The 57,671-nt window shown below is 39.7% G+C and carries 41 protein-coding genes; 8 read left to right on the top strand and 33 right to left on the bottom strand.

All coding sequences use genetic code 11. The features are described from left to right. Positions 1–259: 259 nt before the first annotated feature. Positions 260–1,483: a sodium:proton antiporter NhaD gene (nhaD, locus tag ABVT42_RS12455; RefSeq protein WP_353897378.1), complete on the top strand. Its 1,224-nt coding sequence runs from the start codon at positions 260–262 to the stop codon at positions 1,481–1,483. Positions 1,484–1,707: 224 nt separating this feature from the next. On the opposite strand, the gene ABVT42_RS12450 is transcribed toward nhaD, so the two are convergent. Next, positions 1,708–2,169 (bottom strand): hypothetical protein, encoded by a 462-nt coding sequence (locus ABVT42_RS12450; RefSeq protein WP_353897379.1) that lies wholly within the window; start codon positions 2,167–2,169, stop codon positions 1,708–1,710. Continuing rightward, a complete protein-coding gene (locus ABVT42_RS12445) occupies positions 2,169–2,837 on the bottom strand; it encodes a demethoxyubiquinone hydroxylase family protein (RefSeq protein ID WP_353897380.1) in 669 nt (222 codons plus the stop codon). Before ABVT42_RS12445 ends, ABVT42_RS12450 begins: the two co-directional genes overlap by 1 nt. 89 nt (positions 2,838–2,926) lie before the next feature. On the opposite strand from ABVT42_RS12445, the gene yegD reads away from it, so the two are divergent. Beyond that, positions 2,927–4,288, top strand: a complete 1,362-nt coding sequence (yegD, locus tag ABVT42_RS12440) for a molecular chaperone (RefSeq protein WP_353897381.1) — start codon at positions 2,927–2,929, stop codon at positions 4,286–4,288. A gap of 184 nt (positions 4,289–4,472) precedes the next feature. On the opposite strand, the gene lipA is transcribed toward yegD, so the two are convergent. The 14 genes from lipA to leuS form a co-directional block, all read right to left on the bottom strand. Beyond that, positions 4,473–5,471, bottom strand: coding sequence for a lipoyl synthase (lipA, locus tag ABVT42_RS12435; protein ID WP_353897382.1), 999 nt, complete (start codon positions 5,469–5,471; stop codon positions 4,473–4,475). A 223-nt stretch (positions 5,472–5,694) separates the two neighbouring features. After that, on the bottom strand, positions 5,695–6,435 hold the full coding sequence (gene lipB, locus ABVT42_RS12430) for a lipoyl(octanoyl) transferase LipB (protein ID WP_353897383.1): 741 nt from the start codon (positions 6,433–6,435) through the stop codon (positions 5,695–5,697). A gap of 21 nt (positions 6,436–6,456) precedes the next feature. Further along, positions 6,457–6,744, bottom strand: coding sequence for a YbeD family protein (locus ABVT42_RS12425; protein WP_353897384.1), 288 nt, complete (start codon positions 6,742–6,744; stop codon positions 6,457–6,459). Between the two features lie 501 nt (positions 6,745–7,245). Further along, positions 7,246–8,421 (bottom strand): serine hydrolase, encoded by a 1,176-nt coding sequence (locus tag ABVT42_RS12420; RefSeq protein WP_353897385.1) that lies wholly within the window; start codon positions 8,419–8,421, stop codon positions 7,246–7,248. A gap of 139 nt (positions 8,422–8,560) precedes the next feature. Then, complete coding sequence (locus ABVT42_RS12415; RefSeq protein ID WP_353897386.1) at positions 8,561–9,415, bottom strand: septal ring lytic transglycosylase RlpA family protein; 855 nt, start codon at positions 9,413–9,415, stop codon at positions 8,561–8,563. 221 nt (positions 9,416–9,636) lie between these two features. Next, entirely contained in the window at positions 9,637–10,719 is a 1,083-nt protein-coding gene (gene mltB / locus ABVT42_RS12410; RefSeq protein ID WP_353897387.1) for a lytic murein transglycosylase B, read from the bottom strand. A 187-nt stretch (positions 10,720–10,906) separates the two neighbouring features. Continuing rightward, positions 10,907–12,031 carry a rod shape-determining protein RodA gene (rodA, locus tag ABVT42_RS12405; RefSeq protein ID WP_353897388.1) on the bottom strand — a complete coding sequence of 375 codons (1,125 nt, stop codon included), beginning with the start codon at positions 12,029–12,031 and terminating at the stop codon, positions 10,907–10,909. Between the two features lie 2 nt (positions 12,032–12,033). Next, entirely contained in the window at positions 12,034–14,010 is a 1,977-nt protein-coding gene (gene mrdA, locus ABVT42_RS12400) for a penicillin-binding protein 2 (protein WP_353897389.1), read from the bottom strand. Positions 14,011–14,023: 13 nt separating this feature from the next. After that, positions 14,024–14,494 (bottom strand): 23S rRNA (pseudouridine(1915)-N(3))-methyltransferase RlmH, encoded by a 471-nt coding sequence (rlmH, locus tag ABVT42_RS12395; protein WP_353897390.1) that lies wholly within the window; start codon positions 14,492–14,494, stop codon positions 14,024–14,026. Between the two features lie 246 nt (positions 14,495–14,740). Beyond that, the gene (gene rsfS / locus ABVT42_RS12390; protein WP_353897391.1) at positions 14,741–15,058 is read right to left on the bottom strand and encodes a ribosome silencing factor; all 318 of its coding nucleotides are present in this window, start codon (positions 15,056–15,058) and stop codon (positions 14,741–14,743) included. Positions 15,059–15,063: 5 nt separating this feature from the next. After that, positions 15,064–15,744 carry a nicotinate (nicotinamide) nucleotide adenylyltransferase gene (gene nadD, locus ABVT42_RS12385; protein ID WP_353897392.1) on the bottom strand — a complete coding sequence of 227 codons (681 nt, stop codon included), beginning with the start codon at positions 15,742–15,744 and terminating at the stop codon, positions 15,064–15,066. 37 nt (positions 15,745–15,781) lie between these two features. After that, a complete protein-coding gene (gene holA / locus ABVT42_RS12380) occupies positions 15,782–16,786 on the bottom strand; it encodes a DNA polymerase III subunit delta (RefSeq protein ID WP_353897393.1) in 1,005 nt (334 codons plus the stop codon). Beyond that, positions 16,783–17,373, bottom strand: coding sequence for an LPS-assembly lipoprotein LptE (locus ABVT42_RS12375; protein WP_353897394.1), 591 nt, complete (start codon positions 17,371–17,373; stop codon positions 16,783–16,785). Before ABVT42_RS12375 ends, holA begins: the two co-directional genes overlap by 4 nt. Positions 17,374–17,432: 59 nt before the next feature. After that, a complete protein-coding gene (gene leuS, locus ABVT42_RS12370; RefSeq protein WP_353897395.1) occupies positions 17,433–20,015 on the bottom strand; it encodes a leucine--tRNA ligase in 2,583 nt (860 codons plus the stop codon). A gap of 593 nt (positions 20,016–20,608) precedes the next feature. Here leuS and ABVT42_RS12365 point away from each other — a divergent pair. Further along, positions 20,609–22,495: a methyl-accepting chemotaxis protein gene (locus ABVT42_RS12365; protein ID WP_353897396.1), complete on the top strand. Its 1,887-nt coding sequence runs from the start codon at positions 20,609–20,611 to the stop codon at positions 22,493–22,495. Between the two features lie 67 nt (positions 22,496–22,562). Here ABVT42_RS12365 and ABVT42_RS12360 read toward each other — a convergent pair whose 3' ends face one another. From ABVT42_RS12360 to ilvG, 8 genes are all read right to left on the bottom strand, one after another. Further along, positions 22,563–22,850, bottom strand: a complete 288-nt coding sequence (locus ABVT42_RS12360) for a putative quinol monooxygenase (RefSeq protein WP_353897397.1) — start codon at positions 22,848–22,850, stop codon at positions 22,563–22,565. Positions 22,851–23,022: 172 nt separating this feature from the next. Continuing rightward, a complete protein-coding gene (locus ABVT42_RS12355; RefSeq protein ID WP_353897398.1) occupies positions 23,023–23,445 on the bottom strand; it encodes a hypothetical protein in 423 nt (140 codons plus the stop codon). 92 nt (positions 23,446–23,537) lie between these two features. After that, positions 23,538–24,338 carry a restriction endonuclease gene (locus tag ABVT42_RS12350; RefSeq protein WP_353897399.1) on the bottom strand — a complete coding sequence of 267 codons (801 nt, stop codon included), beginning with the start codon at positions 24,336–24,338 and terminating at the stop codon, positions 23,538–23,540. 450 nt (positions 24,339–24,788) lie between these two features. Beyond that, positions 24,789–26,324 (bottom strand): threonine ammonia-lyase, biosynthetic, encoded by a 1,536-nt coding sequence (gene ilvA, locus ABVT42_RS12345; protein WP_353897400.1) that lies wholly within the window; start codon positions 26,322–26,324, stop codon positions 24,789–24,791. 5 nt (positions 26,325–26,329) lie between these two features. Continuing rightward, entirely contained in the window at positions 26,330–28,177 is a 1,848-nt protein-coding gene (gene ilvD / locus ABVT42_RS12340) for a dihydroxy-acid dehydratase (RefSeq protein ID WP_353897401.1), read from the bottom strand. Between the two features lie 26 nt (positions 28,178–28,203). Continuing rightward, positions 28,204–29,130 carry a branched-chain amino acid transaminase gene (locus ABVT42_RS12335; RefSeq protein ID WP_353897402.1) on the bottom strand — a complete coding sequence of 309 codons (927 nt, stop codon included), beginning with the start codon at positions 29,128–29,130 and terminating at the stop codon, positions 28,204–28,206. Between the two features lie 34 nt (positions 29,131–29,164). Next, positions 29,165–29,422 carry an acetolactate synthase 2 small subunit gene (ilvM, locus tag ABVT42_RS12330; protein ID WP_353897403.1) on the bottom strand — a complete coding sequence of 86 codons (258 nt, stop codon included), beginning with the start codon at positions 29,420–29,422 and terminating at the stop codon, positions 29,165–29,167. 7 nt (positions 29,423–29,429) lie between these two features. Then, complete coding sequence (ilvG, locus tag ABVT42_RS12325) at positions 29,430–31,082, bottom strand: acetolactate synthase 2 catalytic subunit (RefSeq protein WP_353897404.1); 1,653 nt, start codon at positions 31,080–31,082, stop codon at positions 29,430–29,432. Between the two features lie 747 nt (positions 31,083–31,829). Between ilvG and ppnN the strand changes: the two genes are divergently transcribed. Beyond that, a complete protein-coding gene (ppnN, locus tag ABVT42_RS12320) occupies positions 31,830–33,224 on the top strand; it encodes a nucleotide 5'-monophosphate nucleosidase PpnN (protein WP_353897405.1) in 1,395 nt (464 codons plus the stop codon). Positions 33,225–33,287: 63 nt separating this feature from the next. On the opposite strand, the gene pnp is transcribed toward ppnN, so the two are convergent. From pnp to ABVT42_RS12300, 4 genes are all read right to left on the bottom strand, one after another. Beyond that, on the bottom strand, positions 33,288–35,426 hold the full coding sequence (gene pnp, locus ABVT42_RS12315; protein ID WP_353897406.1) for a polyribonucleotide nucleotidyltransferase: 2,139 nt from the start codon (positions 35,424–35,426) through the stop codon (positions 33,288–33,290). Positions 35,427–35,715: 289 nt separating this feature from the next. Further along, entirely contained in the window at positions 35,716–35,985 is a 270-nt protein-coding gene (gene rpsO / locus ABVT42_RS12310) for a 30S ribosomal protein S15 (RefSeq protein ID WP_353897407.1), read from the bottom strand. Positions 35,986–36,315: 330 nt separating this feature from the next. After that, positions 36,316–39,042, bottom strand: coding sequence for a TonB-dependent receptor plug domain-containing protein (locus ABVT42_RS12305; RefSeq protein WP_353897408.1), 2,727 nt, complete (start codon positions 39,040–39,042; stop codon positions 36,316–36,318). A 463-nt stretch (positions 39,043–39,505) separates the two neighbouring features. Then, on the bottom strand, positions 39,506–42,526 hold the full coding sequence (locus tag ABVT42_RS12300) for a TonB-dependent receptor (RefSeq protein ID WP_353897409.1): 3,021 nt from the start codon (positions 42,524–42,526) through the stop codon (positions 39,506–39,508). Between the two features lie 493 nt (positions 42,527–43,019). Here ABVT42_RS12300 and ABVT42_RS12295 point away from each other — a divergent pair, with 493 nt between their 5' ends. From ABVT42_RS12295 to recG, 3 genes are all read left to right on the top strand, one after another. Next, the gene (locus ABVT42_RS12295; protein ID WP_353897410.1) at positions 43,020–43,469 is read left to right on the top strand and encodes a winged helix-turn-helix domain-containing protein; all 450 of its coding nucleotides are present in this window, start codon (positions 43,020–43,022) and stop codon (positions 43,467–43,469) included. A gap of 1,108 nt (positions 43,470–44,577) precedes the next feature. After that, the gene (locus ABVT42_RS12290; RefSeq protein WP_353897411.1) at positions 44,578–45,504 is read left to right on the top strand and encodes a hydrogen peroxide-inducible genes activator; all 927 of its coding nucleotides are present in this window, start codon (positions 44,578–44,580) and stop codon (positions 45,502–45,504) included. A 45-nt stretch (positions 45,505–45,549) separates the two neighbouring features. Next, entirely contained in the window at positions 45,550–47,643 is a 2,094-nt protein-coding gene (gene recG, locus ABVT42_RS12285; protein ID WP_353897412.1) for an ATP-dependent DNA helicase RecG, read from the top strand. A gap of 67 nt (positions 47,644–47,710) precedes the next feature. On the opposite strand, the gene ABVT42_RS12280 is transcribed toward recG, so the two are convergent. The 5 genes from ABVT42_RS12280 to ABVT42_RS12260 all read right to left on the bottom strand — a co-directional run bounded on the left by ABVT42_RS12280 (position 47,711) and on the right by ABVT42_RS12260 (position 55,998). Beyond that, on the bottom strand, positions 47,711–48,982 hold the full coding sequence (locus ABVT42_RS12280; protein ID WP_353897413.1) for a hypothetical protein: 1,272 nt from the start codon (positions 48,980–48,982) through the stop codon (positions 47,711–47,713). Between the two features lie 139 nt (positions 48,983–49,121). After that, a complete protein-coding gene (locus tag ABVT42_RS12275; RefSeq protein WP_353897414.1) occupies positions 49,122–52,271 on the bottom strand; it encodes an efflux RND transporter permease subunit in 3,150 nt (1,049 codons plus the stop codon). Beyond that, positions 52,268–53,833, bottom strand: a complete 1,566-nt coding sequence (locus tag ABVT42_RS12270) for an efflux RND transporter periplasmic adaptor subunit (RefSeq protein ID WP_353897415.1) — start codon at positions 53,831–53,833, stop codon at positions 52,268–52,270. Before ABVT42_RS12270 ends, ABVT42_RS12275 begins: the two co-directional genes overlap by 4 nt. Continuing rightward, positions 53,823–55,325, bottom strand: coding sequence for a TolC family protein (locus ABVT42_RS12265; protein ID WP_353897416.1), 1,503 nt, complete (start codon positions 55,323–55,325; stop codon positions 53,823–53,825). Before ABVT42_RS12265 ends, ABVT42_RS12270 begins: the two co-directional genes overlap by 11 nt. A 208-nt stretch (positions 55,326–55,533) precedes the next feature. Further along, positions 55,534–55,998 carry a hypothetical protein gene (locus ABVT42_RS12260; protein ID WP_353897417.1) on the bottom strand — a complete coding sequence of 155 codons (465 nt, stop codon included), beginning with the start codon at positions 55,996–55,998 and terminating at the stop codon, positions 55,534–55,536. A gap of 375 nt (positions 55,999–56,373) precedes the next feature. Between ABVT42_RS12260 and ABVT42_RS12255 the strand changes: the two genes are divergently transcribed. Further along, entirely contained in the window at positions 56,374–57,354 is a 981-nt protein-coding gene (locus ABVT42_RS12255) for a malate dehydrogenase (protein ID WP_353897418.1), read from the top strand. The last annotated feature ends 317 nt before the right edge of the window (positions 57,355–57,671 follow it).

Below are 57,671 nucleotides of genomic sequence, written 5' to 3'. Positions count from 1 at the left end.
GTTTGACTGAACAAATTTCACACACCTGATTAGACTATCAAACTCGACCATGAATCTTTCTAGTGTAATAAGTCATATTCAAATAACTGAACTCGGCCTAAAAAAAGTTAGCGCTCCAGGTCAAGCAAACGATATAATGTGCGTAGTTTCAACCGCCTTAATTGAGCATGCGTTAGTCTATTTTTTGGCCTCAACCAGCCTTATGTTGTTTATTTAAAACCATTTATCTCTATATCACTATCACTGAAGTAGCAAATCCATGACCACCGCAATTATTTTAGTCGCCTGCCTGGCATTACTTTCAATCGCCTTTGAAGAAGTTATTCATATTAACAAAGCCAAAACCACTTTATTTTTCGGTTGCTTTAGTTGGTTGTTTTTATTTATTGCACACCATGGAGAAGCAGAACAAATCAATACTGCGTTAAATGAAAACCTGCTTGATATTGCCAGTCTTTGGTTATTTTTGGTTGCCACAATGACATTTGTTGCTTATTTAAATGGGCGAGGTTTAATCAGTACGATTGTTTCAAAAGTAATGCCTGGTAAGCTGAGCTTAAAGGGGCTAACGATATTAATTGCTCTCCTCGGTGTGCTGCTTTCGATGTTGTGTGACAATATAACAGCAACCTTGGTGCTTATCGGCATTATTCAAAGTTTTAAACTGACAACAGCAGAGCGGGTAAGACTTTGTGTGCTGGCCGTATTTGCGATTAACTCTGGTGGTGTTGTTTTAATTACAGGTGATGTTACTACCTTAATGATATTTAGTTCAGGTTATTTAAGTATTGAGCAATTACTTGGTCTAATTATACCGGCATTTGCTGGTGTATTTACTTTAATGCTGCTCATGTTAATGTATCAAAGCCGTACAATTGAAGCTGAGCATGAGTCAGGCGAAGTGTATCGGATAGATATATTTATATCTGTTTTATTTTTTACGACGATTGTCAGCACAATGATACTGAGCGTTATGTTTGCAATTCCGCCAGTGCTCACTTTTCTTAGTGGCTTGTCTGTAATGTTTATGACGGGGGCTTATGTCAATAAATACCGATACGAAGTACATTTGCTTGAGTATGTACGAGAAATACAATTTGATACCTTAATGTTCTTTCTTGGTATTTTATTAATTGTTGGCGCACTTAAAGAAGTTGGTGTATTAATTTGGGTAACCGAGTTTTATTTATTATTAAGTCCTGAAATCAGCAGCTTTATAATGGGCGTACTGTCGTCATTACTCGATAATGTACCGTTAACCGCAGCCCTGTTAAAAGCACAGCCAGAACTCACTAGTAATCAATGGCTGGGACTAGCCTATGGCGTAGGTGTTGGCGGCTCGATGTTGGTGATTGGTTCGGCAGCAGGCATAGTCGCAATGAGTCGAGTAAAAGAATTAAGCTTTTTTCAATATGCCCGTTATTTGCCACATTTATTTGTGGCTTATGCAGCTGGCTATTTGGTGACTATTTATTCTCTTTAATTCTAATATTTAACTTAATTTAACTTAATTTAACTTAATTTAATTTGATTTGATTTGATTTGATTATTCACCTTAATCTGATTACTCAACTAAATTACCAGTAGCTAAGGCTAAGTTTTTTCTGCCAAGTGTGTATAAGCTTGGCAGTGCTTAAAAATATTTAACCGCTCTACGCTTATACTTTCTAAGATTAATCAATTATCTAACTTAAGGGTAGAGAGTTATTAAAACTTAAGCTTAATTAACTTTGCCAATAGCTCCATCCTTTTGTTAATCTTAGCACTCTCATATTCAACCACAACAGACACCATAATGTAGATCCAAGCGATTAAGTAAATCGAGTCGCTCATATCTCCCAGGTTAAATATGAGTACCGCAATTAACAGCACAGCCATCAATGCAAAGCTGAGTAATAAGCCAGCAAATGGTTTAGGCTTGGAGTCGTTAAATATTTTTAATATCTCTTCTGCCTGTTTATCGTCATAATTTTTGATACAGACTTTTGATTCATTATCCATAACTGAATACCTTTTTAGTTTTAGTTTTAGTTTTAGTTTTAGTTTTAGTTTTAGTTTTAGTTTTGGTTTTGGTTTTAGTTTTGGTTTTGGTTTTGGTTTTGGTTTTGGTTTTGGTTTTGGTTTTGGTTTTGGTTTTAATATTAGCTTAAATTCTAGTAGTTGTAGCACTACAGCTTAGTTGATAACCAAATAGCAAACCTTGTTGAAAGTCGAACGATATAAAAAATTGGATAATATAACCAAGTTCTCTTGAGAGTTTGTTCACCAAAATATCTATGTTCTTCTTCATCCATTTTTATACTTTCAACAACTCGATAAGCTGAGGAGTCGACCTTTTTTAGAAAGCCAAGTTGCCAGTCCAAATGACGCAACACAGTTGACTCAATAGCATAAGTACAAATCGAAATGGCATTTTTCCCGAGCATTGCCGTTACAATGCCAAGCAGATATCCGCCAATCGCCCAGATTGGCAACGCATAACATGTTCGTATTTGGCGAGATTTTAAAAATGCTGAAAAAATCTGGTGATGATTCTTTTCATGCTCAAGCATTTCTTTAAGTTGTGGAACCAGATCTTGGTAGAAATATCGCGCAAAAAATAATTGTGCCTGATAAATTTTTATGGCGCCATGTTCACCAGCATGATCTACCCGAATAATTCTCCCGACTTCCTTTTGTTTGTGCCTATAGTTACGGGCATAGTCAGTTTTTTGTTCTCCCACACAGGCAATATTTACATTTTCACCGTTCAGCGCATACTCACCAGATTTTTCATTGACCTTTTTATCGTCTGTTACTTCAATCTTGACCGTAGTAAATTTAGCAAACTTTGTCATTATTAATTATCCTTGTTGATTGGCAAATATTTTGAAATTCGCGTAGAATCTCCTCCCTTTTTCAACTTGATGTCAGAGTGGGGGATAAAATGTTTGCGGGTCTTGATTATGGTACGTCTAATTCTGCCATTGGCGTAATCAACAATAACAATCCACAGTTGCTTTCACTACAAACAGAGAGTTGCTTTTTACCTTCAACGCTATATACATTGGATCGTAGTTTTATTTGTGAGTTTCTTGCAAAAAATTTACCAGAGAAGACTCGCACCGAATATATTAAACTGCGTCAACAGCAATTGCAAAAAGCATTATCAACCAGAAGATTGCTGGATATTGCACCAAATGAAACGACACATTTTTTTGGCCAACAAGCAATTGATGAATATATCGCATTTCCCGAAGATGGCTTATTTATTAAGTCTCCAAAATCTTTTCTTGGTTCAACCGGCTTAGCACCAAATCAATTAGCTTTTTTTGAAGATCTGGTTACCGCAATGTTGCTTCACATTAAGCTAACGGCTGAAACCCAGTTACAACACGCCATTGATAAAGTTGTCATTGGTCGGCCAATAAACTTTCAAGGCGTTAACAGTGAAAAAAGTAACAAGCAGGCGATTGATATTATGACACTGGCTGCAAGCCGCTGCGGCTATCAAGCGATTGAGTTTTTATACGAACCGCTTGCCGCCGGTGTTGATTTTGAAAGCGGCTTACAACAAGATAAAATCGTACTGGTCGTTGATATTGGTGGTGGAACAACCGATTGTTCAATAGTAAAAATGGGGCCATCGTTTATTCATAATACGCAACGCGAGAAGGATTTTCTGGCACATTCAGGCTCTCGGGTTGGCGGTAATGATTTAGATATTGCATTAGCATTTGCGCACTTTATGCCATTATTTGGATTAGGTGAAATGCAAAATAATCAAATTGAGTTGCCGATTGCACCATTTTGGAGTGCAGTATCGATTAACAATGTCGGAGAGCAGTCCAGGTTTTCAAGTGACGAATTCGCCAGAGAGCTAGTTGTCCTTAAACGTAATGCAGTATTACCTGCACGAGTCGACCGTTTAATTCACATGCAAAAAAATAAATTGAATCACCGATTGGTAAGAAGCGCAGAGCTGACTAAAATTGCGCTCAGTGATAAACCATCACTTGAGGTCAATTTAGATTACATCGAAAAAAACTTGGTTACACATGTAGATACTTCAGCATTTGAAGTAGCCATCAAGCGCCCCATACAACAGATTCAATCACTCATTAGCGAGGCAGTAACACAAGCACAAACCCAGCCAGATATTATTTACATAACCGGAGGCTCGGCTAAGTCCCCCACAATACAAAAAATTGTCAATCAAGCCCTTCCTGGCATACCTGTTTTAGATGGTGACTATTATGGTAGTGTTGCTGCGGGTTTAACTAAATGGGCTGAACGAATATGGCAGTAATTAACTTACTGTCATTTGATTTAATTTGATTTAATTTGATTTGATTTGATTTGATTTGATTTGAAATAATTTAATTTTCAGTAACTTGATTTTCAATAATAACTTTTTAACGAGTCAAGCAGGTAGATACCAGACTTGAGCAAACTAAAACAACTTGCCCAAATCTGGCTTTAAATGATTCATTCTATTGGTTTTTAATGCCCGCATTATTACCTTCTAGAGCACGCTCAGCACGATAGCTTGAACGAACAAATGGGCCAGAGACGACTTCTCTAAAACCTAGCTCTAATCCCCACTCTCGATATCTATCAAAATCGGCTGGCGGTACATAGCGCTCAACCGGTAAATGATTAGGTGTGGGTCTCAAATACTGTCCAAATGTAACGATATCCAAATTGATCGCTCTGAGCTCTTTCATGGTTTCCAGAATCTCTTCATCTGTTTCACCAAGCCCCAACATTAAGCTGGTTTTAGTTAAAATGTCCGGGCGATATTTTTTAGCATGCTCAAGTAACGACATTGTAGTTTCATAACTGGCACGCGGATCACGAACACGACGAGTTAATCGTTTAACAGTTTCCAGATTTTGCGCAAATACAACAATGCCTGAATCGAGCACGACCTCTAAAGAGTCAAAACAACCTTTAAAATCAGGCGTTAACACTTCAACATTAATTTTCGGTGATGCCTGAATAATTGCTTTTACGCAATCAGCATAATGCTGTGCACCGCCATCTTTCAAATCATCCCGATCAACTGAGGTTAAAACCACATATTTTAATCCTGTTGCAGCAACGGCATCGGCTGCATTTTGAGGTTCGTCTTTATCCAGCCAACCATTGGGATTACCAGTATCAACAGCACAAAAACGACATGCTCTGGTGCAGACGGATCCCATTAACATGATGGTGGCTGTACCTGCGCTCCAACATTCACCAATATTAGGACACATCGACTCTTCACACACCGTTGCCAGACGATTTTTGCGAACATTATTTTTCATGTCCTGATATTTGCCGCCATTAGGCAATTGGACTTTCAGCCAGCCAGGCTTGCGACTTAACGGTTCGGCAGATTCACTTTTACGCTGCTTTATACCATTTTTAATCGCAGAGAATCCCTGCTCTGTTTCAAACTTGGTACCGCTTTTTACTACTACAGGGATCCGATCACCTTGTCGCATATTTTTACCTCGAAATCACTCAATTGAGTTTATCAGTTGACCTGCTCAAACCACTAGATTTACTGACTTTTATAAAAATTGTCGTACGTTTTGTGATTATGCAGATCTTTAAGTTTTATCGACCGTCGATTTACCAGCAAACTTAGGTAAATTATCTTCAGTTGTTAACAAGCTATCGTTATGATGTTAACGATTTGACTATAAACCAGTCTATTATCTTTGATTATTCAAGAATATCAAAGTCTATTTGGTTCTTATCGCCCCATTTAATCATTGCGTAGTCTAACTGCTTTGCTATCGCCTTGACCATATCTTCAGCAATAATGTTCATATCACTTGGCCCACCGAGTTCACTAACCTGAGCGATTTGCAACCCGGCATAACCACAAGGATTAATCCGTGAAAACGGTGAAGTATCCATTGCGACATTTAAGGCAAGCCCGTGAAAAGAGCAGCCCTTACGTATTCTTAATCCAAGTGAGCAAATTTTTTTATCATCCACATAAACACCTGGCGCATCAGCCTTTGGCGCCGCTTCTATTTGGTATGCAGCCAATTGCTCAACAATAGCATTTTCGATTACCGTCACCAACTCGCGTACCCCCAGTTTTTTGCGACGTAAATTTATCAGAAAATAAGCAACTTGTTGACCCGGCCCGTGGTATGTCACCTGTCCGCCGCGATCAACCTGCACGACAGGAATTTCACCCGGCGCTAACAAATGCTCGGCTTTACCCGCCTGCCCTTGGGTAAATACCGGATCATGCTCTACCAACCACAGTTCATCAATGACCTGTTCATCACGTTGATCAGTAAAAGCCTGCATCGCTTTCCAAACACGGGTATATTCCATTCGCCCTAGTTGACGAATAATCAATTGGTTCGAGACAGGCTTTGCTGCGGAAATTGAATCTGACAAATGAGTATCAGTCGCAGAATTTGAAATGGGTGTTTGTGTTTGCATTGGCGATGAATTCTCTAAGCGCTATAGGCAAAACTTAACACTTTCAATTGCATTAACCGCCAAATAAATTTCATCAAGTTGTTGCTTTGAGGATGCTTGAAAAGTGACGCTCACAGCAACATAATTGCCTTTTTTACTGGCATTTAATTTTGGGGTGTAATCACCAGGAACAAATTTTTGAATAACCGCAACGATTTCATCCTCAACACCTTCTTTTGACAATGCCATCGCTTTAAATAAATATTGGCAGGGAAACTGCCACAGGTCATCGTGACTGATTAGTTCATTGTCAGCTTGTTTGTCGCTCATCTTCTATTCTCCAGTAATTTATTCCCCAATTTTCATTCCAGCAGGCTGAATTTAGCAGCGCTCAATAAGACTGGTCTGAATTGGACTCATCTGAGTTGGTACGAATCTCAATCAACAAATAACGCCAATAGATAATCCTGTCTCTGCAATCAGGTCACTTTAAATACTTTAGCCACTCAATGAAGATAGGTATTATCCACCGATTCAAGATCAGTCCAGTTATTACATCTCGTATAAATATAATTGCAAATACTTCAATTATCGGTCAATCACAGAAAACTTTAGTTATTTCAATCGGTTAATATTGAAACACTGCAAATATTATAAAAACAATATCCCGCCTATAATAATTCACTACAAAAAGTAGAAAAATCTTACAAAATAAGGCCAATATAGAAAGTTTTGGGAATCATCCGCACTGTGGGTGGGCCGCGTTACCAGCGGCGTATTCTATCGAATCGCGACCCAATTTTCAGTGTCGAATATTAATATTTAAAGAATTTATTCAAATAAAGAATTGAACCACTGGTTTATCGAATCGGCAGTACGTCCAAAAAAACCAGCTTCTTTAACTTCTTGAAGTGCAACCAGTGGATATTCTGCGATAGTTTCGTCACCCAATTGAAAAAACACTTTACCTGCCCGTTGTCCCTGCTCAATCGGTGCACTGAGATTTTGCTCAACGACAAAGTGCGCTTTCAAGTTTGGTACTTTACCTCGCGGTATAGTGACATAAATATCTTCAGCAATACCTAGCTCAATTTCATTTTGCTCCCCCATCCAAATATGGGATTTATGCAATAACTTGCCAGCCTCTAATGGGCGAACCGTTTCAAAAAAACGAAATCCGTAAGATAGAATTTTTTTGCTTTCAACCTTCCGAGCATTTTTACTATCTGTACCCATAACGACCGAGATCAAGCGCATATTATCTTTCGTTGCCGAAGAAACTAAACAATAACCGGCTTCTTCAGTATGGCCTGTTTTAATACCATCAACATTGATACTGGGGTCGGTGAGTAAAGGGTGACGGTTGTAGGTTTGAATGTTGTTGTAAGTATATTCCAGCTCTTTGTACAATGCATATTCATCGGGATAGTCACGAATTAATGCCATACCCAAAATCGCCATATCTCTTGCTGTGGTGGTGTGCGAATCGGCAGATAATCCATGAGAATTAACAAAAGTGGTGTTATTCATCCCCAATTTACGAGCATGATGATTCATTAGCTCAGTAAATGCACTTTCAGTTCCGGCAACGTGCTCGGCAAGCGCCACCGCGGCGTCATTACCTGATGAAATAATCAATCCTTTAATCAATTCGCTGACCTTTACCTGTTTACCTACTTCCAGCCACATCAACGAACTCCCCTGAAACACTGGATTTTGCGCATAAGCAGCCGAGCTGATGGTGACAATGTCATCATGCGAAATATTACCAGCCGCCAACTCACTGGAAACCACATAGCTGGTCATCATTTTTGTCAGACTAGCCGGAGCAACAGGCATATCGGGGTTATTTTGGGCAATGACCTTACCGCTATCGTAATCCATCAAAATATAGGATTTAGCGGCAATGCTTGGCGCTTGAGGAACAATGGCTTGTGCCATCGACAAGCCAGATAAAAGAAAAAGAAATACAAAGGTTTTAATTAACTGATTTAATTGTTCAATCATTACTTATCCGAATAGTTTACGTTTATTTATCGGGATTCAAACTAAAATTGCTGGCGATTATAACATCACCCAACACTCGTCGATAGGGAGTATCCTTTCTTCCCGGTTTTGATTAACAGACTATCCCAGGAAAATAACTTTACTGGTAGACAATCGAAGGTTGCCCGAGTTCCTTGATACTTAAAGTGTCTACCAACTGTTGGGCCACTTCAACCGACTCAATCGGCCCGATTCTTACTCGATAAAGCTTTTTACCCTGTCGATAGATATGAGTAATTTTGACCGGCAAATTAATCTCGCGATCCAGGACCTTAGCAAGTTTTTGTGCGGTCTGATGGTTAGAATAGGCGCCAACCTGCACATAGCGCTTTGCCCCGGCTGACTGGTTATCGGCTTGAACCGCCGCCTGATAGTTGGTTGTATGATTAAAATTGATCGCTTCAATTTTAACGTTGGCAGTTCCCTTTTGTGCCATGCCTAATTTATGTGCAGCAGCGTAAGATAAATCAATAATACGATTTTTACTGAAAGGCCCACGATCATTGACTCTCACCACAACCTTTTTTCCATTATCAAGATTAGTAACCGTTACATAACTCGGCAGCGGCAGAGTTTTATGTGCCGCAGTCATTTTAAACATATCGTAAGGTTCACCACTAGAAGTTCGACGGCCGTGAAATTTGGTCCCATACCAGCTTGCCACACCATTAGCCCGATAGTTGTCTGCGGAAGCCAGTACATAATAGGTTCTGCCATCTTGCTCATAAGAGGTTGGATTGCCATAACGACTTCGCGGCTCAGGTTTTGGTTCTGCCGGTTTGACATTTCCCCAATCAAAATTACCAACAGGCGCAGCATCCTTGGGTTCAGAATAAGGTGGCAACCCAGCACACCCAGTAAGCCATAAAATAGCCATAAAACTCATCAAAGTGCTTAATTTTGACCGGACTAGTGGCGATTGCAGCGCTTGAACAACTGAACTTATAAAACCCATTGAATATTAACCAAAAATAATTTGTTTACTGATAATAACATCTCATAAAATTTGTCAGCAACCGAGAGCCGCTTAATAAGTAGCTTAGCCGTCACTAGCTGAATTCACCCTTAACCACATCACCAGAAAACAACTAATTAAATAGATGATGAAAATATTAGCCAGGTTAGACTCAACCACTGTTCAAGCAAACCAAGCGCATTATACGCCCTTGATGATTGTTACTTTAACTGTGCTGCATATGCTGAGCGAATCTGCTCACTGAGCTGAAAAACGGCCAATGCATATAAAGTGCTACGATTATACCGAGTGATAACATAAAAGTTATCACCAACTAACCAGTGTTGACGCTGATTATCCGGCAATTCAAAGGCAAAAACGCCTAATTTATTAGTGTTATTTTCTGCCAACATAGATAATGTCTCATCTTGGGCGACTTCACTTGCAATCAGTTTTAATTCAAGATCCGTTTGTACTAATGCAGTTAAGTTTTTAGGCAAATCGACATTCCGTGCAACAAATCCATTCGCTTGCCAGCGATGCTGATGAAAATAGTTAGCCACAGAACCTATCATATCAACCGGATCATCAAACAAATTAACCTGTCCGTCTTGGTTAAAATCAACCCCGTATGCCCGATAGCTGCTCGATATAAATTGTCCCATTCCCATTGCGCCCGCATAAGAGCCTTTAACCGAGTCTAATGGCCAATCCTGTTCTCGAGCCAATAACCAGTACTGGGCTAGTTCACGGCGAAAAAAGCTGGCCCGCTTAGGATAATGAAATCCAAGTGTATATAAGGCATCAATCACCGGATAGCTGCCCTGAATTCGCCCAAAGAAAGTTTCTACGCCAATGATACTGACAATAATTTCTGGTGGTACACCATATTTTTCCTGAGCCTTTTGCAATGTTTCCCGATGTTGCAGCCAAAACTCAACCCCTCCCTGAATTCGTTTTGGTTTCATCCAGATTTTTCTATATTGATGCCAAGGCATTGCTTCTGCAGGTCGAGTGATTTTATCAATAATATCTTGCCGGAATTTTGCCTGGTGCAATTTGTTTTTAATTTCTTGTGCATTAAATTTGTGTTCATCAGCCATCATTTGAGCAAATTCTTCAATTTGCTGGGCGACTTGTAATTTTTCAGGTGGTAACTTCTGTGCGCCAGCGGCACTGCTAAAAAGGAGAAAAATTAGCGAGCTATAACCTGTTAGCCAGGTAAAAAAATATTGCTTAAAGAATTGTTGCATTTTAATCATGAGTGCTATCACGTTATAGGGCGGCGCTGCTGTTTTTTGCATTTTCTGTGTATTAACCATTTTTACCTTAAATTTTATCTTTTTGATTGAGTCTGTACTTAGTTCGAAGCTAGGTACACCGAATCAATCGCTCTGGAATCAAACACTCTGAATCAAGCATTCTCAACAAAATTAGCCAAGTTACTTCGTTTTACCGTTTTAATTGGACAACACTTTCAGACTATTTTGTTTATCCGGGCATCAGTTTTTTGTGTGTTTGAATACTCATCAAAATACCAAACGAAGCCATCAAAGTAACCATCGAAGTACCGCCGTAACTGACTAGCGGCAATGGCAAACCTACGACCGGTAAAATGCCTGAGACCATACCAATATTAACAAATACATAAACAAAAAATGTGAGGGTAATCGCACCAGCCAATAATCGCGTGTAAGTTTCTTGTGCTTTTACCGCAATAAAAAATCCGCGCCCAATAATCCATAAATAAATCGTCAGTAGTGCCACAATGCCGTAAAAGCCAAACTCTTCAGCAAGTACTGCAAAAATAAAATCTGTATTGCGCTCGGGTAAAAATTCGAGTTGTGACTGTGTCCCTTCGAGCCACCCTTTGCCTTTTAATCCGCCCGAACCAATTGCAATCTTTGACTGAATAATATGGTAAGCACTACCGAGCGGATCTTTCTCGGGTTCTAAAAAAGTGAACACTCGCTGTTTTTGATAATTGGTCATAATAAACAACCAGTGTATTGGAGAATACGCCAATGCCAACACAATAAACCCAACAATAAAACGCCAAGCAATTCCCGCCAGAAAGATTACAAATATACCTGAACATGCGATCAAAATAGAAGTCCCCAAATCGGGTTGAATCATGATTAATCCTGTCGGAATGATGGTCAGCGCCCCAGCGGTAAGAATTTCTTTAAATCGAGGCGGCAAAGCTCGCTCCGCAAAGTACCAGGCAAGCATCATGGGGACTGCCAATTTCATAATTTCTGAAGGTTGAAAGCGAAATACGCCAAAATCAAGCCAACGCTGGGCGCCTTTACCTTTATCACCAATCAAAATAACCGCAACCAATAATAAGATACCTACGGCAAAAATGAAGGGGGTCCACTTTTGATATACTCTTGGGGGAATCCATGCTAAAAAAATCATGACTCCGAAAGCTAGCGCTAGTCGAATAATTTGTCGATTAAGTTGATCCTGACTTTCACCTGATGCGCTATAAAGTACCAGCAAACCATAACCCACTAATACAGTTAATCCAGCAATCAACGGTAGGTCTAAATGCAGTCGTTGTGCCAGACTTTTGCCGCGTCGGTCAGAGTTGTCCTGATCAACAAATGCCATTATCACCCCTCTTGCCCGATAGATTGTGACTTGGTTGTAGTCATTGCTTTTGGTACTTCCTGCCGATTCAACGCTGCTTTATCTGCGGCCTGATTTTTAAAAAACTCATCAAATATTTGTCGCGCAATTGGTGCAGCGACCTCCCCGCCATGCCCTTCATTCTCCAGCACCACCGCTAAAGCAATCTGGGGTGAATCATATGGTGCATAGCCAACATAGACAGCATTATCGTGTAGTTTTTTAGCAACTTTGTTTTGGTCGTAATCTTCGCCAGATTGAGTCACCAGTTGCACCGTACCGGTTTTTCCTGCAGAAGCATAGGGCGCCCCGAAAAATGCTTTTTTAGCGGTTCCTTCAGGGTACTGAGTGACTTTACGCATAGCCAGATGAACAGCATCAATATTAGATTGGTTTGAAAAATCCGCTTGTAATGCGGCACCAATAACTGGCGTTGCATGCCAAGACTCATTGTCTAAAGTCAGCTCATGCCCTTGATCCTGAATATGACTAACCATTCTTAATTGAAAACGGGTTCCCGCTATGCCTAACTGCGCTATCGAATTGGCCAGTTGTAGTGGTGTTGCAATCCAATAACCTTGTCCAATGCCGGTTATTACTGTTTCTCCAGGAAACCAGGCTAACTTTTTATTACGTCTTTTCCAGTCTCGCGATGGCATAATCCCCGGTACTTCTTCACCCATATCGATGCCGGTAAAATCACCAAATCCAAAATTTTGCATATTGACCGACAGCGTATCGATTCCCATGCGATAAGCTAAATTATAAAAATAAGGATCACAGGACTGCACAATCGCTTTTTGCAGATCGACTTTCGCCCCATGTCCTCGCGGATTCCAGTCACGGTAGACTCGCTGCTCTTCATTGGGAATAACCCAATAACCCGGATCATAAACGGTGGTTTCAGGCGTAACCACTCCGGTTTCCAGTCCAATCCAGCCTAAATGAGGCTTTATCGTTGACCCAGGAGAATAAAGGCCACGTAATGCACGATTAAATAATGGTCGAGCTTCTGATGAAGTCAGCTTACGATAATTGGCACTCGATATGCCGGTAACAAACTCATTGGGATCGTAGCCAGGATTGCTCACTAACAGTAATACACCACCATCACGCGGATCCACCGCCACCACTGAGCCACGCTTATTGCCCATAGCCTGGGCTGCCACTTTTTGTAGCCGAATATCCATTGCCAAACGCAAATTACTACCAGGAACAGGCGGTTTTTCAAATAGTGGTTTACCAATAACTCGCCCTCTAACATCGGTTTCTACCCGGCGAAATCCAACCGTACCATGTAAGATAGATTCGTAATATTTTTCAAGCCCGACTTTACCGATATGGCGTGTCGCTCGATAGTTAGACTGATCAATCTGTGCCAGCTCTAAATCGTTAATGCGCCCGACATATCCTAATGCATGCACCAGTTCACTGCCGTAAGGATAAAAACGAATCAATCTTGCTTCGACTCTTACACCAGGAAATTGATGACTGTCGACTGAAAAGCGCGCAACTTCATCTTCACTTAAATGATTTTTAACAATCAGACTTTTAAAGCGGCGCTGACCTTTTTGTGTTTCTAAAAATCGCGCTCGATCTTTTTCATCAATGAGCGCCAAAGCATTCAAACGTTCGAGTGTTTCCTCAACATTTCCAGCTTTTTCAGGAATAATAGCCAGTGAATATATTGATCGATTCTCTGCCAGTAAAACACCATTACGGTCATAAATCAGTCCCCTTTTGGGCGCAATAGGTTGCACACTTATTCGGTTATCGTTTGAGCGTGTTTGATAATCGTCATAGAGCACTACCTGTAAATACCAGCTCCGTATTAACAACACCATCAGCATTATTGCAACGAAAGCAAATGCCACAATTGAGCGCTTGATCAGCAGCTTTCTCTCTTGATAGTGATCTTTAAATGAGCGTGTGGTGTTATAGCGGTTGGGAGCTTTAATCATCGAGTGCCCACCACTACTCACGATGATATGGATGGTTAACAGTGACCGACCAGGCACGATATAAAGTTTCAGCAAGTAAAACACGAACTAAGGGATGCGGCAGCGTTAGTGCAGAAAGTGACCACTTACTGTTAGCCCGCGCAAGGCATTCGGATGAAAGGCCGTCAGGGCCACCAACCAGTAAGGCGACATTGTTACCCATTTGTTGCCATTGAGTCAGTTGTCCTGCCAATTGCTGTGTGCTCCAATTTTTACCTTGTACTTCCAGAGCGACAACCCAGTCTGTCGCATCGATTGCTTTGAGAATTTGCTGACCTTCCTTATCTTTCCACTGTTCGGCCAGTTGATTCTTGCTTCTTTTGGCCAACGGAATCTCGATAAGTTCCACAGCACAGTCTCGTGGCATACGCTGAGTGTACTGGTTAAACCCCTGAGTCACCCAATCGGGCATCTTACTTCCAACGGCAATCAACTTGATTTTCATAGTAGATTAAAAGATTGATAATTGAACAAGGCAGGTAACTCTCGAATTCGCTGTCTATTGTTATCTTGCATATATTCAGTTAAGTAATAGCCGCAATTATAACCAACTAATATCGACTTATTAGCAATATTCTTATTAGCAATATTATCCTGCTGATAATACGCGCCTATCAGCAGAGCACAAATATCAAAAGTCTTCAGTTGTGCCGTTATTCAATGCGATTGAGTCAATAGGATTTTATCGACTCTATTCCCATAGTTTTTCCAATTGATAATAATCACGAGTTTTTGGCAGCATGATATGTACAATAACATCACCAATATCAACCAATACCCATTCAGCCACATCTTCTCCTTCAACTCCAATAATCGGCAGATTTTTGGCTTTAATCTCTTTAATTAACATCACAGCAATTGATTTTACATGGCGGGTCGAAGTACCACTGCAAATCACCATAAAATCTGCTATTGTAGATTTCTGGCTGATTTCGATAACTTTAATTTCCTGGGCTTTAATTTCTTCTAGTTGGGCGACAACAAAATCCTTCAGCTCTTTACCTTGCATTCAGTTTATTCACTCTCGTATAAATGGTTTAAATGGATATATTTTATAATACTCTCGGGAAGCATGACATCTAATGCTTGCCTATTCCTGATCATTTGCCGTATTTCAGTGGAAGATTGCGGCATGTTCGGGATTTTTAACAGAAAACTGCGCCCTGTTGAAGACTCAACTAGTTGTTCAATTTGATCAACAGGCGTAAAACCTAAATTCTGGCATTGAGATTTTAACATGTCTTCATCGTTCGATTGCAGTTCGCAGGACAAGTTTGTCGTTAATTGATTTTGAACATCCCGATTAACCACAATCAAATGACACAGTAAGTGCAATGTTTGCCATTGATGCCACTGCTTAAAAATTTGCAGATTATCCATGCCGATTACCAGAATGAAATTTTTTTCTGGTAATTCCTGTTGTAGATTGTTGAGGGTTTCGATAGTGTAAGATGGTCTTTCTCTAAGTTCTTCTCTTTTATCTATTATTATAGAAGAATATTCAGCGGTTGCGAGTGACAGCATTTCACAGCGCTGAGTAAAAGTTGTACTCGGCGATTTTTTAAGTGGCGGCATCGCACATGGAAGCAATCTAACCGGCATATTCGGTGCAGATTGGTGCAATGCTTGGATGACGGCCAAATGCCCTCGGTGGACGGGATCGAAAGTCCCACCAAATATCAGCTCAAATTCCATTAGCACTAGCCTTGTTTAAGCCAATTAAAAGCCGTTTTCATGACGAAACTTTGCGCCCCCAGATTCGTGTGCCAGCAAGCATCCACAAACACAGTTCAATTTCGAGCCAGATATCACCGGCTTCCTGGCCTTTGACCATACGATCAAGAAACGCACAGCGAATTACCAGCTTTTGCCAAACCGATGGCGGTAAGCGCTTTACCGCCCCCACTAACAATTGTTTTTTACTCTCCCACAAAAAGCTTTTAGCTAATGCTTGTGTTGGAGAAACCCCTTGCAGCCCGGCAATGGCGACACTATGACAAGTTTGAATTTCACGCGTAAGATTAACCAAAATAGAAATGGGTGGTATATTTTCCTGTTGAAATTTATGCAACATTTTTACTGCACGCTTTCCATGTCCGGCAAGCGCTTCATCGAGACAAAGAAAAACGGAATAGCGTGCATTATCAGAAGAAATAGATTCAACTTGCTCAATATCGATGGCCTGTTGCGGATAAAGCAATTTAAGTTTATCGAGGCATTGCCGGGCAGCCAATAGATTGCCTTCAGTTTGCTCAGCAAGTCGCTCAATCGCTTTTGGCAATATTTGCAGTTTTGCCGTTAAAGCACGCTGATGCAGCCAATTAATAAACTCATGAGCTTTAGGTGGCCATAGCTCTTGCACTTTAGCATTGGCAGAAATAGCTTTGTACCATTTAGTTGCCTTTTGTCGCTTATCAAGCTTGGGCAGCCGAATCAAATAACGGTTCTCTTCATTTGCATTGTTAACCAAATCAACCAATGCAGTCTGCGCTTCTTTTAGTGGGGCTTTAGTAAAACGGATATCAGTAAGAACGATTTCAGCAAACAAGCTTAAGCTGCCACTTTCGGCCGATAATTCAGACCAGTTAAATTTGCCTTCACTCGCTTCAACAACTTTGCGTTCGTTCATCCCTTGAGTGCGCGCCTGCGCAATTATTTTATCGCACGCCTCCATCATTAATAGAGGCTCGTCGGTAATCACAATATTAACAGGTGACATTACAGGAGAGCTGCTCATAAATGATTGCTATCAACCTGCTGAATGAATTGATACAGCTGGTCTAATAAGCGTCGAGCCAGCTTTTGATGAATAATTTTTTCCGTTTCCAAACGCTGATTTCGCTGATTAATAGGGTTACGATAGTCTTGGTAGTAACTTTCGCTAGCCGATAATTGGCGAACGATTTGCTGTGCATCCACTAACTGCTGTTGCTCGGCAGAAAGGTTTTGCTGAGGCTCAAGATCAGTCTCGTGCAATAATCGATAATCAAGCTGAGCACGCAGTATCATCTCGCTAGCACGGCCAAAACTATCACGAATACCCCCTTGTTCTGTCATTTTTATCTGCGCTAGTTCTAGTTGAATACTGGTCGCTGATGATGCGGTCTCGGCAGACTGAATGATAAAACCAGCTTTACTTAATGATTGTCTGACTACTTTTTCAAACTCACCATAAGGCGACTCACTGAGCAACTCTATTTGCACAGGCGATTGCGCTACCGCCATCACCTGTGATTGTGAAGCCACACCACGTAATTGAAATCCACAGGCCAGCAACAACTGTAACATGGCCACAATAATTAAATAACGAAATATCAGTTTCATTTAAATTTACGCAAAATAGCTATCAGTGTTTATGGTTAGTAAAATCAGCCTGCACCAAACTAGTTAGCAACAATGTTGATCAATTTGCCCGGTACAACGACCACCTTGCGAATCGTCTTGTCCTCGATATGCTTGATCACATTTTCATCTTGCATGGCCAAAGCTTCAATTTCTTCTTTAGATGCGCTGGCAGGTACAGTGACTTTGCCTCGTAATTTACCATTTACCTGTAAAATCACCAGGATTTCATCTTTTACCAGTGCAGCCTCATCAACTTGTGGCCAAGTGACATCAACAATCAAAGACTGCTGGCCACTCGCTTGCCATAACGCCTGAGCCATATGCGGCGTAACGGGCGACAATAAGATAATTGCCTGATCAAGGGCAAACTTAATCACCTTTTTATCTTGCTCATTATTAACCGTGAATTTGGCTATGGCATTTGTTAACTCCATGATGGCAGCTATAGCGGTGTTAAATGAATATCGTCGAGAATAGTCATCAGTTACCTTGGCAATCGTTTCGTGAGTTTTACCGTAGAGCGCTTTTTGCTCAGCATTCAAGTCAGCCAGATTAACCACCTCACCAACATATAGTGCATTTTCTAAATAAAGTTTCCACAATCGCTTTAAAAACTTGTGCGCCCCTTGGACACCATCTTCACGCCACTCCAAAGATTGCTCAGGCGGAGAAGCAAACATGGTATAAAGTCTGGCGGTATCCGCACCATACTCATCAATCAACGCCTGCGGGTCGACCCCATTATTTTTTGACTTGGACATTTTCTCCATACCGGCGAGAATCACATTTTCTCCGGTATCGCGTAGTTTGCCACTAATCACTTTACCTTTATCATCTTTGGTAACTTCAATTTCATCGCCACTGTGATAAACCTTAGTGCCTTTCTCATCTAAAGTTAAAAAGGTATCCGATAACACCATTCCTTGAGTCAATAAGCGGGTTGCGGGTTCATCCGAATTTACCAATCCGGCATCACGCATCAATTTGTGGAAAAAACGAAAATACAGCAGGTGCATAGTGGCATGTTCAATACCACCAATATACTGATCTACAGGTAACCAATAATTGGCCTCATCACTGTCGAGCATTGCATCATGACTATCAGGGCAAGTATATCGGGCATAGTACCAACTGGATTCCATAAAAGTGTCAAAGGTATCGGTTTCTCGTTTACCTGGAATACCATCGACAACAACATCCTGAAAATCAGGATTATCAACTAGTGGCGAGCTGGCACCTTGCATTGGAATATGGGTTGGTAATTCCACCGGAAACTCTTTAGCAGTAACCAGGTCACCATTTTCTAGTCGAATCATTGGAATAGGCGCTCCCCAGAACCGCTGACGCGAAACGCCCCAATCACGGATTCGGTAGTTTACCTTTTTACGACCTTTACCCTGCGCTTCAAGCCAATTCGCAATTTCAGCAAGTGCCTGCTGCGAAGTTAATCCATCAAATTGTCCCGAATTAACCAACTGGCCTTTTTCGGTAAATGCCGACAGTGTTAAATCACAGCTCAAATCAGAGTCGGCTAACGGCTCAATAACCTGCCTAATCTCAATACCGTACTTATGCGCAAACTCCCAATCGCGCTGATCGTGGCCAGGAACCGCCATGACGGCACCCGAACCGTAATCCATCAACACAAAATTGGCAACCCAAATATCAACGGGTTCATCGGTCACCGGATGAATGGCTTTTAACCCGGTCGCCATACCACGCTTTTCCATTGTCGCAATATCAGCTTCGGCGGTTGTTGACTGGTTACACTCGGCAATAAATTCAGCCAAAGCTGGATTTTGATTAGCCGCAGCCAAAGCAATTGGGTGCTGTGCGGCAACTGCCACATAAGTCACGCCCATCAAGGTATCAGGACGGGTTGTATAAATCGAAACGCTTGTATCACTATCTGCCAGTTTAAATTCCATTTCGACACCTTCAGAGCGACCAATCCAGTTACGCTGTTGGGTTTTTACGCTATCAGGCCAGCCTTCAAGTTGATCGATACTGTTTAACAGTTCTTCAGCATATTCGGTGATTCGAATAAACCATTGATCAATTTCTTTTTTCTCAACAATCGTGTCACAGCGCCAACAGCGGCCATCATGTACCTGCTCATTTGCCAGAACCGTTTCGTCATTAGGGCACCAGTTCACCGCAGATGTCTTTTTATACGCCAGTTTTTTGTCTATCAATTGGGTAAAAAACCATTGTTCCCAACGATAATATTCGGGGTCACAGGTTGTGACTTCACGATCCCAGTCATACGCGAACCCTAGACTTTTTAACTGCTTTTTCATGTAAGCGATATTTTCTTTGGTCCAAACACTGGGCTGAGCCTTATTTTTTATTGCTGCATTTTCTGCCGGCAGACCAAATGCATCCCACCCCATCGGCTGCAATACATTTTTTCCGAGCATGCGTTGATATCGTGAAATAACATCGCCGATGGTATAGTTGCGAACATGTCCCATATGCAAGCGCCCACTTGGATAAGGCAGCATTGAGAGGCAATAAAACTTTTCTTTATTGACATCCTTAACTGCTTTAAAAACCTTATTTTCGTCCCAAAATTGCTGAACCTGAGCCTCTATCTCGGCGGGATTATATTCTTGCTGCATTCTTTATACTCTATCTCTAATTACAGTTCTCTAATGACAGTTTATTAAAAGCTCTTTTTAATGAAAAAAGGCCACATCAATATCCTGTACCATTACCGAATATCCAATATCAAATATGTGCATAATGCACTGCGGCGAGGCTTTTCATAGCGTAAAACCTCATTCACAGACCGATAATTCTTTTAATTTGCGCCAATTCTAACCACTTTCGCTAAATACCTAAAGTAAAAGCCTGAAATCTGATAGTACTTTTTATTGCCATGATTACGCTGTCGATTATTTCCTAACGAATTATTGAAAATTGCCTTATGAGTATTTCTCCTGGCTGCGCTTTTGGCCATTCATACAGAGTGAGATTAATGCCAATTTTCCCGTAGTTTACAACCCTAAAAACCCAAACTTACGTAGCGTCACAAAAACCTTGGTTATTATGAGACCAATAAACTTATCTGAAAATTCTTAAAACACCAGGATGATTTTCAGTCAACAAGGTTAAATGCGGATGATTCTGCTACAGTTATTAGACTCGATTTAATTTCTTTGATTCGCCTCACTGGTCAATCAGATTTGATTTTACAAGCATAAAGATAACAATGAGCAAATTACAATTTAGTCATAAATTAATCATTCTTTCTTCATTATTACTGGTTTTAGCTCTGAGCGCTTCGGCACTAAATAGTTATTTTTTGTTAAAAGAGCAAACCCAGCAAAGTTTAACCACGGCAATCAATCAACTGTCTACCACCATATCAGAGAATATAGCCGACTGGTTAAATGCCAAAGCTAATATTACAAACTCAATGGCTATTGCCGCTAGCGATGACATGTCGAAAGAAGCTTTAAGAAAAGTGCTCAAGCAAGGTTTACGCACAGGAGATTTGAAAAATACTTTTATCGGCACCGAAGATAAGCGCTTTATTGTTGATGATGAGTCAGTCGAACTACCTTCCGATTATGATCCTCGAACCCGCCCCTGGTATCAATTAGCCCGTCAAAATGGCAAAAATGCGTTTACTCCGCCTTATTTAGATGCCAGCACTAACCAATACGTTATTTCAATCGCAACGCCGATTTATCAAAATAACAACATGGTTGGTGCCGCCGGACTCGATATTCATCTATCAGAATTGATCGACATTATCAATCGAGTTAACTATCTAGACCTCGGCTATGCATTTTTAGTATCTGAAGATGGCAGTATTTTAAGTCATCCCAACAAAACCTGGGTCGGCAAAAATGTCAAAGACATCTTTAAACAAGCTGTACCACTTAAAAGTCAGTTAACCACTTACCAGCAAGATGGTGCACCAAGACTGGCTGCGTTTTACCATATTAAGAACTTAACAGCAGTCAAATGGTATTTGGGTGTTGTATTGGAGAAAGATAAAGCCTATGCCGCAACGCAAGCGTTAAAACTTCAATCAGCGATGTATGGTTTTATTAGTATTGTAATGACAGTTTTGTTAATGAGTCTTTTACTCAATTTTTTAATGCGGCCAATTCGCCACTTGAGCAGCGCAATCAAAGATATTTCGCACGGCGAAGGCGATTTAACACAGCGACTCAAGTATCAAAATCAAGATGAAATTGGTGAGTTGTCTGAGCATTTCAATCACTTTATAAAAAAAATTCATCAATCAATGCAAGATGTCAATACGGCAGCTGAAATGCTTAAAAAAAATATCCAGCAAGTTGGTGAAGTTACCGAATTAACCAAAAGCCTTTTCATCCAACAAAATTCATTAACCAGTAATGTCAATCAAGCAATTCACCAATTAAATACGGCCTCGAATGAAATTTCAGCCAATGCGCAACGAGCCTCTTCGCTGGCTTCTGACATTCATCAATTGTCAGTGCACAGCCGCCAGGTTTTAGGCTCTAACATTAATAATGTGCAGCAGCTTGCAAAGAATGTCGAACACTCTGGTGAACGAATTAAGGAGCTAAATAATAGTACCGAAAATATTGGTGATATTTTAAGTGTGATTAAAAGTGTTAGTGAGCAGACTAATTTACTTTCGTTAAATGCAGCCATTGAAGCCGCTAGAGCAGGCGAACAAGGCCGAGGTTTTGCAGTTGTCGCTGATGAAGTACGCCAATTAGCCCATCGTACCAGTGACTCTACCAGCGAAATTAATGAAATGATTCAAGGATTACAGCAAGGCGTTTATTCAGTAGGCCAATCAATGATTGAAAGTGCTTCTCAAAGCGATGTATGTGTCAGTACGGCTGAAGATGCTGGCAGCAAAATGGATGAAATCATGCAAGCTTCAACAAAAATTGATGGTGAAAACCAATCAGTCGCAGCCGCGACTGAAGAGCAAAATCATGTGATTGATAATATTAACAAAGATATTATTACCTTAACCGGATTAACCGAAAAGGGAGCGGTAAATTTGAATCGAATTACTCAAGAGTGCGAACAATTAAAAAATCAATTTACTGAACTTGATAAATTGGTCTCACAATTTAAGATTTAAATTTATACCGCTAAAAATTGATACAATGACAACTACAGTTAATGTGATGCATTCTCTCACCAATCACTTACACTTCATCAAAATAGGCAATTTCAGGACCCGATGTAAAGACGTCCATACTCGCAACAAATGCTTCGTCACTCATCAATTGTTCAACAAATGCTTTGTGAGTTTCGGCTGAAACCCAACGTTCAACAAACGAAAACTTATGCTTATCTTCCTGACTTTGCAATATTTTAAAATCGGCACAGCCATCGGTTGAAAGACAAAGCTGTTGACTCTTTTTTATTACTTCAAGCGCTTCAGTAGATTTGCCGAGCTTGGCCTCAATATTTACAATTACGACAGCACCCATCAAATTTCTCTCCTTTGTTACGATATGCGTTGTGGTTCAATAGTCATGAGAAAGTATATTACTCGACTAATTTTACATGCTCTTTACGCTAAAACATAAGTATTCGTTCGATTCAACTTGTTATTGAACCACGTGTTAATTTTGCTCCCTTAATAATGCTTAAAATAAGCCATTAAATATATTCCGACCCAATTAATTTAACAAAACAATGATCAGAGTTCAGTGCTTTATCTAAAGATTTTGAAAAAGAATCGAGTTGAGAAAGCTCACAATCTATTATGAACTTTGACTCACCAATTGCTTCATATGAATGTACTCCGTATTTCAATGCGACGCATAAATTAACATGGCCCAACTTATCTTTTAAATACACTTTAATATAACACGTTGCTTTTTCACCTAATCCAGGCTCAGACTCAAAGACAACTTCACTCACTTCGTGAGGAAAGCGCTTTAGCTTTTCACTAAATGTTCTGAACCAATTGCGATTAATATAGGTTTCACAAAACCCAGCATAATAACCATTAGATGCTTTTACTCTAATTTTTGACGGGTTATCATTAATGTATTCAATTTCTAGAAAATTTTCCATCATAGGTATTCCGTTAATTTTTTTACGCAGTATTTTGCTAAGAATCAGCACTTACTAGAAACCACGCTAACAACGATAATTATTAATTTTTATATTTAATATGTTTTCATCCATTGTAGTATATCGCTGTAATCTTTGAGTGTTATATCCCATGTACTTGGCGTATGATTCTGTACAAAATCTAATGCGCCACTAGTGAAGCTTGATGTTGTAGCAAGTATTACCTTATTGGGTGCATTCAAGGTGTTCTTAATGCCATGCAAAGCTCTGACAATTTCAACACCAACTTTATTATCAGAAGCATACTTTTTACATTCGATAAAATACTTGGTATCAATTCCCAGCTCACTTCTTTGTATTGCAATGATATCTTTTCCCCCATCCCTTGTTTGCGCCGTTAATGTTACCTCAAACCCTTTTGCTCTAAATATTTCGGCAATAATTTCTTCAAATTCTCTTGGCGTTAACAAGTATATCTGCTGTGGGTTTTGCGCTAAAAAACGGATTAAATCTGGGATATTTGCGCGAATGAAATTAATATCAGTAATAATACGGTTTTCAGGAATGATTAATTCTGGTTCTGGGAAAGTATAGATAACCTCATCATCAAGATAAGTTATATAAGGCTGGTTTAAACAAGATGCACCGTTTGAGTGATTAACAACGTTACTCAAAACATTTACTGGGTATTCTGTAGCATAAAAGTCTAAAGTAATATCACTATGACACTTGGGGCAATCAAACTCAAATAGAAGCTGATAATTATTTTGAACGCCCATTCCATTTTCCTTATAATCCCCACCACAGTTATCAATACTAAAATCTGAAGCGTGAGTATTTTGTTTATTTCCACAGTTATTGCATGTAGAGGTGATTACCCCATCAAAAATCCACATTGATAAAATCTACTCCTTATTAACGCGATACTTTGCAGTTTAGCTATGATGGTCTACCGTTGATTTAACTAAAAAACAAGTTGCAATTTTAAAAAGCGATAACACAATTAATATGGAAATTTTTTTTCATACCAGTTAATAAGCAAGTCATATATCAATCCTCTTTATTAATCTGTTTACGTTGTTTTTCTAAACTGTTAAATCCATACAGCTAACACTGCATTCGTCGGCAGACACTAAGTTGAATATGCATGATAAACTATTTTATTTATTTATAACAATCATCAGTCTTTCTGATAAATTCGTATAATAGAATAGAAGAGTGGATTAGTTTTTGTAATTTCCCTATATGTACACGTTATTTTAATAACAACTGAAATTTTAATTTATTGCGAAAAGTACCAGCTTACTCAACCCGGCAAACTGGTATGGCAGTTTAATACTTTTAGACTATTGTAAAAACTGTTTGAATGCACCGTTATTAGTTTCCTCTTTAAAGCTATAATTAAGCGCTTTAAGATGACGAAAAAAACTTAACTGCTCACTCTCAGGTACATCAAACCCTGCTAAAACCTGACCAATTGCGGAGCCATGGTTACGATAATGAAACAACGTAATATTCCAGTCTTCACCAAGCGTTTCTAAAAATAATTCTAAAGCACCAGGATACTCAGGAAATTCAAATTGAAATACACGCTCATTGAGTTTTACTGGACTTTGGCCCCCAACCATATAGCGAATATGCAGTTTAGCCAGTTCATTATCGGTATAGTCTTCCACTTCGTAGTGTTCACGCAGCGTATTGATCAACGTTTGCAGCTCTTCATCGCCTTCAGTTAGCTTAATACCAACAAATATATTAGCTCGCTGTTTATCGCTGAATCGATAGTTGAATTCGGTAATAACCCGACCACCGATAATTTGACAAAAACGTTTGAAGCTCCCTTTAATTTCTGGGATAGAAACCGAGAGCACCGCTTCTTTTTTTTCTGCCAGCTCGCAGCGTTCGGAAACATAGCGCAAGGTATGAAAATTCATATTGGCGCCACTTAAAATAGCCACTAATTTTTCATTGCCTTGACTGGTTTGTGTGTAACGTATCAGTCCAGCTAACGATAGTGCTCCCGCAGGTTCAGCAATCACTCTTGTATGCTCAAAAATTTCTTTAATTGCACCACAGATTTCATCATTGGTGACAGTAATAACCTGATCACAAAATGCATTGATTACCGGAAAACTTTCATCACCAATTCGCTTTACTGCGACGCCGTCAGCAAATAAACCAACACTTTGTAATGATACAGGTTTACGTTCGGCTAATGCTGCAGTCAAACACGCCGAGTCTTCTGCTTCAACACCAATAATTTTAATGCTGGGTTTTAACTGTTTTAAATACACAGCAACACCTGCCAACAAACCGCCGCCACCAACGGGAACAAAAACAACATCGCTATCAGGAGCCTGTTGTAAAATCTCTTTTCCGACAGTGCCTTGCCCGGCAATAATATCTTTATCGTCGAACGGCGGAATAAAAACACTGCCTGTTTGATTGGCCAATTCAATTGCTGCATTGTTTGCTTCATTGAAGCTGGTGCCGATTAATTTTACTTCGGCACCTAAGCGGCGCACACTGTGCGCCTTAATTTCTGGGGTAGTAATCGGCATAACAATGGTTGCTTTGATACCCAGTTTTTGGGCAGACAAAGCAACACCTTGTGCATGGTTACCAGCCGATGCAGCAACAACACCTAACGCGCGCTTCTCTTTGCTAAGCGCTGCCAGTTTAGTATAGGCCCCTCGTAATTTAAATGAGTGCACTGGCTGCTGATCTTCACGCTTCAGGTAAATTTGATTTTCATGTTCCTTTGACAGTCGCGACAGAAATGTTAAATCAGTTTCTTTGGCGACATCATACACCGGTGCTAATAAAATCCGGCGCAGGTAGTCCATTCCAGTATCAAGTTGTGCTGCAGAGACTGGTTGCATTTCACTTACTCCCCATCGAGTTTACTTAAATCACGTACGGCACCAAGATCAGCACTGGTCGCTAATAAAGCATAAGCTTTTAGTGCGGCCGAGACTTTACGTACTCTCGGTTGTGCAGGCTTCCAGCCAATTTTTTCACGCGCTTCTCTACGCTCAGCTAAAACTTCATCAGAAACTCTTAGTGTAATATCACGAGTTGGAATATCAATTGATATAATATCGCCTTCTTCAACCAGGCCAATCACACCTTTGCTTGCCGCTTCGGGAGAAACGTGACCAATTGATAATCCTGAAGTACCACCAGAGAAACGTCCATCGGTAATCAATGCGCATTTCTCGCCAAGCCCTTTACCTTTTAAGTAACTGGTTGGATACAGCATCTCCTGCATACCTGGACCACCTCGTGGACCTTCATAACGGATAACTACTACATCACCGGGATTAATTTGATCACCAATAATCGCTTGCACCGCCGAGTCTTGACTTTCAAATACCCTGGCTGGTCCTTCAAAGGTTAAACAGGAATCATCAACACCAGCGGTTTTAACAATACAACCATTTTCCGCCAGATTACCTTTCAATACTGCTAAACCGCCATCTTTTCGATAAGCTTTTTCAACCGTACGTATACAACCTTTTTCACGATCATCATCTAGCGTATCGTAGCGACAACTTTGACTCATTGCCTTGGTTGTACGAATACCCGCAGGTCCCGCGCGATAAAAATCTTTAACCGCCTGATCATCTGTGGTTTTTACATCCCACTTGGCAATCGTTTCTTTTAGTGTGCCTTCGGCAACATGCAAACAGTCAGTTTTTAATAAATTGCCGCGTTCCAGTTCGCCTAAAATTCCCATTACGCCACCGGCACGATGAACATCTTCCATGTGATACTTATTACCCGAAGGTGCGACTTTACAAAGATGTGGCACAATGCGGGAAAGCCGGTCGATATCGGTCATATCAAAATCAACTTTTGCTTCTTGAGCTGCCGCTAGCAAATGTAATACTGTATTTGTTGAACCACCAAAAGCGATATCAAGCACCATCGCATTTTCAAAGGCATCTTTAGTCGCAATGGAACGTGGTAAAACAGACTCATCATCTTGTTTGTAATAGCGTGTACATAAGTCAACAATACGCTTACCAGCCGTTTCAAATAGGGTTTTTCGATCAGAGTGAGTTGCCAAAACACTGCCATTACCCGGCAACGCCAATCCTAAAACTTCAGCAAGACAGTTCATTGAGTTAGCGGTAAACATTCCAGAGCAAGAACCACAGGTTGGACAGGCTGACTTTTCAACTTGTTCCATTTCTTCATCTGAAGTTTCATCGCTGACCGCATGCACCATCGCATCAACCAAATCGAGTTTGATCATTTGATTACTGAGAGCGGTTTTTCCGGCTTCCATCGGGCCACCCGAAACAAAAATAGCAGGAATGTTTAGCCGAAGCGCGGCCATTAACATTCCGGGAGTGATTTTGTCACAGTTAGAAATACAAACCATGGCATCAGCACAATGTGCATTAACCATATACTCAACAGAGTCAGCAATCAAATCACGAGATGGCAAGCTGTAAAGCATGCCATCGTGTCCCATTGCGATCCCATCATCGATGGCAATCGTGTTAAATTCGCGGGCAACACCACCTGCCTCTTGAATTTGATTTGCTACCAATTCTCCAATTGGAGCTAAATGAACATGCCCCGGTACAAATTGTGTATATGAGTTAACAACTGCGACAATCGGTTTACCAAAATCCGATTCTTTCATACCAGTCGCTCGCCATAATGCGCGAGCACCTGCCATGCGTCGTCCTTGAGTACTTGTTGCAGACCTTAACTTAGGCATTTCTATCCCCTTATTAATCAATTAGTTTATGAGTTTACTGGCTCCAACCAACCCCATTCATCAGTGGTTGATCCGTCAAATAAGCCAAAGAACGCTTTTTGCATTTTGTCGGTTATCTCACCTTTTTTACCACTGCCAACAGCAATTTGATCCACACTTCTTACTGGAACAATTTCTGCCGCAGTCCCTGTCATGAAAATTTCATCAGCCAGATACAGTGACTCTCTGGCTATCAACTCTTCACGAACTTCATAACCGAATTTCTTTGCTAAAGTAATTGCTGTGTTTCTTGTAATACCCGGCAAAATACAACCAGATAATGGTGGAGTAAAAATCACATTATCACGAATGATAAATAAATTTTCGCCAGCCCCTTCACTGATCATGCCGTTGATATCCATTGCAATACCTTCGTGATAGCCGTGACGCTTCGCTTCCATTGAAATTAATTGCGAAGATAGATAATTACCGCCCGCTTTGGCACCAGTTGGCATAGTATTAGGTGCTAAACGATTCCATGAAGTCACGCAAACATCCACGCCGTTTTCCAAACCTTCTTCTCCCAAGTAAGCTCCCCACTGAAATGCCGCAATCGCAACATCAACCGGCACGCGTGGAGGAGTCAGCCCTAAACCAACATTGCCATAAAATGCAATCGGTCTAAGGTAGGCACTTGCTAAACCATTAGCCGCTACGGCTTGTTTACAAGCATCAGAAATAGTCTGAAAATCGAAAGGCACTTCCATTCGATAAATCTTTGCTGAGTCAAACAGTCGTTGTACATGTTCTTTTAAGCGGAAAACCTGTGGCCCATTTGGCGTATCATAGACACGGATCCCTTCAAAGACTGAAGAACCATAATGTATTGCGTGAGTTAAAACATGCACTTGTGCTTCTTGCCAAGGTTTGAGTTCACCGTTAAACCAAATAAATTCAGGATTGTTAGTTGCCACTTTTATTTTCCTCTTAAATTAAAAAATAGTAGATTTACATTTGTGCTTGAATGGCCGATGACTCCTCAATGCAAACATTGGTAATATCGACCAGCTTCATTAATTGATTTTCTAAAAGACTAATTGGTCTTTTGCTTTTAACGCAGACTAAAATATCAACAGTCTGCTCTTTGGGTTCTACATTCATCGAAATACGATCAACTTTAAAACCACGATATCTTACAACTCGCAAAAGCTGCTCCAAAGTTGTCGCCTCATTATAAGCTTTTATCCTGATTACGTGTTGATTCATTTTACTCTCACCCCTCTAGCATCATTTGATTTGCTGTATTTGGCGGCACCAATGGCCACACGTATTGGTCCTCATCGATTTTCACATGTAATAAGTAAGCACCACTTGATTCAAGCATTCGTTTAAGTCCTGCCGTTACCTCTTTTGATTGGGTAATTGTTTCCGCTTGAATATCAAAAGCATTTGCCAGTTTTACAAAGTCAGGATTATCAGATAAGTCTGTTTCACTAAAACGCTTATCAAAAAATAGAGACTGCCACTGTCTTACCATGCCAAGTTTAGAATTGTCTATCAGCAAAATTTTTACCGGCAAACAAAATCTTTTTATTGTTCCTAATTCTTGAATATTCATCATAAAAGAGCCGTCGCCAGTAACGGCAACTACACAGTCAGCGGCTCTAGCAACTTGTGCGCCAATAGCCGTTGGCAAACCAAATCCCATTGTTCCCAGCGCCCCACTGGTTAACAGATTTTTTGGATTTTTAAATTTCATATGTTGGGCCACCCACATCTGGTGTTGGCCCACATCGGTTGTTACCACAGAACTTTCAGGTAACAACTCACTTAATTCATTGAGCATTGATGGCGCATCGATTTGTTCAATCGGACTTTGCGCATTTTGGATATATTTAAATCCATATTTTTCAATCAGGCTTTTACATTCATTTCGCCAATTTTCTATCGACAAAGGAGCAGATAATTTTGGTAAACAAGTTTTAAAGTTTCCTTTCAAAGCAACATTTGCCAAGCGCAGTTTATTCACTTCCGCTGCGTCAATATCTAAATGTATTACTTGAGCATTCGGCGCAAATTCAGCAAGTTTTCCGGTCACCCTGTCATCAAATCTTGCGCCAACGGCAACTAACAAATCACATTGTTGTACGGCCAGATTAGCGGCTTTTGTACCATGCATCCCTATCATGCCAAGATACGCATCATCATTAATATCTAAAGACCCCAGCCCTTTAAGAGTAGACACACTGGGCATCTGGGTTTGTTTAACAAATTCGCGTATCTCACCAACAGCATCAGCCAGTGTTACCCCACCACCAACATACAAAACGGGCTTTTGCGAGTCTTGCAATAATTTTTGAGCTCTGGCAATTGATAGCTCATTTACATCCGCCACAGTTTCCAGTTCAGTTAATAAGGGCTTAGAGTGGATCTCTGCCAACTGAATATCTTTGGGTATATCAACCAGAACCGCACCAGGTCGGCCGCTCAAAGCAATATCGATCGCTTTATTTAAGGTACTTTCCAGCTCGTTGACATCCGTAACCTGAAATGCATGCTTGGTAACCGCCAACGAAAGCCCCAGAACGTCAATTTCCTGAAAGGCATCGGTTCCCATCAATGGTGTTGCAACCTGGCCCGTAATCGCCAATACAGGCACTGAATCAGCCGTAGCGTCAGCTAGCCCTGTAACCAGATTGGTTACCCCAGGCCCAGATGTCGCTATACACACTCCAAGTTTCCCCGTCGACTTGGCATATCCGAGTGCAGCAAACGCAGCACCTTGCTCCTGACGGCAAAGGTAGTGTTTTAATGGGTGGTTATACAGTGCATCATACATTGGCATTATTGCTCCGCCGGGATAGCCAAACACACAGTCGACTCCATGGCGTTTTAATACATCAAGCGTGAGATCTGAGCCATTCATAAGAGCCTATTCCCCACCTTGACCGACACAAACAGATTGATAGCGCAAATAATATTAATAATGGGACGAATAATAATGTTTGAACAAATAATAATCTTTTTCATCGGTCTACTCTCTTGTGTGGTTTTTTTATAAAAAATTAAAAGCCTTATAAGCAAAAACCCCCGGTTCTTTCGAAGCGGGGGTTTTTTAATCTAGTGTTTGAGTTTAATCAGACAATAGCTCTCCCCCGTGGAGTGATAATAATCACCACGACGAGGACGATAATAATGATAACGATTTGTTTCAGATTAAGCATTACGATGTAGCTGTTGTTATTTGGCTCAAGTTTGTATGGCGTATATAAGTAACACAGAGCAGCAGCAAATTACAAACATTTTTTTCGAGTCGGGTCTATTTTTAAAACCACAAAATATTCAGCGTCAAAATTCACACTTCCCTTTATCATAAAACCATTTTTAAATCATACTGTTACCATCACAATACATAAATTTAATCGAGAACATCTGTTTAGCATAACTACGAACTTTTTGTTATAGCGCAGTCTTTTAATTTCAAATAGATTGCGTCATGATGATGCAAAAGTGCCGCTAATAATAACTTTTTCAAACAAGTGCATGTCCCTAAAAAGGCCTGCCAGTTATTCATCAATAGCGGATACTCTATACTTAATCTTATGAACGCTACCAAAATACATTGGCACCTATGTGTTTTGCGCTAACTTTGAGCAACAGGCAGAGAGTAAATATGGAAGCAAATAGAACAATCAATGCATCAGTTTCACCAAAGGGTAGTCTCGAAGTTTTATCGAGAATTGAAGTAGAAAAACTCAAACAAATTGGGGAAAACGGACTCTACCCATTATTTAGACGCTGCGCTTTGGCAATTTTAAATACGGGCTCTAAAAGTGACAATGCCAAAGCCATTCTCGAAGCCTATCCTGACTTCGAAATTGAAATTATTCAGCAGGATAGAGGTATCAGGCTAGAATTGCATAATGCGCCGGCGAATGCCTTTGTTGATGGTGAAATGATCGCCTCTAGCCGAGAAATGCTGTTTAGTGCCATGCGCGATATTGTCTATTCCGAAGCCGAGCGTAGCCGCCGCAAACACGATCTGGAATCAAGTCCAGGCATCACCGATCATGTTTTTCAGTTATTACGCAACGCCGATGTATTACACGCGGGCGAATCACCCAATATGGTCGTTTGCTGGGGCGGGCACTCAATATCTCAAGAGGAATATCAATACTCTAAGGAAGTCGGCCATTCAATGGGATTAAGAGGACTGAATATTTGTACTGGTTGTGGACCTGGCGTGATGAAGGGTCCAATGAAAGGCGCAGCAATTGCGCATGCTAAGCAACATATCACTAGCTCACGCTTTCTCGGCTTAACTGAGCCAGATATCATAGCAGCAGAAGCGCCTAACCCAATAGTTAATGAACTGGTTATTTTACCCGATATTGAAAAACGCCTTGAAGCGTTTGTCAGAGTCGCTCACGGTATAATTATTTTTCCCGGTGGCGCAGGAACGGCCGAAGAATTATTGTATTTACTCGGTATCTTATTAAACCCCAAGAACCAGAGTATTCCTTTTCCTTTACTGCTAACAGGCCCCAAATCCAGTGAACCCTACTTTCAGCAATTAAATGAATTTATTAATGACACATTGGGCTTTGAAGCACAACAAAAATACAAAATCATCATTGATGACCCTGAGCAAGTAGCTCGTGTCATGGCTAACAGTGTTGAGCGAGTTAAACAATATCGTCGTCGGCAAAACGATGCCTATTATTTTAATTGGGAACTTAATATTGATTTAAGTTATCAACAACCTTTCATTCCAACCCATGAAAACATGTCATCACTGGACTTATCAGCCGATCTGGAAATTCATCAATTAGCTGCCAATTTAAGACGCGCCTTTTCTGGTATTGTTGCTGGTAATGTTAAAGAAAGCGGTATCAGAGCAATTGAACAACATGGCCCTTACCAAATAAATGGTGATCCAACGATTATGCGACCACTCGATAAACTGCTGGAAGCTTTTGTTCAACAAAAACGCATGAAATTACCGGGTAGCACCTATATTCCCTGTTACCAGATTATGCAAGAAGTAGATCAAAAACCACAAACTTAGTGATATAAATTGCGGATAAAAAAAACAGCCACTTAAGAATTAGTGGCTGTTCTGTTTGTCATTTTAATTATCAACAGATTGATTATCTGAGTTTTCGGTTGTCGCTTCTGCTGCTGGTGGCTCGATAACAGCTTTACGACTTAAACGAATTCGCCCTTGACGATCGACTTCGAGGACTTTTACTTCAAGTTCTTGACCAACAGATAAGTAGTCAGTGACTTTATTCACTCGCTCATGTGCAATTTGTGAAATATGTACCAGTCCTGTTTTATTACCCATAAAATCAACGAAGGCACCAAAATCTGCAATTTTAGAAACCACGCCTTTGTAAATCTTACCTTCTTCGATTTCTTCGGTAAGTTCTTTGATTCGTTTCACCGCGAAATCAGAAGCTGACTTTTCAACGGCAGCAATTTTAACCGTTCCGTCTTCTTCAATTTCGATAGTTGCACCAGACTCTTCAGTCAACGCTCGAATGGTCGCACCGCCTTTACCAATAACATCCCCAATTTTTTGTGGATCAATTTTGATACTGGTAATACGTGGAGCAAACTCAGAAATATCTTCACGCGCAGTGCCAATGGCTTCGTTCATCACTTTAAGAATGTGCAAACGACCACCTTTCGCCTGATGTAATGCTTTTTCCATAATTTCCTGATTAATCCCTTCGATCTTGATATCCATTTGCAAAGCAGTAATACCATTTTCGGTTCCAGCGACTTTAAAGTCCATATCGCCCAGATGATCTTCATCACCTAAAATGTCAGATAATACAACGTACTTATCTTCTTCTTTAACTAATCCCATTGCGATACCAGCAACCGGTGATTTGACCGGAACACCCGCATCCATTAATGCCAAGCTAGTACCACAAACAGATGCCATTGAACTTGAACCATTTGATTCAGTAATTTCTGAAACAACACGAATCGTATAAGGGAATTCACTCTGGCTCGGAATAACGGCTTGTACGCCACGCTTAGCCAATTTACCATGACCAATTTCACGACGTTTTGGCGCACCTAAAAAGCCCACCTCGCCCACACAATAGGGAGGGAAGTTATAGTGCAGCATGAAGCTTTCTTTTTGCTCGCCTAGCAAGCCGTCAACAATTTGCGAATCTCGCTCTGTTCCCAATGTTGCAACTACCAGCGCCTGAGTTTCACCTCGTGTAAATAGCGCCGAACCATGCGTTCTTGGTAATACGCCAGTGCGAATATAAAGCGCACGAACCATATCATGTTCACGACCATCAATTCGAGGTTCGCCAGCAATAACCCGATTACGTACAACTGACTTTTCTGTTTTAGAAAATGCCGCTAAAACATCTTCTACAGCAGGTGAACCTTCTTGCTCGCTAACTAATGCTTCGACTGTAGCCTGACGAATTTCAGCCAGTTTATCTTGTCGCTCGATTTTATCAGCAATGCCATAAGCAGCTGTGATTGCTTCTTTTGCCTGACCGGCAACTTGCTCTAATAGTGAAGTGTCTTCGGCGGGGGCTGTCCAGTCCCAAGGCTCTTTTGCTACTTCACCAGCAAATTCATTGATTGCCTTTATAGCCACTTGCATTTCAGCAAAACCATACATAACAGCGCCTAACATGACTGATTCAGGTAGCTCTTTTGCTTCTGACTCAACCATCAGCACAGCATTTTCAGTTCCAGCGACCACCAGATCTAGCGATGACTGCGCCATCTCGTCTACATTAGCATTTAAAATATACTGTCCATCTTTGTAGCCAACACGTGCAGCACCTACAGGACCGTTAAATGGAATACCTGAAATCGCCAATGATGCCGATGCACCTAATAGTGCGACAACCTGAGGATCAATTTGCGGGTTAATTGAAATAACCGTACAGATAATTTGTACTTCATTTTTAAAGCTTTTAGGGAATAACGGTCTTAAGGGACGATCAATCAGTCGAGCGATCAGCGTTTCGGCATCTGAAGGTCGAGTTTCGCGTTTAACAAATCCACCCGGTATTTTTCCAGCGGCATATCTTTTTTCTTGATAGTTAACGGTCAATGGAAAAAAATCTTGTCCAGGCTTGGCTTCTTTTTTACCAACGGTAGTAACCATAATCGTAGTTCCCTCAACATCAATAATGATGCTACCAGAAGCTTGACGGGCGATTTCTCCAGTCTCTAAGGTGACGGTATGACTACCAAATTGAAATGACTTTTTAATAGGATTCACAATTTTTCCTTTAAATTTTAACTTGTTAATCTTTGCCTAGACTATTCAATTAAGGACTTACACTGGGAATGAATTTGAAATTTAGAAGGTATTTTGTACAAATTTACGAAATCTCAAATATCTGATCTCAATTGAATAACCTAGGCGTTTTTATATTTGTTTGAAATTCTGTATCAATAATAGACTTAATTTTCAGCTTTGCTACGCTTTAGCAAAATTTGTCTATTTTGTTTGTTTTGCGGAAGCAGGCAAAAAAGGGGCTGAAAGCCCCTTTTTTGTAAATCATTGACTATCGACGTAATCCTAAACGACCGATTAAATCGGTGTAACGCTCAAGATCTTTGCCTTTCAGGTAGTCAAGCAACTTACGACGCTGACTTACCATTCTTAACAATCCACGACGTGAATGATGATCATGGATGTGCTCTTTAAAGTGACCTTGCAAGTGATTAATTTGGTGACTTAATAAAGCAACCTGAACTTCAGGTGAACCTGTATCGCCTTCACCACGAGCATAGTCTGCAATAATTTGTGCTTTCGCTTCTGCGCTTAGTGACATATATTTACTCCGAGAAAATACTTTAAATTAGAACTAAATAATACAGCCGATCACTAATTCAGCCGTATCGGGACGGCCGAATTGTACAGTAACCAGCAGAGTCAGGCAAGTGCCCCGATACTTTCTATTACCAATATTTGTTGAATTAGGCGTTTATCTGAAATTAGCGCAATTTCAGTACTTAAAACTTTAATTTGACAGGATATATCAATTTTTAGCAGTAAAAAAATAAGAAACGTCTATTCAGCGCTATAAGAGATTAGCGCCAAATATACTTCAGTGAATTTAGCGCTAAACAGTAATCAGGCAAAATTGCCAAACTTCAAATGACTAGAAATTAGATTCAATTTGAAAGTACATTTCCCGACCAATCGAACTATGATAGCCAGCAGAAACAGGAAACCAGGGCCAGTTATTTTGTGATGGGTCGTCGGGTGGCGCTTCGTTAGTCAGGTTATTCACTCCTAAATGAATGCGCGTAAAGTCAGAGTAGTTGAAACGCATATTAATGTTAGTTGTAAGCCACGAATCAATAAACTGACTTTGCTGGCATGGAAAACAAAAACCACCACTAATTTTATCAATGTAATTAATGCGAGCGGTCACTCCCAAGCTTTCACTTTGCCAATCAACAATCAGGTTTGCTCGATATTCTGGTAACAAACCTAAACTGATATTTTCCGTTTTTTGAAATTCTCGCTTAAATCGGGTTTCAAAGTCTTTGACTTTAGTGATGTTTAAGCTGGTAGACCATTTACCCCAGTCATTTTGCCAATCGTAATTAACAACAACATCAACCCCTGTGGTATCCCATTCAGCAAAATTAATTGCCTGTGCTTCAATATACGCGCCTTGTCCATTGAGGGTTCCAATTTCATTACGCATGACATACTCGCAAAAGATCTCATAAAAGGCACATGCTTCAATTAACGATTGAGCTGTTAAAGTTGTAACGACATCATCTAACTGAATTTCAAAATAGTCGACCGTTAATGTCAGGTTATCAGTTATTTCCCAAACGGTACCAAAACCAAAGTTTGTGCCCTTTTCCTCGCTGAGATCAAGGTTAGGTGTCACCAGAAAATTGGCAGATTGAATCAAAGCAGGACGACAGGCCTCACTGTTTTCTGGTTCACATAAATTACCATTCTCATCTACTAGGATAAGCGGATCAGTAACATCAATAAAGCTCTTGGTTTGACCACCAAATAGCCGTTGCAGATCGGGTGCACGAAAGCTTTTGCCCCAGGATAATCGCGTATAAAAACCCTCAAAAGGCGTGTAATTCAAGGCAATTTTTGGACTGATAGCATTATTAACGCTAGATTCATCATCATAATCATCCCAGCGAAAAGCCAAGTCCATTTCAAAACTTTCAGAAAAAGGTAAGCTTAATTCAGCACCTAATCCCAAGTGAGTACGCTCACCTTTTCCAGAGGTATATCCATCAAACCCATCACCTTGAACCACTAACGGATCAGGTATGTCTTCGTACTTTTCGACGATTCTTTCTAGCGCAATAGCAAATTGAATCGGCCCATTTGATAAGCTTATCGGCAAATCACCAGATATTAAAAAATCTACTAGCTGATTACTGGAAAAAGCTTCTTTATTTGCAATATAAGTCAAGGATTGAACCAGCTCACCAGGAATTGGTTTAAACAGATCAAGCCCATTATCTACGGCTGAATTTAGTCCACTCAGTAAAATGCTGTTTCTATCTTGACGAATATCAGTGCGGTTATACGAAAACCCGAGCTCCCAATCATATTTTCCATCGGCTATTGTTCCTTTTAAACCCGCTAATAAGTTAATCGAATGATCATCAATTTCAGTATAACGGGGGCCAAATTCAACCAGACGTCTGACAAAAACACCAGCTTCTTCAAAATCGGTGCCAGTCGTTGGATTATTCCGTGTACCAGCTAGCAGTGTCGCACCATTATTGGGAACAGCAGAACCAACACCATTAAATAATCCGCCACCATAAAAATTAGGTTCCATTTGCAAATCAACTTTTGCATAGGAATACCCAATTCGGCTCATAAAAGATAGGTCATCATTGATTTCATAAGACAATCTTGCCATTAAGGAAAAGCGATCATGTGGTGCGATTAACTGTCGATACGGCGCACGATCAAAACCACACCAGATTTCATCAGGGAAAAAATAACTGAATGAGACATTCGGTTTGCCTTGCCCACCAATAGGATCGTCACTGGTACCACAGGCTGGATGTTGTGTTACCTGGCGAGACTCAAATCCCAAAAAGCTGGCACCACCCGGACTATAGCTGCCTCGAGGATTGGCAACATCACTTTTTGCATAGTCACGTTGCACTGCCCATAATGGCTCCTGACTCCAAATATCCAGGATGAGATCAATTTGCGTATCGCCATTTCTTGAACCCGTCAGCAGGTTATATCGATGACTTTGGTAACCACCATCAGTAGTATCACCATAGCGATAACTCATGGAAATACCTTCAATGTCTTTTCGGGTAATAATATTGATGACACCCGATACGGCATCAGAACCATAAACAGCCGATGCGCCATCGGTTAAAACATCAATCCGTTCAACAAACGCCATAGGAATAGCAGATAGATCAACAAAATTGAGTGTGCCACCGATTCCAACCGGATATATCGGTAAGCGACGACCATCGATTAAGACCAGCGTATGCCCAAAACCAACTCCGCGCAGATTAACTGCAGAGGCACCCGGCGTGAATCCAAAAGTAAATGAGTTATCAATTGTACCGCCCGTATTTTGCACAAAGCCACTGATGACATCTTTGACTGTGGCGTACCCTTGCTTGTCAATTTCTTCGCGGGTAATCGATAAAATAGGTGAAAGTTCATCAATGTTGACTTTTTTTATCCGAGTTCCAGTAACAACAATTTTCTTTTCTGTTTTATCGGATTGCTGTGCTGCAAAAACAGTTTGAGGTGAAAGAGAAACAGAGAGCAGACTCGCCGCAGCAGTAAAACCAAAATATAAATTTAAGAGTGCTCTCTTATCGTTAATTTTTCGGCTTTTTGAGTTTCGAATCATTAAATAGTGTACGTTTTAATTATTATCAGAAGCACTTACAATAACAAACTTTTCGCCAGTTTGCAGGTTTTCAGTTTTAATATCTTTGTTAAAAATATTCGATCTATTTAATTTATAACTATTTGAGATAATAATTGCAAGTACTATTATTAGTAAGTCCAAACGGCTTCTTTAACCCTGACCACGACATCTCGTAATTATCTAAAATCTTAACTAGAAAAATCACACATCGTTAACAACAAAAGTGAGTGATGAGCCTTGGCGAAATTGCAACAAATCACTTAGCACCTCAAATTGCAATGGGTTCCTTTACCCTTGCAATTTCATCAAAATACAAAAGTGATTATAGCAATGACAATATTAAAATTGTGAATTGAAAATGATAGCGCGTTTAATAACAAAGCGAGTATAAAAGCTCGACAAATAACATGTCGAGCTTAAAATTTATTTTTTTATAACAAATTTAAAATCTTGCTTCTAGACTTATCCCATAAGAGCGTGGCGCTTGCCATGTGTAAGCCGCACCGTACCACTGATTAATTTGTCCTTCCGATCCTCGCGCTTCATAGTGTTCATTCTGTGAAGTGACTTCTTGAACATCGAGAATATTGTATACGTCAAACGAAGCTCGCATATCAACACCCGACAACTCAAAGTCATAGTTTAAGGATACATCAAGAGAGAACAACCAAGGTGTTCGACCCGCGGTTCCACGAGGCGTTTTGATATAAATTTTTTCTGGTTGCTCACACTTGCCATTGTTATTCGTATCAGGACACTGATTAGTAAACAAATAGAAAGTATCGCCATAGCTACCATAAACATCCGCACTTGTATCAGGATAACCTTGTCCAAATGTACTCAACGGTCGGCCACTGGTCAGCGAGCTGTTCCATCCAACGTTTAAATTATCGGTAAAGCTGTAACTACCAAAAAATTTGAAACTATGACGACGATCATTTGGTAAATAACCATACGCACCATCCATCAAGGCGGGGAAATCCCAATCTTGGGTTAATCCAGCATCGGGTTGGTTGATATCAGATTTTAATGCGCCTTCAAAGTTACCAATACTTCTGCTCCAAGTGTAAACAAAAGTCCAATTCAATTTATCACTACTGTTTTTAATTTCAAACTGAAGTGACTCGTAGCTGATTTTTGGTTTTGGTAATCCAATTTCTGCTGCCGTATAAGTTCGACGCGATCCAGGATCAGGAAGGGCATCGCCGTCAGTGTCACGAGACCAAGTACCAGCTTTACCTGGGTTAACCAGTGTACAAGACCCTGGAGATGCATAAGGTCCACAGTAATCATCTAGCGCACTGCCGACATCACGGTTTACATATCTAACCGAACCAATTAAGCCTTCGTCTAATTGACGCTCATAACCCAAGATAAACTCTTCTTTAAAAAATGGTTCAGCTTCTTCAGACTGGAATGTGGCCACACTCGGCGCAACCGGTAAAGAATTCACCGCAGTAGAAGCAGCTAAATCACCGTTGATTGGCGTCAATCCAGTTGGTGAACCATCATTGGTATCAATTCCGGTGAAAGTATAATAAGTGGTTTTATCACTTACACCTGCGGCAGCTCGATAGTTGGTATTATTTGGAACAGGCAAATAGTAACGACCGAAAGTTCCATATAACTTTGACTCACCATCACCATTAACATCCCAACTAAACCCTAAACGAGGCGCCCAATCAGTTTCGAGATCAACAAAGTTAACGCCTGTGGTTCCCGTGTTAACAAAAGAGTCTTTACGCGCACCCAGCGTTAAAGTTAAATCATCCGTTACTTGCCATTGATCTTCAACATAGTATGCCGTTAACTCGCTACCGAAATCACCACCACCAACGAAAATTCGATCACTGACATAATCAATTGGATCTTGGCTAATATTCGTATAAATCTCGCCATTAGTTCCCTGAATACTCGCATTAGGCGCTAAAGTAATATAAGTGTAAGTATGTCCGCCAACATATTCCGAAGTTCGTCGAGATTGACGATCTTGATAATCATATCCCGCTCGTAGCAAGTGATCGCCTAATGAATATTCCAAATCCAAGCGAATCTGCTCATTGTTATCATAATCATCACCAATATTTCCACCTGCACCACACTTATAATCGCTGGCATCAACAGCAGGATTAGTTCGAGTTTCTGAAATAATTGGACAGTCAATCACCGTTGGCTGACTGGTATATTCGGTATCGATTTCTGCATAAATCGCGCTAACCGTTAAATTATCAGTGACATAACCGGTATAGTTAAAACTATGTAACTCACCACCCCGCTTACGATCAAATGTGCCAATTAAGTCACCTACTTCACCGCTATCAGGATCATAAGCATATCGGGCATCTAAAGCATCTACTCGATCAGAATAACCAAAATAGCTTAACGAATGATTCTGGTGCATGTACCAATCTAGTTTTAATCCCCAAAATAAGTTATCACCACCTGATGCTTCAATAGTACGTAATTGATCAACCGGATTAAAGCGCACTCGATTTGGAGTGTAAGCAAAAGTGTTTGAAGTATCACGAGGATTCACAATAGCGTAAACAAATAAGCTGTCATCAATTAAAGGTCCAGAAGCAGAAAGCGTATAGTCAAGCGATGAGCGCTCATTTTGACTGGTATCATTAAATACATCGCGAGAATTATTTAATGCATAAGAACGATTGTTATTATCTTTATACTCTGGTGTCCAATCCATTGTTGCAGCAAACTCCCATTCGCTACCACCACTTTTGGTGACCGCATTGAGTAAACCGCCGGTAGTTCGGCCAAACTGAGCTGAGTAGCCACCTGTTTTCACCTGAAACTCTTTATAAAATTCAAATGGAACTGAGCCACAACCAATCCCCTGTCGTGTATTGGTTACTTCAACACCGTTAATGTAACAGGAGTTCTCGCCAATTGACGATCCTCCAAAAGACACATAACCATTGCCTCCTTCAACACCAAATTTTGAATCACCCGTAATTGTACCCGCCGCCAACATTTGAACAGCAGTAGCATTGCGCGCAACCGGCATTAAATCGATTTGTACTTCAGAAACAACGAGTCCGGAATCCATTGATGTGGTATCAACACCCGCGACTCTCGAACCAACAATTTGAATGACTTGAGAATTATCATTTTCTGTCAAATCAAAATCAGCAATGGTATTTGAACCAAGGCCCAAGCGCTTTGTTTCTTTTGCAACAACATCTCCTTGGGCATTTGTTACAACGATTTCATATTCACCGACAGGTAATGCAGAAAAACGATAACTGCCATCAGCGTCAATTGCGATTGTTCGGGTGCGTCCAGTATTAACATCTTTAACTGAAATTGAATAATCCGAACCCGTATTTGTGATAATTGTTCCAACAATATTTGAAGTATTATTCGCCGCTTGTACGCCTGACATAAAACTAGCAGCAATTGCTGCAGCGATCAGCGAACGACGAAATCCTTTATTGTTTATTATCATAATCTTTAAATCCTCTATCTAGTAGTTAGTTAGTCAATGATTTTTAAAATTTCTTCTTTGCTTTTGCGAATCGAACAGGCGAGATCGAGCCGCCTCAATCAAGAAGATAATTTTTAAAATGCAGTGAAAAAAGAGCCAAATTTTTTGTGCTTATAATTCTAAAAAATAGGTCTAAAACTCAGCTCTACAGCAATATAACGGAAAGTTCTATTAGAAAATATTGTCTATAGGTTGAATTTAGCTTGAAATTAAATTGATTCAGATGTTAAAAAAAATCTTTTAAAAACAAAGAGTAACAGCAATAATTTTAAGGTTATTACGTTTTTTGTGCGAGTGACCTCTACATCTAACATAATTTGATACATTTGGAAAAACAAAAAAAACTCACTTTACGTATACTAGAAACTTGAACTATGAAATGTTTCGTAGTTTAATACGATCAGCTTCGTATTTAGTTCTAACGTCACGAAACTAATAATCGAGAACAACTAATATGAATAATATGGACCACTGGAATACTGAAACCCCTGTTATTGAATTTTGCGGATGCAAGTTAGATTCTGACTCACAAACACTTCATACTCCCAATGAGGTCGTTAGATTAAGAAGCAAGCTTTGGCAACTGCTGATAGAGCTGGTAAAAAAGCCGAATAAAGTTATTTTGCGAGACTATCTTATTTCTACAATTTGGGATGGAAATGAATACACTGGCGAACAAGGCTTAACCCATGCTATTTGTCATTTACGTCGTATTTTAAAGAAGTATCAGATTCAAGCCAAAATCGTGACGTTACCTAAAAAGGGCTATACGATTCAGCCGGTCAATAAAGAAAAATCGACCAACTTTGAGCAGTCGTTTAAAACAACACAAAATGTGACATTACTCAGTGAAGAAAAAAACTCTTCAACTGGTGAAGTAACGATTCATTATCAATTTAATTGAAAGAACAATGAGAATGAAATGTTTTCGTGACGCCAAATAAAACTTTTATTAGTGTACATAATATTTTTTATTTGGCAGCAATTCATGTAGCAACTCATTACTTAACGTGCATTTTTATTAAAAAATTTATTTGATCATTCAGATTCAGATTTACTTCAATTTAATTATTCAACTCAATCCAATAAATTTAATTTATTACCGCTCAAATATCTGCTGATTTAATCAATCAATACTCCTCAAAAAACGTTAAAATTTATTCAAGAGCATAATATTTTATTTCGTATTTTTTACTCATGTTTTGTTGAGTTCATATTCTTTCAACAAGCAGACAACATAATTATTTATTTTTCGGTTTGTTTTTGTCAGGCATAAAAAAACCCTCAGATCGGCAGATCAATGAGGGTTAACAACCAGGGATGTAGCGATAATGAAGCTACCCCCATATAAGACTATTTTTTAAAATTAAAAACAACCAATACTCCGTTGAATTAAACTTGAATAAACATTGCAAAGATATTTCATTATTTTACAATGTAAAAAGTTCCTCGGTTTAACCGAAATTTAACTCGCTTTAACCAATTAACTATTGTTAATTAACATTATCTTCATAAGATTTCTAATAAGTAAGTTCACATTCAGATTGAATAGCACTTATTGACTCTCTTATTATTTACGCCCTTTTTATTTACCCTCATCTTTTTTTCTTGATAGTTGTATCGCCTATTTTTAATACGAACAGATAGCAGCGTTAAAAGACATCTTCTTGATGAGTTATAACCATAAAATTTTATTTAAAATGTTTATCACAACATAGTGATTAATGTTCATTCAAACCAAACGCTAGCCAAATTACCACTGGGCTTACAACTCATTTCACTTTTAACCTTGTTCCACAGTTTTAACCTAAATGTTTCACAAGCAAAGAAGCTTGTAAGCTAATTATCGATGTGCGATTGATCTATTTGAAATCAATACGGATTTTGCAGCAGTTTTTCACTACAACCAACATTTCCAATATCACAATATCGCTATTTTATATAAAATATTTATTGCACCGAGCATTCTATAGTTTTATGATATTCACAATCCAACCTTAAAGGTTATTGTCATGACACTAAATGAACTGAGGTACATTGTCGCTGTTGCACAAACACAACATTTCAGTAAAGCAGCCGAAGCATGCCACGTTAGTCAACCCAGCCTGAGTATTGCAGTCAGAAAGCTCGAAGAAGAGCTTGGCATTACAATATTTCAACGTGGCAAACGACAAGTTGAAGTGACACCCGAGGGGGAATCTGTCGTCCAGCAGGCACAAAAAGTTATTGAAGAGGCTGAAAAACTCAATTATTTAAAAAGTGTACAAAAAAGTCCGCTTGATGGTGTACTCAAAATGGGCGCAATTTTTACTATCGGACCGTATCTGTATCCTTCTCTAATTCCATTTATGCGCGAAAAATTTCCTCAAATGCCATTGCATATTGATGAAGACTACACCGAAAATTTACGCAAAAAATTACTTACAGCAGAAATCGATGTCGCCGTACTAGCATTACCCTTTTCTGACCCGGCAATTGAAACCATGGAAGTTTATGACGAAGACTTTATGCCGCTATTTTATGAAGGACACCCATTTAGTGAAATGTCAAAAATCGATGTCAGCGACATTCCCAGTAATGAACTGTTGATGTTGGGTAAAGGAAACTGTTTTCGCGATCAAGTTGTTGCAGCTTGCCCTAATTGTCATTCGCCAACTGCAAACTCCGATGCCTGGGTTGTAGGCAGTTCATTGGAAACTATTCGACATATGGTTGCAATGAAGCTGGGAATAACCGTAATGCCGGTAACTGCGCTTGCCAAACAAGCTGATTATCCTGGTTTAGATAGCCGACCTTTTGCCGATCCTGTTCCCAAAAGAAGAATTATTCTGGCATGGCGTTCAAGTTTTCCTCGAAAAGAAGCAATTAGTGTTATCGCAGAATCTTTACAAATTGCACTGCGAGGTCAGGTCGATCTGTTACCATTAAAAAAGGATTAAACTTTTTACCCCTGTCCAACCAATTAATTTTAGACAGAAAGAACATTGCAAACGAAACTAGCCAGTATTCAAGTTAGCTCACTGAAAGGTGTTGGCCCGAAAGTCGCCGAGAAGCTGGCTAGTCTATCCATAAGAACGCTTGAAGATCTACTTTTTCATCTTCCGTATAAATATCAAGACCGCAGTCGCATCCATCCTATTGGTAGTTTACGTCAAGGCGAGTATGCTCAAGTTTTTGCTCAAATTGAGCGAGTAGATATCGTTTTTGGTAAACGTCGTTCATTAGTTTGTAAAGTGTCTGATGCAACAGGAATGATGGATATTCGTTTATTTTATTTTTCTAGTGCACAGCAAAAGCAATTTGTGCGCGGCGAGTATATTCAATGTTATGGTCAACTAAGTTTTTCCGGGCAACGTTATGCAATGATTCATCCAGAAATTACTTTTTTGCACGATTCAAATACACCTCGTTTAAGTGAAGGCTTAAAAGCAATCTATCCAACGACAGAAGGACTGCAACAACGCTCACTGACGGCAATCATGCAGCAGGCATTAAACTATTTAAAACGCGCTGAAGTAACCGAGCTTATTCCATCTGAATGGCTGACTAAATTGCAGTTTCCTGCCTTAGCCAAAGCATTATTAATGCTTCATCAACCTCCGTTAGATCTTTCATTAAATGCTATTGAAAATGGTGATCATCCACTAATTAAACGGTTAGCATTTGAAGAGTTGGTAGCGCAACATATCGCACTCCAAAAAGTCAAAAAGTCTATCCAACAACATCAAGCCTATGCGATTAAAAAGCCACATAGTAGCAGCGAAAAATTTTTGCAATCTTTGCCATTTAAACTGACTAATGCACAACAAAGAGTTATCCAGGAAATCAGACAAGACTTGCAGCATTCCTATCCAATGATGCGTTTGGTGCAAGGAGATGTTGGAAGTGGCAAAACATTAGTTGCGGCAATGTGTATGCTCGATGTTGTTGGCGCAGGATTACAGGCCGTAATTATGGCGCCAACAGAAATTTTAGCCGAGCAACACTTTAAATCTTTTACACAATGGTTTAAACCTTGGCAAATTACAACTTGCTTACTTACCAGCAAAATGCCCGCTGCCGAAAAGCGAGCGGCACTTGCAGCAATTGAGCAAGGTGATGCACAAATGATTATTGGTACTCACGCTCTATTTCAGCAACAAGTTTCCTTCAATCAATTAGCCCTGGTGGTAATCGACGAACAACATCGTTTTGGGGTAGAACAGCGTAAAACCCTGTTAGAAAAAGGATTAGCTGCTAATAATCAGCAATATCAACCCCACCAACTGGTAATGACAGCAACACCAATTCCGCGCACACTTGCTCAAACCGCTTTTGCTGATTTAGACTTATCGGTTATTGATGAGCGCCCCCCCGGGCGTAAACCCATCACGACTATTGTTATGGATGAAACTAAAAGAGCACAACTTATCGAGAGAGTCAGAGCCAACTGTATTACTGAAAATCGTCAAGTCTATTGGGTTTGTACTTTAATTGATGAGTCTGAAGAGCTTCAGTGTCAAGCAGCAGAAGTCACTCACCAACAGCTACAGCAGGCTTTACCCGAATTAAAAATTGGATTAATCCATGGCCGGTTAAAGTCTGATGAAAAACAGCAATTGATGCAAGCGTTTAAAGATCATGAATTAAATTTATTGGTAGCAACTACCGTCATTGAAGTCGGTGTTGATGTCCCGAATGCCAGTTTAATGATCATCGAAAATCCGGAACGTTTAGGATTATCACAACTTCACCAATTGCGCGGTCGTGTTGGTCGAGGAGAGAAAGAAAGCCACTGTGTATTGCTGTATAAAGCGCCATTATCTAAAAACGCCAAACAACGTTTGACAGTCATGCGCGAATCTAATGATGGATTTGTAATTGCTGAAAAAGATCTCGAATTGCGAGGGCCCGGCGAAGTATTGGGCACACGTCAAACTGGCGTGCTGGAATATAAATTTGCTGATTTGATTCGCGATAGCGAAATGCTACCAGATGTGTATTTTTGTGCCGATGATATTATGACGCAACATCCTAAAATCGCTGAAGCGCTGTGTGCTCGCTGGGTAAAACAAGGTGTGCAACTAAGCCGAGTTTAGCCCGTTTTTTTGCCAATTAAAGTTATATGATATGGTTTCACTCAGTACTCACTTTTTCGCTAAGTAATCATTCGGTCACATCTATATATTGTCGATATTTTTCTTTACTCATCAATTTAGCTTGCGTGCCCTTTAACGAAAACTCAATACCACATAGTTTAAAACGGCTGCGTAATGCAATTGACTGGATAATATTGGCAGTATCCACAGGTGAAAAATCAGCATAGTAGTCGCCATTATTTTTACTGGTCACCAATAAGCTTCTATATTTTTCACCATTATCAAACCAAATATCTAAGCAGTCTTTGTCACCTTTGGCCGAGGCCAAAGACCAATATTCGCCATCGTCACGAACATTCCCCTGCCAAGCAATTGTGAGAGCATCATTTTCATCTAACATTAACCAATAGTTATCTGGCATCAGCAATTTATGTAATCGGACTTTTACTATATCTTGTGGTTTAGTTGCGGGCGTTTGTGCATTTTTTTCAGGTCTATCTTGGCTATCGCCAGTCAACAACCAAACCATTAAAAACAAAATTACAACGACAGAAATCGCAATAACACTCGCCAATTTCTGATGACCTAAAAACCATTGCTCAATTTTTTTCTCTATATTCAGTGGCGGCTCAGTCACCGATAATCGATTGTCAATCACTGAGTCAGTCACAGTTTTATCATCTTGCATTTGAGCTTCCAACTGCAAAGAATGTTGCAGATTGGTTAGCGCTTCATTTGCATGTATATCTATCTGATATTCATCAACAGACTCATCATGATTACTTTCTGACTGTTTCGCTACCGATATATTTGGTTTATTGACTTGATCAGATAAGAGCTCACCATCGTTAGAAACCGAATCCCGATCTGAATCTTGTACAGCAAGCGTTGGTTCAATTCGCTGTAACGGATTTTGAACAGGAGAGACTTCTGTTTCTTGCAAATTGACAGGTCCGGCATACCCCATCGTGTAATCAGGTTTTCTGCGCGCGCGCGCATGACTAATAACCGTTAAGCCAGCGGTCACTAAAACAGATAAAATTAAAAAGGTATATCCGGTTGTTGTCGCCTTAAAGGTAATAGCAGAAACGGCAATTAGAAAAAATAACGAAGGTACAGCGGCAAGCATTGACGCTATACCTGCATCTCGAATACGCCGCAAAGCACTGGAAATAATCACAGGTAAAGCAATTATCAGATAAAAAGCAAACAGTACAACAGATTTTTCCAACAAAGGTTGAAAAATCAAAAATAGCAGGTAGGCCGATAAATAGACCACTAAAAAGCGGCGACCATTGTCCATTCCTTGTAAACATAATAAGGATTTTAACAAAGACACAGATGACTCCAAAAAATTAAAAGTAATTTTTTAACTCATGTTAGCCGATTTTAAACCGTAAAATCTATCTAACCAGTCCGCAATATGATTGTTTATCGCGATAATTGTACAGATATTGTTTATCACCATATAATTTAATTTAAATTGTCGCTTTTTTATTCAGTTGCTGAAGTCGCCACAGATAATAGACAACAGGTAAAACAAACAAAACTAATAGTAACACGCTAATCATTCCACCCACCATTGGCGCAGCAATGCGGCGCATCACTTCAGAACCCGCGCCATCTCCCCAAAAGATCGGTACTAGACCAACAATAATAGTGAGCGCGGTCATCATTACCGGACGAATTCTCATACCAGCACCATCTAAAATGGCCTGTTTAAGCGTGGAATCATCCAGTAGATGAGGCTCATCGTTACAACGTTTCAGCTGCATTTGAAAGGCCTGATTTAAATACACCAGCATAATCACCGCAATTTCGACCGCAACTCCAGCTAACGCAATAAATCCGACACTCACCGCCACCGAATGATAATACCTCAGCCAATGCATCAACCAAAAACTGCCCACCATCGCTAATGGTAACGTACCAACAATAATGATTACTTCAGATATATTTTTAAAATTTAAAAAAAGCAAAACCAGAATAATGCCTAATGTTAAGGGAATAACTACCATCAACTTCTCTTTTGCGCGCATCATATATTCATACTGCCCTGACCAATTAATAGCGTACCCAGCAGGCAATACCAATTTGTCATCCACAATTTGTTTGGCTTGTTCAACATAGTGTCCAACGTCCACACCTTCAATATCGACTAGAGTCCACCCTGTTAACCGTGCATTTTCACTTTTTATTCCGGGCGCACCATCTTCCAAATAAATTTTAGCAACATCACCTAACACAATTTTTTCACCTTTATTTGTGACAATTGGCAATAATTTTAACTGCTGTGGTGTCTGTCGATAATTTTGTGGGTAGCGTAAATTAACCGGATAACGCTCAAGCCCCTCAGTGGTTTGAGTTAATTTTTTTCCACCAATTGTTGTGGCTATGATCTGCTGAACATCGGCAATAGTTAAACCATAACGAGCTGCCTGTTGTCGATTGATGTCTATTTTAATATATCGGCCACCAGCAACCCGCTCTGAGTATACTGAAAGTGTGCCAGGAACTTCGTTTAATAATCCTTCTAAAGACTGACCAATACTTTCAATTTGAGATAAGTCGGGACCGGATATTTTAATACCCACAGGCGTTTTAATGCCGGTTGCCAACATATCGATTCGTGTTTTTATGGGCATTACCCAAGCATTTGTGAGCCCCGGAAACTGAACCAGTTGATCGAGTTCGCTTTTCAATTTATCAATAGTCATTCCTTCACGCCATTGCGTAGTAGGTTTTAATTGAATAAATGTTTCTATCATCGTTAAAGGCGCTGGATCGGTTGCCGTATCGGCTCGACCGACTTTACCAAACACATTTTTTACTTCCGGAATCGTACGAATAAGTTGATCAGTTTGCTGCAATATTTGTCGCGCTTTTCCAATAGAAATAGCGGGATAAGTTGTCGGCATATACATTAAATCACCTTCGTTAAGCGGAGGTATAAATTCGCTACCAATTTTATTTAAAGGCCAAAGTGTACTTAATGCTAGCAACATCACAACTATTATTACTTTTTTGGGATGCGCTAATACTAACTTTAATACAGGTATATATAATCTGATTAGATGTCGATTAACCGAATTATTTTTTTCTGCGGTAATTTTTCCTCGAATAAAATATCCCATTAAAACGGGTACTAAAGTAATTGCCAAGCCAGCCGTGGCAGCCATTGCATAAGTTTTTGTAAAAGCCAGTGGCGCAAACAATTTTCCTTCTTGAGCTTCTAATGTAAAAACAGGCATGAAGCTCACGGTAATAATAAGTAAACTAAAAAATAATGCTGGACCAACTTCGCAAGCAGATTCATATACAATTTGCCAGCGTTGTTTTTCTGATATGACGGCATTTTTTTCAGCCGCTTTTTCCAAATGTTTGTGCATATTTTCTACCATGACAATAGCACCATCGGTCATTGCACCTATCGCTATAGCAATTCCGCCTAATGACATAATGTTAGCGTTTAAACCTTGCCATTGCATAATGATAAAAGCAGTCAAAATGCCAATTGGTAAACTCAACATAATGACCATAGAAGAGCGAAAGTGAAACAGAAAAAGCATACAAATTAAGATAACAACCGAGAACTCTTCAATTAATTTAAATCCTAAATTGTTAACAGCTTGTTCTATCAATTGACTTCTATCATAAACAGAAATTATTTCAACACCATCTGGTAAACTTTTTTGTAGGCTTTCTAACTTGCTTTTAACTTGTGCAATCACTTGCTGAGCATTTTCACCAGAGCGCATGACGACAATACCACCAACAACTTCACCCTCCCCATTTAACTCTGCAATGCCTCGGCGTATTTGTGGCACGAGTAAAATTTGAGCTATATCTTTTAAAAGTAACGGTATACCATTTTCATAAATACCAATCGGAATGTTTTTAAGATCGTCAATATCTTCAATATAACCTGAAGCACGTATCATATACTCCGCCTCAGCAAGCTCAATCACACTGGCACCAATTTCTTGATTACTTCGCTGTATAGCCATTTGAACATGTGATAAGGGAATAGAGTAAGCTTGAAGTTTTAGTGGATCAACTTCAACCTGATATTGCTTAATCATACCGCCAACACTGGCAACTTCAGAAACACCAGCTATTGATTGTAATTCAAATTTTAAAAACCAGTTTTGTAAACTCGTTAAATGACTCAAATCATGCTGTCCGGTTTTATCAGCCAGCGCATAGATATAAATCCAGCCCACTCCAGTTGCGTCAGGTCCAAGTTGTGGTTTGGCAGATTCAGGTAAGGTAGCAGCAGCCTGACTTAAATATTCGAGTACGCGTGAACGCGCCCAATATAAATCAGTATCTTCATTAAAAATAATATAAATATAAGAGTCACCAAAAAACGAAAATCCACGCACACTTTTAGCACCAGGAACCGATAACATAGCCGTTGATAATGGATAAGTAATTTGATCTTCAACCACTTGAGGCGCTTGTCCGGGATAAGAAGTCTTAACGATTACTTGTACATCAGAGAGGTCAGGAATCGCATCAATTGGTGTTTGACGAATGGCGAGTATGCCCGCCAAAATCAATACAAAAGTAGCTAACAAAACCAAACCACGATTGTAAATAGACCAACGAATTATTGACATAATCATAGCTTAAAGTCCTCCTCAAGATTCAATAATGTTGAGTTTGACAGTGTTGTTATTTTAATAATTTTAAATTCACCATTATTAATTTCAAAGGTAAACTCAACAATATTTCCAGGTTGAAAAGACATTATATCGATATGAGTATCTACCCAAAAATCCATTGTTGCTGAAGCTCTGTCCCACTGAGGAATTGCTTCTCGCGTAATATTAAATAGTCGCTGGCTATTATCCATCTGATTAATTTTCCCTTTAACTGTTGCAGTCGGTATTTCTCTATTTGACTCCTCGCTATTTGGCTCCTCATCATTAAATTCATGTTCAGACATACGAGAAAATGCAGCTTGTTTATTAGATTCAGAGTCAATTAAAAACTGTGCGGATGTCACCACTTTTTCACCCTCTTCAAGTCCTTGATTAATGGCAATATATTTATCATCAAACTCACCAACTTCAACAACTTTCGGTTTAAAGTAACCGCCTCCTAGTGCAACAATTACCCGATTTCCATGTGCAGATTGGATTAAGGCAGAGTGCGGAACAAGTAAATTTTCACTAGTTGGTTCAGGATAGATATTAACATTGGCAAACATGTCAGGCTTCAACTCCCCAGTCGAGTTAATTAATCTAATTCTGACTTTAACCGTACGACTTTGTGGATTAATTGTCGGATAAACATAGTCTATTTTTCCGTGCCATTTTTTTGTTGGCGCATAATCTAGAGTGATAACAACCGGCAAGTGATCTTGTAAGTAGAACGCTTGTTGTGCAAATACTTCTGCTTCCACCCAAACCTCTGACAAGCTGACAATCGACATAAGTGTTTTATCAGGTTTAACAAAGTAGCCTTCTCTGATATTTAAGTTGTCAATTATGCCAGACTGGGGAGAAAAAACCGTCACGCGCTGTTGAATTTTTCTTTGTTGTTTTATTTTAGCGATCAATGTTTCAGATAATGCCAAGGCAGCCAATCGATTTTCAGCCGCAGTAATAAGGCGTCTATTGCTTTGTTCGAGTGCAATTAAATATTCTTCTTGTGCACTGACTAGCGTTGGTGAATATATTTCATAAAGCGGCTGATTTTTTTCTACTCTTGCACCTTGAGACTTAACATAAAGTTTTTCAATCCAGCCATCAACACGCGGATGAATATGAATCAACTTTTCTTCGTCATATTGTACAAAACCAACACTTTTAATTATTGGCTTAAGTTTGCCTTTGCGCACGGGTGAAATCTGCACACTTAACTGATTGATGACTTGCTGAGTCAAATAAACTGTCTCGGGTGATTGCGGTTTAGCTTCATGAGCCTTTTCATACACAGGAATCAAGTCCATACCCATTGGCGATTTACCGGGCTTATCTCGTCGATAATTCGGATCCATCGGCGCAACCCAATATAAGGGCTCATCACTTTTTTGATGTGTAACCGAATCATTTTGCTCGAGTGAAGCTGACAACTTGGTAAAATAGCCGCTATTTAAAATCCATATAGCAATGATTAATCCTAAAAAAGCACCGACCAATAACCAGACAAGGTGAAGCTTCATGGTATTTCTATTGTTCATTCTTATCTCCCAATTTTGCTGACTGCTGATAAGTTTTTTCAGGTGAATCCGATATTAGATAGTAGTTTAATTGATGTAACAGTTTGACCTCTTCAACATCTAGTAAAAGTTTATCAAGTGTTGCATTTAACAAAGCGATGCGAGCTTGTATAACGTCGAGAAAATTACCATCGTCATGTGTATAAGCAGCTAAAGATGATGCTGTTTGCGCCTTCACTTGTGGTAAAAGTTTACTGGTAAATAATTTTTTTCGTTGTTTTAGTATCTGTATTGCCTGGCTAACTTGTTCAAAATTTGCATGGAACTCTCGTAGCTTTTGCCATTTTTCGGTCTTGCTGGCAGCAGTTTGATATTTTGCTGAAATTAATTGATTATGCTGTCGCTCAGAATTACTCCAAGGTAAATCAAAAGAAATTCCCACCGATAATAAATCAGGACGATCAGCCATCATACTTTGCTCACTTGAGGTGCGAAAACCATAGCCTGCACTGAGTTTCCATTGAACTTTTTCTTCTTGCTTAGCTAGCGATTCATTAATTTGGTTTGCCTCAATCTGCTTTTCGAAAGAAAGTATAAGTGGATGCGCAAGCAAATATCGATTAAGCGATGATGACGAATAATGTTGTAGATTGTTGGTAACCAGTTCGGGTGAGTTTAATTTAATTTCAGGTAGGACAAGACTTTGCTTATTTAAAGCTAGCAATTGTTTCTTTATTTGAGCGTTTTCTTGCTGCTGTGACATTTGGGCATCTGTAAAGTCTTGATTAGTACTATTTTCAGACAAATCAAATGCTGGCGAAATCCATTCACTTAGTTGCTCAATAAGCCGAAGTTGCTGTAATTTTAATTGGGTTAACCGATCATCAAGTCGAGTTAACTCTAACTGTGCAGCAACAATATTATGCTGACGACTCTGCCCTACAGCCGCAGTATAATTTTTTTCAGCAATATCAGACAGTTGTTCAAATAAGCCCCGATTTTGATGAATGAGAAAAATGCTCTGCGCTAAGTAAAAATTATCCAACCATAATTTTCCAGCTAAAACGGCAACTTGGGCTTTACGATCTAAATTTAACAGCGGATACTGTTCACTCAGAGTGGTTAGCTGTCGAGCATGAAGTTCTCGTGAATTTCCGCGAGGAAAAACTTGAGACAAGCCAACCGAAAGCTGAGTCATTGCTTCTTGATTTAAACGAAACGAATCGCTAGGTAAATTATTAAGTCCAAGCGAAGCAACCGGTAGCGGCATCGCTTGTGCTACCCGACTTTTAGCTATTAAAGACTTTTGCTTAAATTGATTTTTTGCTAATTGCAAATCGTATTGCTGAGCCAATTTGATTGTCTGTTCGAAATTCAGTATTGATGATTGGGCGTTCACCACAGACTGACCGACTAAATATGCGATAGCAAAGGTCAATACATTCAATCTGATAGTTCGAACAAATCGACATCGGCCACCGTGATATGACCTGACTTTTTTGAGAATATTCATAGTTACATGCGTATTTTAAATTATCTGCCATAACCCAGATAAAAATTAATTGAATGAGCAGCAGCCAAAACTACCGCGCACAAGCTTGCTGATTTAATAAATTGATTAAGCAAAAATGAATCGACGAGTTAATGTTTTGAATCAAACAAAATAGAATATTTAGTCGTCAAGCAACTTTAACAACTCAATCAATATCACTAAATTGAAACTAGCTAATAATTGGAGGGCGATAAGGTGTGGCGTAAAATGTCGATTTAATAGCAAATCGTTGATGAGAAATTCCGGTAAATGCAAGATTTATCTCAGTTAACAATTTATAGCTTGATAAAAATAGTGTGCTGGGTGCCAACATTTGGCAATAAGCCATTTCACAAGGCGAGTCTTCATCACAGCATGACATACGTTGATGCTGTTCATTAGCTTGATATTGGCCGCTAGTATGATGATCAGAATTTTTATCCATTGCCATTTGAACAGAAGAAAAATGATTCTGATGATTACCTTGGAGTGAGGTATTTTGCATCGTTAAAACTTTTGAAGACTTCATTGAGTCGCAAGAAACATTACTCTTTACTGGCGTCAATTGCACACCAACAAACAGCACCAACAGTAATATAAACCACTTTGGATTAGTTTGGCAGGTATGTAATGAATGTTGATTAATATGATCCATCAGAAAAATTAAAAATCTTAAATATACAGCCTGGTGCCGCAATCAATAACTTTAATAATAAACCAACGTACCCAAAATTGTCATTGTTTAATCTGTTTCAGGTTATTAAATGGCGCTTATTTATTTTTGATAAAGTCATACACATTCATTCATGTTAAAACAACTGGTTATATACTAGCTGATTCAACAATTATTGAAATCGGTCCAAGATGTTAAAAACAACGCCAATCTGACGCTATTATGCAATCAATTCTAAGGTAGGTGTAGGTAACTGCCTATCATTGTGGTAAAATCGCCGCCACCTGTTCCGGGCATAATATTCAATCAGCCCGACACTAACGCCATCATTTTTTTAAAATTTGAGGATATTGAACAATGAAACAACCTGTACGCGTTGCAGTGACTGGGGCTGCTGGCCAAATTTGCTACTCTCTATTATTTAGAATCGCATCAGGAGAAATGCTAGGTAAAGACCAACCCGTTATTCTCCAGTTGTTAGAAATTACTCCTGCGCTTAAAGTACTTGAAGCGGTAAAAATGGAATTAAACGATTGTGCTTTTCCATTGCTTGAAGATGTCGTTTGTACTGATGATGCTGCCGTTGCTTTCAAAGATGCCGATTATGGTTTGATGGTTGGCGCAAAACCTCGTGGTCCAGGCATGGAGCGTTCTGACTTACTGAAAGATAATGGTAAAATTTTCAGTACCTTAGGTAAAGTTATCAATGATGTTGCGAATCCAAATATTAAAATTTGCGTTGTCGGTAATCCAGCCAATACTAACGCATATATTTTATTGAAAAACGCACCAGCCTTAAATCCACGTAATATTACCGCATTAACTCGCCTTGACCACAACCGTGCGATCTATCAGCTTGCAGAAAAAACAGGCAAACCAATGAACAGCATTAAAAAGCTGACTATTTGGGGTAATCACTCTACAACTCAAGTACCAGATATTGCGCATACTCTGGTAGGAACGGAGCAAGCTAGCAGTCTGGTTAATGAGAGCTGGGCCAATGAAGAATTTATGCCTAAAGTTGCCAAGCGTGGTGCAGAAGTTATCGCTGCTCGCGGTTCATCTTCGGCGGCCTCTGCAGCTAATGGCGTAATCGACCATATGCATAACTGGGTACTTGGTACCGAAGAAGGCGACTGGGTTTCAATGGCGGTGTTCTCTGACGGCTCATATGGCATTGAAGAAGGTTTAATTTATTCTTACCCTGTGACTTGTAAAGACGGCGAGTGGACAATTGTAACTGGTTTGGAAAACAGTGACTTTATTGTTGCCAAAATGAAAGAGTCAGAAAAAGAGCTTCAGGAAGAAAGAGATACCTGCGCTGATTTATTCGCTTAATAGGTCTTCTCCACATAAGCATCAGCAAAAATTTAAATCTTGAAAAATAAGGGAGCACATGCTCCCTTATTTTTTATAAGACTGCGATTGATTTCGTCAATTCACCAACTTTTCTTATGAATGGATGTACCCAATACCTTTAGCCATTAACACAGCCAATAAAGGAATGACGACAATAATCAACAATTGAACTCGAATCAGCATAATTAGTCGTCCCTGAAAAAAGAAAAACTCATCAATTTTCTCTCAAGGAAATGCACGTTGAAGCGCTTTTATCATTGAGTTTAACGCAACAAATCTCGTCAGGCGATTAAGCA

Origin of the sequence: Aliikangiella maris (genome assembly GCF_040719265.1) — a bacterium.
In the GTDB taxonomy this organism is placed as follows: Bacteria; Pseudomonadota; Gammaproteobacteria; order Enterobacterales; family Kangiellaceae; genus Aliikangiella; species Aliikangiella maris.
The sequence above is the reverse complement of the archived record's forward strand: the minus strand, read 5'-3'. Positions and strand labels throughout refer to the sequence as shown.

Excerpts from the sequence above, each read along its gene's own strand:
- nhaD (WP_353897378.1), top strand. The coding sequence starts at position 260 with ATGACCACCGCAATTATTTTAGTCGCCTGCCTGGCATTACTTTCAATC.
- ABVT42_RS12445 (WP_353897380.1), bottom strand. The coding sequence starts at position 2,837 with ATGACAAAGTTTGCTAAATTTACTACGGTCAAGATTGAAGTAACAGAC.
- yegD (WP_353897381.1), top strand. The coding sequence starts at position 2,927 with ATGTTTGCGGGTCTTGATTATGGTACGTCTAATTCTGCCATTGGCGTA.
- lipA (WP_353897382.1), bottom strand. The coding sequence starts at position 5,471 with ATGCGACAAGGTGATCGGATCCCTGTAGTAGTAAAAAGCGGTACCAAG.
- lipB (WP_353897383.1), bottom strand. The coding sequence starts at position 6,435 with ATGCAAACACAAACACCCATTTCAAATTCTGCGACTGATACTCATTTG.
- ABVT42_RS12425 (WP_353897384.1), bottom strand. The coding sequence starts at position 6,744 with ATGAGCGACAAACAAGCTGACAATGAACTAATCAGTCACGATGACCTG.
- ABVT42_RS12420 (WP_353897385.1), bottom strand. The coding sequence starts at position 8,421 with ATGATTGAACAATTAAATCAGTTAATTAAAACCTTTGTATTTCTTTTT.
- ABVT42_RS12415 (WP_353897386.1), bottom strand. The coding sequence starts at position 9,415 with ATGGGTTTTATAAGTTCAGTTGTTCAAGCGCTGCAATCGCCACTAGTC.
- mltB (WP_353897387.1), bottom strand. The coding sequence starts at position 10,719 with ATGCAAAAAACAGCAGCGCCGCCCTATAACGTGATAGCACTCATGATT.
- rodA (WP_353897388.1), bottom strand. The coding sequence starts at position 12,031 with ATGGCATTTGTTGATCAGGACAACTCTGACCGACGCGGCAAAAGTCTG.
- mrdA (WP_353897389.1), bottom strand. The coding sequence starts at position 14,010 with ATGATTAAAGCTCCCAACCGCTATAACACCACACGCTCATTTAAAGAT.
- rlmH (WP_353897390.1), bottom strand. The coding sequence starts at position 14,494 with ATGAAAATCAAGTTGATTGCCGTTGGAAGTAAGATGCCCGATTGGGTG.
- rsfS (WP_353897391.1), bottom strand. The coding sequence starts at position 15,058 with ATGCAAGGTAAAGAGCTGAAGGATTTTGTTGTCGCCCAACTAGAAGAA.
- nadD (WP_353897392.1), bottom strand. The coding sequence starts at position 15,744 with ATGGAATTTGAGCTGATATTTGGTGGGACTTTCGATCCCGTCCACCGA.
- holA (WP_353897393.1), bottom strand. The coding sequence starts at position 16,786 with ATGAGCAGCTCTCCTGTAATGTCACCTGTTAATATTGTGATTACCGAC.
- ABVT42_RS12375 (WP_353897394.1), bottom strand. The coding sequence starts at position 17,373 with ATGAAACTGATATTTCGTTATTTAATTATTGTGGCCATGTTACAGTTG.
- leuS (WP_353897395.1), bottom strand. The coding sequence starts at position 20,015 with ATGCAGCAAGAATATAATCCCGCCGAGATAGAGGCTCAGGTTCAGCAA.
- ABVT42_RS12365 (WP_353897396.1), top strand. The coding sequence starts at position 20,609 with ATGAGCAAATTACAATTTAGTCATAAATTAATCATTCTTTCTTCATTA.
- ABVT42_RS12360 (WP_353897397.1), bottom strand. The coding sequence starts at position 22,850 with ATGGGTGCTGTCGTAATTGTAAATATTGAGGCCAAGCTCGGCAAATCT.
- ABVT42_RS12355 (WP_353897398.1), bottom strand. The coding sequence starts at position 23,445 with ATGATGGAAAATTTTCTAGAAATTGAATACATTAATGATAACCCGTCA.
- ABVT42_RS12350 (WP_353897399.1), bottom strand. The coding sequence starts at position 24,338 with ATGTGGATTTTTGATGGGGTAATCACCTCTACATGCAATAACTGTGGA.
- ilvA (WP_353897400.1), bottom strand. The coding sequence starts at position 26,324 with ATGCAACCAGTCTCTGCAGCACAACTTGATACTGGAATGGACTACCTG.
- ilvD (WP_353897401.1), bottom strand. The coding sequence starts at position 28,177 with ATGCCTAAGTTAAGGTCTGCAACAAGTACTCAAGGACGACGCATGGCA.
- ilvM (WP_353897403.1), bottom strand. The coding sequence starts at position 29,422 with ATGAATCAACACGTAATCAGGATAAAAGCTTATAATGAGGCGACAACT.
- ilvG (WP_353897404.1), bottom strand. The coding sequence starts at position 31,082 with ATGAATGGCTCAGATCTCACGCTTGATGTATTAAAACGCCATGGAGTC.
- ppnN (WP_353897405.1), top strand. The coding sequence starts at position 31,830 with ATGGAAGCAAATAGAACAATCAATGCATCAGTTTCACCAAAGGGTAGT.
- rpsO (WP_353897407.1), bottom strand. The coding sequence starts at position 35,985 with ATGTCACTAAGCGCAGAAGCGAAAGCACAAATTATTGCAGACTATGCT.
- ABVT42_RS12305 (WP_353897408.1), bottom strand. The coding sequence starts at position 39,042 with ATGATTCGAAACTCAAAAAGCCGAAAAATTAACGATAAGAGAGCACTC.
- ABVT42_RS12300 (WP_353897409.1), bottom strand. The coding sequence starts at position 42,526 with ATGATAATAAACAATAAAGGATTTCGTCGTTCGCTGATCGCTGCAGCA.
- ABVT42_RS12295 (WP_353897410.1), top strand. The coding sequence starts at position 43,020 with ATGAATAATATGGACCACTGGAATACTGAAACCCCTGTTATTGAATTT.
- ABVT42_RS12290 (WP_353897411.1), top strand. The coding sequence starts at position 44,578 with ATGACACTAAATGAACTGAGGTACATTGTCGCTGTTGCACAAACACAA.
- ABVT42_RS12275 (WP_353897414.1), bottom strand. The coding sequence starts at position 52,271 with ATGATTATGTCAATAATTCGTTGGTCTATTTACAATCGTGGTTTGGTT.
- ABVT42_RS12270 (WP_353897415.1), bottom strand. The coding sequence starts at position 53,833 with ATGAACAATAGAAATACCATGAAGCTTCACCTTGTCTGGTTATTGGTC.
- ABVT42_RS12265 (WP_353897416.1), bottom strand. The coding sequence starts at position 55,325 with ATGAATATTCTCAAAAAAGTCAGGTCATATCACGGTGGCCGATGTCGA.
- ABVT42_RS12260 (WP_353897417.1), bottom strand. The coding sequence starts at position 55,998 with ATGGATCATATTAATCAACATTCATTACATACCTGCCAAACTAATCCA.
- ABVT42_RS12255 (WP_353897418.1), top strand. The coding sequence starts at position 56,374 with ATGAAACAACCTGTACGCGTTGCAGTGACTGGGGCTGCTGGCCAAATT.